We start from the raw sequence: 57,671 nt of genomic DNA on the forward strand, positions 1-57,671 counted from the left end.
GCAGTCGGCGCCGAGGGACTTGACCGTGCCGCGCACGAACAGGCGCGCTTCGTAGAGGCTGTCGCCCAGCGCCTCGCCCGCGTCGCCGCAGACCACCAGGTTGCCGGACTGTGCCATGAAGGCGGACATGTGGCCGATGTTGCCGTGCACGATGATGTCGATGCCCTTCATCGAGATCCCGCAGCGCGACGATGCGTTGCCCTTGATGATCAACGTGCCGCCGTTGCCGGTCGCACCCGCGTACTGGCTGGCGTCGCCCTCCACCACGACGGTGCCCGACATCATGTTCTCGGCCACGCCGGGGCCCGCCGATCCGTGGATGTGCACGACGGCCTGCTTGTTCATGCCGCCGCAATAATACCCCGTGGAGCCCTTCACGTTCACCTCGATCGGAGCATCCAGGCCGACGGCGATGGCATGGCTGCCCTTGGGGTTCACGACCGTCCAGGCGGTCTGGTTCGTATCGGGCGTCTGGGCATGGAGGGCCGCGTTCAGCCCGCGCAGGCCGTCCGCCTCCAGGTCGTAGGTCTGCATGGTCAGGCAGCCCTTTCGGTCAGGGTGGTCGGCGCGTCGTCATGCGACCAGAAGTACACGGTCGCGGGCTCCGGCTCCCAGACGCGGGCGGTTTCGATGCCGGGCAGGCTGACGAGCGCGCGGTATTCCGATCCGAAGGCGACGTACCGGTCCGTTTCGGCCATGACGGCAGGCTTGCAGGCGATGGGATCGCGGACGACCCCGAACCCGTCCCTCGTGCCGACGACGAAGGTGAAGAACCCGTCCAGGTCGTCCAGCGCGGACCGAAGCGCTTCGCCCAGGGTCGCGCCGTTGCGCATGCGCCAGGTCAGATACGCGGCGCCGACCTCGGTGTCGTTCTCCGTCTCGATATGGACGCCCGCGCGCCGCAGCTTGCGACGCAACGAGTTGTGGTTGGATAGCGACCCGTTGTGCACGAGACACTGATCTTCGCCGGTGTTGAAGGGATGCGCACCCATCGTGGTGACGGCGGATTCCGTCGCCATGCGGGTGTGGCCGATCCCATGGGTGCCGGACATGGACGACAGGTCGAACCGGGCCGCCACGTCCTTCGGCAGCCCGACTTCCTTGTAGATCTCGAGCGTGGTGCCGTGCCCCATGACGCGTACGTCGCGCCGCAGCGCCCGCAGAGCGGCGCGCGCGGCCTCGGCCCTGTCGTCGGGCAACGTCAGGACGGCATGCGTGTCCTTAATCGCCGTCGCGACGTCGCACGACAGAGCCGTCCCCAGATCGGCGTCGAGGCCCGTGAAGTCGTCGCCCGGCGCGTCGGACTGCACCGTCAGCTTGGTCCGACCCTGGACCCCGTCGCCATAGATCGCGATGCCCGCCGAATCGGGACCGCGATCCGTCATCGTGACCAGCATGTCGGTCAGCATCGCACCCAGCTCCGGCTGGAGCGATTCGTCCTTCAGAAACAATCCGACGATCCCGCACATGGCAGCCGCCTCCCCCCTTCGATACGGAAGTCCACCGCTCCCGCGCTATCAGAGGCGTCACGGCTGCTCAACTGCAAGGAAAAAATTATTCCCCTGCGGCAAATAAGTATAGGCGGAACCGACATCTCGTGCTTCATTTCGGACATCCGCACGCATGAGACGCGCAATCGGACCGGACAACGGACGGGGGACGAACGACATGGAAGAGCAGATCGCGGAACTCACGGCTCAGGTCGCGGCGCTGCAGCAGGGGGGCGGAACGACGAACACGATGTTCGCCGAGACGTTCTATTACCTCACCATACCGCTGATGATCCTGATCCATGCGGGCTTCCTGGCCTACGAGATGGGGGCCTCGCGGCTAAAGAACGTCCTGTCGTCCGGTGTGAAGAACCTGCTCGCCTTCGCGTTCGTCATCCCCACGTTCTACTTCTTCGGGTGGTGGGTCTATTGGGGCTTCCCGACGGGCCTTGGGCTGAGCGCCGGACCGGCGGGCATATCGGGGGCGGAATACGCGAACTCGATCGCCTGGGCCTGGGGCGACAGCGCGCAGTATATGGGTCCGAACATATCCGATCAGATCTCCGGTGTGTTCTTCGGGGCCTTCGCGCTCTTTGCAGCCACGACGGCCTCCATCATGTCCGGCGCGGTGATCGAGCGGATCCAGACGGTGGGCTTCGTGATCCTGGCCATCGTGCTGGGCAGCTTCGCCTGGGTCGTCGCCGCGGCCTGGGGATGGCACGCCGACGGTTGGCTGGTCACGCAGTGGGGTGTCCACGACTTCGGCGCCGCGGGCCTGGTCCATGCGGTCGCGGGCTTCTTCGCGCTGGGCGTTCTGATCAACCTCGGGCCGAGGATCGGCAAGTTCAACGCGGATGGCACGGCCAATCACCTCGCCGCCCACAACATGCCGATGACGGTCGTGGGCCTCATGCTGATCATCGTGGGCTTCTGGGGCTTCCTCATGGCCTGCGTCGTGCCTCCGGGCGAGGCATGGTCCTGGTTCGCCGACAAGCCGGCCACGATCTACGGCACGCCGATCAACCTGTCCGCCCTGTCGTTCAACATCCTCATGGCGGTCGCGGGCGGCATCATCGGGGCCTGGGTCCTGACCCGCGACCCGTTCTGGATGATGTCGGGCGCATTGGCGGGGATCATCTCGTGTGCGTCCGGGCTGGACATCTACTATCCGGCGCTGGCGTTCCTGGTGGCCTTCTCCGCCGGCCTGATCCTGAAGCCCTGCGCGGACGTGCTGGAGCGGATGGGCATCGACGACGCGGTGGGCGCGGTCACGGTCCATGGCACGATCGGCCTGTACGGCGTGGTGATGCTGGGCGTGTTCGCGTCCGGGTATCCGGCCCTGCAGGGCGCGGAGGGCGAGGTCGCGCAGATCAGCCTGGTCGGGCAGATCGTGGGCGCGGCGGTGTTCTTCCTCTTGGGCTTCGTGCCGGGCTACGTCGTGTCCTTCGTCCTGAAGATGCTGGGCATGCTGCGGATCCCCGAGGGCGCGGAACTGGTCGGCATGGACCGCGTGAAGGTCCCGGCCGAAGGCTATCCCGAGGGGATCCCCGCCCCGGCCATGAACCTGGACCCGGCCGAGTAGGCCCCGAGATACGAGGAGACACAGGATGGGATTTCCATACGAGACGGCGGACTGGGCCGTTGTCGACGGGGCGATGTTCGTGGGGTGGGGATCGGCGATGCCGGGCCTCTATACCCTGCTCGCGGTGATCGCCTGCGCCGCGGTCCTGATCTTCGGACAAAGGACGGAGGTCACCAAGACCGCCGCCTACGACAAGCGCTGACGTCCCACGCGGAACGATGCGGCGGGCCATCTTCGGGCGGTCCGTCTCGCACCCGTGTATTGCCTGGCAGGAATATTTGTTGCCTCTCGTTCTTGCCAATCGGTATCGGCTGAGGCTTCTATGGAGCTGACGGTGCCGCAAGCGCGCTGCGAACGAGGAACGGGGGAGGGATCGCATGGCCATTCTTTGGAGGACGTCCGCGCTGGCGCAGCGTCATGCCGCCATCGGGGGCGAACTGGAAGACTGGAACGGCATGGGGACGGCGTGGTTCTACGACCACACGCCGGAGCGCGCGAAGGCCGACTACGAGGCGATCCGTACGAAGGCCGGCCTGATGGATGTGTCCGGCCTGAAGAAGGTCCACGTCGTGGGCGAGGCGGCCGCCTACGTCATCGATCGCGTCACCACCCGCAACGTCGAGAAGATCGCACCGGGGCGGTCCACCTACGCCTGCATCCTGGACGAGCGTGGCCTCTTCGTGGACGATTGCGTGATCTATCACCTCGCGGTGAACTCCTGGATGGTCGTGCACGGCACCGGCACGGGAATGGAGCATCTGACCAAGGTGGCGGCGGGAAAGAACTGCGCCGTGATCTTCGACGACGACCTGCACGACATGTCGCTGCAGGGGCCGAAGGCGGTCGACATCCTGGCGCAGGATGTAGACGGCATACGCGACCTCGCCTATTTCGGGCTGATGCAGACGCGGCTGTACGGTTGCGACGTCATGATCTCGCGCACCGGGTATACCGGCGAGCGGGGTTACGAAATCTTCTGCAAGCGCAAGGACGCGGTCCGCATCTGGGATACCTTATTGGAGAAGGGCGGCGACGATGTCCGGCCCACGCAGTTCAGCACGCTCGATATGCTGCGGATCGAGAGCTATCTGCTGTTCTACCCCGGCGACAACTCCGAGACGTTCCCATTCGCCGACGGCACCCCTGCGGGCGACAGCCTGTGGGAGTTGGGCCTCGACTTCACGGTGTCGCCCGGCAAGACGGGCTTCATCGGGGCGGAGAACCACTATGCCCTGAAGGGGCGGGAGCGGTTCAAGATCTTCGGCGTGAAGCTGAAGGAGTCCATGGACCGCATGGAGATGGAGGCCCGGGTGCATCACGACGGCCGCGACGTCGGCGTGATCACCTATGGTTTGTCGTCCGAGCTGAACGGTTATTCCGTCGCGATCGCGCGGCTGGACCCGGAGGTGGCGAAGCCGGGGACGCCGCTGACCGTCGTGCAGCCCGACGGAACCGAGTTGGCCGCCACGGCGGAGGAGATGCCGTTCTACGACAAGGACAAGTCCATCCGCACCGCCAAGGGCTGAACGATCGACACACGGGGGACGGGGCGGCCGGGGCGGCCCCGCGCGACGGGGTGACATGACATGACGAAGTTCGACTTCCCGCCATCCATCAAGAGCCGGCCGGTCTGGGGGACGCTGCAGGCCCGGCCCGGACGGCACCACCTGTTCGTCGCCGACGCGGAGGGGGCGCAGGCGATCCTGGACGTCGCCACCCCCGACCTCATGGCGGGGTCGCACATCATATACGTCCCCCGTGGCGCGGACCACGCGGACGCCCTGCGCGCGTTGGAGCCCGCGCAGTTCCACGAAGGGCCGTCCTATGCCGCGTCGGTGCCGCGCCTGCGGCGCGCATTGCAGGACGCGAAGATGGGTCTGCAGGTCTATCTGGCCGGCACCGAAGGCGTGATGGGTCAGGCCATGGCGGAAGCCGTCGCCGCGGGCATCCCCCACACCGCCATCCAGACCGAACACCGCGGCTCGACCGCGCGACGGATGCAATGCGTCCACTGCAAGGGAATCACGGAGGATGTCGAGACGGACCCCTTCGTGTGCGCCCATTGCGGTCTGAACCTGTTCGTGCGCGACCACTACTCACGCAGGCTCGCGGCCTATCAGGGGGTGCGGGTCGACGCCGAGGATCATGGCAACGTGCCGGAGCCGAGGGGGATCTACGAATGAGCGGCGGTGAGAAGATCGCGGTCCGCGTGACCGAGAAGACGCCCTTGAACGACCTGGTGACCCGCTTCCGGTTCGAGGCTGTCGATGGTCGCCCGCTGCCGACCTTCTCCGGCGGGGCGCATACGGTGGTCGAGATGAAGGACGGCGACCGCAATCGCTTGAACCCCTATTCCCTCATGTCCGATCCGTTCGATCGGGGATCCTACACCATCTCCGTTCGCCGCGACGACGCGGGGCGCGGCGGGTCGAAGTTCCTGCACTCCGCCGTGGACGTGGGCGACGAGATCACGATCAGCTATCCGGTGAACCTGTTCAGTCTGGACCTGCGGGCGAGGAAGCACCTGATGCTGGCGGGCGGCATCGGCATCACGCCGTTTTTGGCGCAGATCAAGCAGCTGGACCGCTCGCACGGACATTGGGAGCTGCACTATTCGGTGCGGACGGAGTCCCTCGGCAGCTACGTGGCCGAGTTGACGGCGGAGCACCCCAACGACGTGCACGTGTACTACGACGATCGCGGACAGCGCATCGACCTCGACGCGCTGCTCAGGGGGCAGCCCCTGGGTACGCACGTCTACGTCTGCGGACCGAAGGGCATGATCGACTGGGTCCACCGCACCGCGGAGGCCAGGGGCTGGCCGGCGGAGGCGGTCCATTCGGAGGAGTTCCTGGCGCCCGAGCCGGGAAAGGCGTTCACGGTCGAGTTGACGCAAGCCGGCAAGACGGTCGAGGTGGGCGAGACGGAGTCGCTGCTGGAGGCCTTGGAGCGTGTGGGCGAGGATCCGCCATACCTTTGCCGGGGCGGGGCCTGCGGACAGTGCGAGACGGCGGTGGTCAGCGCGGACGGGACGATCCTGCACCGCGATCACTGGCTGACCGAGGAGGAGAAGGCCGCGGGCGCCAAGATCATGCCCTGCGTCAGCCGGTTCGAGGGCACGTCCCTCGTGCTCGACCGATAGGGGGACACGATGACGATCCAATTCCGCGACGAGACGTTCCGCGACGATTATACGTTCCGCAACTCCCGGTGGGCGATCGAACGGTTCCCGTTCCCGTTCCACGAGGACAGCTTCATGTATTCCGTCAACATGGAGCAGCACCGTGGCGGGCCGGCGGGATCCGTCTACGAGAAGCGGTTCGATGTGGACGAACACTACGTGTCCGAGATGCGCGATCGCGCGCTGGTGCTGGCCGAGGATCCGCTGCGCTGCCAGTCGCTCCCGCACATGACCCTGGCGGGCTGGGATCTGCTCGAATTGATCATGGTCGCCAAGTCGGAGGACTATCCTGACCTGTTCCAGCTCCACCGCGACGGGGACCGCTGGCGGTGGGTGAACCGGCCCCTGGGCATCGACGACACGTTCACCTTCCTGGACGACACGACGCTGCCCCACGGCCCGATGGAATACATCACGCGCCAGACGCAGGGGGACTTCTGCGTCCTGGACCAGCGTGACGACAACCTGTGGATGGATGCCGGCATGGTGACCACGCAGGCCGATTGGTCGCTGGACTTCGATCTGGGAATGAACTTCTTCGAATGGCACGCCCCCGTGCCCAAGGCGCACGAGATGGGAATCTTCCAGCGCGCGCTGAAGTTCCTGCTCAACATCCAGCAGGGCGCACCCGCGCGGCGCCTGAACTGGACGATGACGGTCAATCCCCTACTCGACACGTCGCCCGAGAACTACCACAGGTGGGGCATCCAGAAGACGACCCTGACGCCGGAGAACATCGGTCGGAAGCAGCACCTTCGGGTCGAGTTGCAGACCTTCTTCCGGCTGCCGCGGTCCAACGCCCTGGTGTTCCCGATCCGCTGCTATCTGTGCAGCTTCGAGGATCTGACGACGGTATCGAAATGGGGTCGGCGCCTGCACCGCGTGGTGCGCGACCTTCCGGTCGAGCTGGCGACCTACAAGGGGTTCGTCGACAACCGTCCGATGATGCTGGACTACCTGTCGCAGTTCGACGACGGCCTGCCCACGAGCCCCGGCATCTGGCCCGACCTGGAGACGGAGCCACCGTTGCGGATGGGCTAGGGCCGAGTCGGGTCGCGTGTCCCGGTCGTCAGACGTTCTGCGGATACGCGATGATCGACAGGTATCGCGCCGGCAGCGCGATCAGCTTCTCCGGCCCATGGGGGGCGTCGGCGTCGAAGAACAGGGTGTCGCCGGGGCGCAGGTGATGGGTGGCATCGCCATGACGATACTCCACCTCGCCCTCCAGCATGTAGATCGTCTCGATCCCGCCGTGCTGGAACGTGGGAAAGATGTCGGAATCGGTGGTCAGGGTGATGAGGTAGGGCTCGACGATGACACCGGACGCGTTCGATCCGATATGGCCCAGCAGGTTGTACTGGTGGTTGGCCCGCGTGCCGGCGCGCATCGTCTCGACGCCCTCGCCCGCCTTCGTGTGCACGGCCTCGCGACGTTCCTCGAACCGGCGGAAGAAGCTGGTGAGGGGCATGGATAGGGCGTCCGCCAGGGTCTGCAACGTCGACAGCGAAGGCGAGGTGTTCCCGTTCTCGATCTTGGACAACATGCCGATGGACAAGCCGGTCAGCATCGACAGTTCCGCGACCGTGATGTCTTGTTGCTTGCGGAAGGCCCGCACCTCGCGGCCGATCGCGACCTCCAGGACCTTCTCTCGGTCTTCGGGCGCCGTGCGGTGCGGATCTTGCGTAAGCTGCGCGACCATGTCCGTGCTGATTGCCTCGACCTTCATCGTGCTATCCCTTTCCCCGGGGGCCCGCGGCCGGCTCCCGTCGGTTCGGCCTCCGCACGGAGCCGACCGTAGCATCCCGACCCCATCTGCGTCACCGGTCTTGCCGTGATGCCCGATCCTTCCGCGGCCCGAGCATCATATAGGCTGGGCTTCCTGCTCTTCCCGGGTTTTCCCATGGCCTGCCTCACGTCGCTGGTCGAACCCCTGCGTGCCGCGAACGAGATCGTCATGCGCCCGGTCTTCGCCTGGACCCTCCTGTCCGAACGTGCGTCTCAGGTGTCATCCAGCGCGAACATCGGGTTCGAGGTGGACGCTTCCCTGCGCAATGCGGTGGATCTGGACGCGATCCTGCTGCTTGGGGCGCCGACGTCGCGCTTCGTCGACGAGGCGGCGGGCCATGCGGCCCTGCACGACCGTGCGCGACGCAGGGTCACCCTGGGCGGGATCAGCGGTGGGGTGTTCCCCTTGGTGCGGTCGGGCGTGATGGCGGGACGGCCCGTCTCCGTCCACTGGTGCTACGACGCGGCGTTCCGCGCGACCTTTCCCGACGCGCAGGTCAGCGATGAGGTGATCGTGTCGGGGCGCGGGCGGCATACCGTGTCGGGCGCGGGTGCGGCCTTCGACCTGGGCCTGCGACTGATCGAGGAACGCCTGAACGCGGAGGTGGCCCACGAGGTCGCGTGCTGGTTCCAGCACCCGCAGATGCGCGGCGAGGGCGTCCGCCAGCGCGTGCCCCTGGTGGCGGCCCCCGACGGGCAGGACGACCTGCCGGACCTCGTCCGGATCTGCATTGCGCGAATGGCCCAGGACCTGGAGGCGCCGGTCAGCGTGGCCGATCTGGCCCGCCACGTGGGCGTCACGTCCCGTCAGGTGGGCCGGGCCTTCGTCCGTGCCACGGGCCAGAGCCCATCGCGCTACTACCGCGGAATGCGGATGAAGGCCGCGCGTCAGATGGTGCTTCATTCGCGCGACCTGGTGGCCGACATCGCCGCAGCGGTAGGCTATGGCAGCCCGGCCGCGATGGCGCCGCACTACCGCGCCGCGTTCGGATGCTCGCCCGCCGAGGACCGTGCCCGAATCAACCGCTACAGGGTGGAAGGGAACGTGTCGGTGCCGTCCTGACCGTCACGCCACTCCATCACGCCACGCTGCGCATCGCGTCTAGGATGGCGTGGTGCAGCGTGTCCGCCGATGCGCGGGGCCCCACGACGCGGAACCAGTCGGGCGGATCGCGACGTGTCACGAAGCAGCGCAGGTGATGGATCACGGTGGGCCGTGCGGACCCCGTCTCCATACGGCGGACGTCCAGGTTGCACAGCAGTTCCAATGCGTCCTCGACCTCCGCGCCGCGCAGGTCGAAGCAGGTCCAGGCGTCCGTCTGTTCGGTGATCGAGGCGGTGTCGCCGAACCGGGCCTTCAAGCGCGCGGCCAGATCCTCGTGGGTGTCGAAGGGGGCGCCCACCATCCACTGGTCCGGCCCGATCCAGAACCCGGCCTCCGGGTCGTGGAGCTGCACCTCGCCCGGGCCCGGCACGGCGCCGATCACGGCGCGCAGGCGGTCGCGGGCCTCCCCCTCCCGGCCCAGGCGCGCGGCGACGGAGGCCAGGGCGATGTCGGGACGCTCCGTCAGGGTCAAGGCGCCGACCGCATCCTCGCGCCGGGCATCGGCACCCAGGGCGGTGATGGGGCGAAGGTCATGCACGCTGGCGGCCCCCTTCGGGATCGACGAAGTGGGGGCTGCAGACCTCGACCTCGACGGTCAGGTCCGTGAGCGGCGACACCAGCCGCATCCTCTCGCCCATGCGGTCCGCGCCGCGCTTAAGGAAGGCCAGGCCCACCATGTGCCCCAGCGTCGGCGAGAGGGCGGCGGAGGTGACGTAGCCCTGGTCGTGCTTCGCGTCGACCGGCCCGTCCCGTGCCATCAGGTGCCCGCCTGCGGTGATCCTGGCGTCCGCGTCGACGGGGCACAGGCCGATCAGGCGCAGGTCGTCGGGTTCGTTCATCCCCCCGCGTTCCGACAGGACGGAACCGATGGCGTCCTTCTTCTTCGACACCATCCGGCCCAGCCCCAGGTTCGCCGCCGTGGTGGTCCCGTTCAGCTCGTTGCCCGCGGCGTGCCCCTTCTCGATCCGCATCACGCCGAGGGCTTCCGTGCCATAAGGGGTGACCCCCAGGTCCGCGCCGACATCCATGAGGCGCCGCATCATCGCGTCGCCATAGCGGGCGGGGACGGCCAGTTCATAGGCCAGCTCGCCGGAGAACGAGATGCGGAACAGCCGGGCGCGCAGACTGCCGCAGACCGTGACCTCCGCGCACGCCATGAACGGGAAGGCGTCGTTCGACAGGTCGATGTCCGGGTCCACGACGCGTCGCAGCAGGTCGCGGCTGTTCGGACCCGCGACGGCGTACTGCGCCCATGCTTCGGTGGTCGAGATCAACTGCACGTCCATTTCAGGCACCAGGCATTGGCGCACGAACTCCATGTGGCGGAAGACGCGTCCCGCGTTCGCCGTGGTGGTCGTGACGACGAAGTGGTCGTCGGCCATGCGCGCCGCAGTGCCGTCGTCCATGGCGATGCCGTCCTCGCGCAGCATCAGGCCGTAGCGGACGCGGCCCACGGCCAGCTTGGCGAAGCCGTTGGCGTAGACGAGGTTCAGGAACGAAGCCGCGTCCGTCCCCTGCACGTCGATCTTGCCTAGCGTGGTGCAATCGCAGACGCCCACGCCGTTGCGGGTGGCGGTGACCTCGCGGTCCACGCTCTGACGCCAATGCGTCTCGCCCTCGCGGGGGAAGTACTGCGCGCGCATCCAGTCGCCGACCTCCACGAAGACGGCGCCGCGTTCCTTCGCCCAATGGTGGGACGGGGTCAGGCGGGTGGGGTGGAAGGCGCGACCCTTGATACGGCCCGCGAAGGTCGCGATGGGCACGGGGGTATAGGGCGGGCGGAACATCGTCGTGCCGACGCCCGGGATCGTCTTGGCCGTCAACTCGGCCATGATCGCCAGACCCGCCATGTTCGACGTCTTGCCCTGGTCGGTCGCCATGCCGAGCGTGGTGTACCGCTTCAGATGCTCGACGGCCCGGAAGCCTTCCTGATGGGCCAGCGTCACGTCCTTCACGGTGACGTCGTTCTGTTGGTCCAGCCAAGCCCGCTTGCAACCGGTTACATGCCAGAACGGCGTCTGCGTGACGGGCGCGTCCTCCGCCTTCGGCAAGGGGGCCGCGTTCGTGGGGCGGCCTAGGTCCGCGCAAGCGGCGATCGCCGTCTCCGCGCCCTGGGACAGGGCCCCGTGGGTGGACAACGCACCGTTCGCGGCGCCGGCCACCGCCATGCCGGGCGGCAGGGCGCCGGGCACGAACGCAGCCAGCCGATCGTTCCAGACGGGGCGGCCCCGCTGATGGCAGGTCAGGTGGACGTTGGGGTTCCAGCCCCCCGCCATTCCCAGGGCGCCGACCTCCAGCACGCGCTCCGTGCCGTCGGCCTGACGGACGGTGACGAAGGTCAGGCCCAGGCGGCCCCGCGTGCCCGCGACCTGCGCGCCGCGCAGAACCTCGTAGTCCGGCGAGCGGGGCGCGTCGTCGCGGGTGTCGATCACGGCGGCGATGCGCACGCCCTTGGCGTGGAGGTCGGCGGCGGTGCGATGCCCGTCGTCGTTGCAGGTGAACACGGCGACGCGACCCGCGGGCGTCGCGGCATAGCGGTTCGCATAGGTCCGCAGGGCCGATGCCATCATGATGCCGGGTCGATCGTTGTCGTCGAAGGCGATGGGCCGTTCGGTCGCGCCCGCCGCGAGGATCGCCCGCTTCGCAGTGACGCGCCACAGGATCTGACGCGGCTTGCCGGGCAGGGGTTCGGGCAGATGATCCGATACCCGTTCCACGACGCCATAGACGCCGTGGTCGAACGCCCCGATCACGGTGCTGCGTGGCATCAACCGCACGTTGGGCAGGGAAGCCAGTTCGGCGACGGTCCGCGCGGCCCAGCCGTCCGCCGCGCCGTCGTCGATGACGAACCGCTCGGACAGGAGGCGCCCGCCGGGGGTGAAGTCTTCGTCCGCAAGGATCACGTCGGCGCCCGCCCGCCCCGCGGTCAGGGCGGCCAGCAGGCCGGCGGGTCCGGCGCCGATCACCAGCAGATCGCAATGCCGGAACCCCTTGTCGTAGTCGTCGGGATCGGGTCGCCCCGACAGGGATCCCAGCCCCGCCGCGCGGCGGATCACCGGCTCGTAGAGCTTCTCCCAGAAGGCGGCGGGCCACATGAACGTCTTGTAGTAGAACCCCGCCGTCAGGAACGGCGACAGGCGGTCGTTCACCGCCATCGCGTCCAGCTTGAGCGACGGCCAGGCGTTCTGCGACCGTGCGGTGAGGCCATCGTACAACTCGATCGTCGTCGCGCGGGTGTTGGGCTCGCGCCGGGCACCGGTGCGAAGTTCGACCAGGGCATTGGGTTCTTCCGACCCCGCGGTCAGGGGGCCGCGGGGACGGTGATACTTGAACGACCGCCCCATCAGCCGCACGCCGTTCGCCAACAGGGCCGAAGCGAGGGTATCCCCCGGATGGCCGCGGTACCGCTTGCCGTCGAAGCTAAAGGTCAAAACGGTTGAGTGGTCCACGCGCCCACCGGCCAAGCGGTTGGACTGCTTTGGGTCGGGCACAGACGCCGGGTCGATCCGGGAATGCGTATTCACGAGGATCGCCTCCGTTCCAGGGCGACGTCGCGCGCCAGGCGGACGTCCGTGATCTCATGGGTCGTCGTGTCGCGGGTCACGACCAACCAGGACCGGTCCCCGCCCTCGTGGAACCACAACTCCCGATGCGGACCGGCTGGGTTGTCCCGCAGATAGGCGTAGTCGTGGAAGGCGCGGGCGGCATCGTCCGCTTGCCAGTCGGGGCGGTCGATCAAGGACGCGTCGCCGAGATACACGAATTCCGATGCATCACGGGGGCCGAGGAGGGGATGATCGATCAACATGGCGTTCCCGTCAGTGTAGGTTGGGCTGGTTGCCCATGCCCTTCTCGTCGATCATCCGCCCGGTGCGGAATCGATCGAAGCGATAGGCGGCGGCGGTGTCGTGGGGCCGGCCGGTCGCCAGCAGGTGTGCGAAGGCCATGCCGCTGGCAGGCGTCGCCTTGAACCCGCCGTAGCACCAGCCCCCATTGAAATAGAGACCGTCGATATGGGTACGGTCGATGATGGGCGAGCCGTCCATGCTCATGTCCATGACGCCGCCCCACATCCGCAGCAGGCGGGCACGCCCGATCATGGGCATGATCGCCATGCCGCCCTCGCACACGTCCTCCACCACCGGCAGGTTTCCGCGCTGGGCATAGGAGTTGTAACCGTCGATGTCGCCGCCGAAGACGAGCCCGCCCTTGTCCGACTGACTGACGTAGAAGTGGCCTGCCCCGAAGGTGATGACGCCGGGCAGGATTGGTTTCAGCCCCTCCGTCACGAAGGCCTGGAGGACGTGGCTCTCGATGGGCAGGCGCATGCCCGCCATCGCCATGACGCGACCCGAATTGCCCGCCACCGCGACGCCGACCTTGCCCGCGCGAATGGTCCCGCGGGATGTCTCGACGCCCGTGCAGGCGCCGCCGTCCATCACGAAGCCCGTCACCTCGCAATTCTGGATGATGTCGACGCCGCGTCCGTCGGCGGCCCGGGCATAGCCCCAGGCCACGGCGTCGTGACGGACGGTGCCGCCCCGGCGCTGCGCCAGCCCGCCCTTGATGGGGAAGCGCGCATCGTCGAAATTCAGCCAGGGATACTCGCGTCGGATGGCACCCTGATCCAGTAGCTCGGCATCGGCCCCGTTCAGGATCATCGCGTTCCCGCGCCGGGTGAACGCATCGCGCTGGGCGTCCGTATGGATCAGGTTGACGATCCCGCGTTGAGACACCATCGCGTTGTAGTTGATGTCCTGCTCCAGCCCTTCCCACAGCTTCAGCGACATCTCGTAGAAGGGCTCGTTCCCGTCGAGCAGATAGTTCGACCGGATGATCGTAGTGTTGCGGCCGACGTTGCCGCCCCCGATCCAGCCCTTCTCGATCACCGCGACGTTCGTGATGCCGTACCGGCTGGCCAGGTAGTGCGCGGTCGCAAGTCCGTGGCCGCCCCCGCCTACGATCACCATGTCATATTCGGACCGTGGGGCGGCATCGCGCCAAGCCGGCCCCCACCCGCGATGTCCGCGCAGTGCCTGCTTTATGACCTCGAACCCGGAATAGCGCATGGATCGGACCCCCTCCACCGTTCCATATCGTCAAGAAAGGCGGCACGCCATCGCCGGATCGGACGTTCGATAGGCGGAATAGGACATTCGCCCGCATTCGCGAGAACCCGATTTTGCGAATGAGAGGAAAAAGTCTTGATTGACAGGAAAACCCTGCGAAGGTGCGGGGCAGGCCGACGGAACATAGCGGGACACCGCCGCACGGTCGCACGGACAGTGGGAGGTCGGGAACCGCCGGGGGGCGGCCGGGCCGCAGTGGGAGAAACAGCATGAAGAAGACAACGACCGCGCTCGTCGCCGGCATCCTGACGGCGTTGCCATGGGCCGTGATGGCCGAGGACAGCAGCGATCCGATCGTGATCCCGGTCCACAACTGGTCCTCGCAGATCGTGATGTCCAACGTGGTGGGCCAGATCTTCGAGGAGATGGGCCTGAACGTCGAGTACGTGACGACAGACAGCCAGGCGGTCTATGAATCCGTCCGCCTGGGCGACGTGACCCTGGAGATGGAAGTCTGGGAGGGCGCGTTCGGCGCCTCGTTCCGCGCGGCCATGGAGAAGGGCGGCATCGTCGACGTTGGCGATCACGACGCGGTCACGCGCGAGGACTGGTGGTACCCGATGTGGACCAAGGAGGCGTGCCCCGGGCTGCCATCCTGGGAAGCGCTGAACGATTGCGCCGAGTTGTTCCAGACCGCCGAGACGGGCGAGAAAGGCCGCTATCTGGATGGACCGGTCGACTGGCTGAAGCACGGCCAGGAGCGGGTGGAAGCGCTCGACATGGACTTCGTCGTCGTCAACGCGGGTTCAGCCGCCGCTTTGTGGGCCGAGATCGGCGCCGCGGAGGCGGACCAGAAGCCGATCGTGGTCTTCAACTGGACGCCCAACTTCGCCGAGGCCGTGTGGCCGGGGGAGTTCGTCGAGTTCCCGACATGGGTCGACGGCTGCGACAAGGACCCGTCCGTCGGCCCCAACCCCGACGCCCTCTACGATTGCGGCAATCCTGCCGACGGTTACCTGAAGAAGGCCGCCTGGGACGGCATGGAGGACAAGTGGCCCTCCGCCTATGCCGTGCTGGAGAAGATCAGCTTCACCAACCCGCAGATCGCGGAGATGGCGCGTCTGGTCGACGTGGACGAACTCGAGCCGGAGGAGGCCGCCGAGGAGTGGCTGGCCACCAACGAGGATGTCTGGCGGTCCTGGGTCGAGTGAACCGCAACTGACGATCCGGCCACACGGCCCTGTCCACGCATCGCGCGGACAGGGTCTTTCGCCGCCCCCGGGGCGGGTGGTCGCCTGGGGGGCAGGGGCATGACCGACCAATCGGTGATCGCGGCACGAAACGTGTGGAAGTTGTTCGGGCCCGATCCGAAGGGCTACCTCGCGGGGATGGAGGCGGGTCGGAGCTTCGACGCGATCCGGGCCGACGGGTACATCGCGGGCGTCAAGGACGTGTCGATCGAGGTGGCGCGCGGCGAGATACTGGTCATCATGGGCCTGTCGGGATCGGGCAAGTCGACCCTCGTACGGTGCTTCAGCCGCCTGCACGAGGTCTCGGGCGGCACCGTCTCCATCGAAGGCACCGACATCGGCGCGCTATCCGAGCGAGATCTGATCGAGTTGCGGCGCTCCAAGATGGGAATGGTGTTCCAGTCCTTCGGCCTGCTGCCTCACCGCACGGTCCTGGAGAACGTGGCATTTCCGCTGGAGATGCGGGGTCAGGACCGCCACGCCCGCCGCGAGCGCGCGTTGGAGGTCGTCAAGCTGGTCGGACTGGAAGGACGGGAGGACTATTTCCCCCGCGAGCTGTCCGGAGGCCAGCAGCAGCGCGTGGGCATCGCCCGCAGTCTGGCCATCGAGCCAGACATCTGGTTCCTCGACGAACCCTTCAGTGCTCTCGACCCCTTGATCCGCCGCGAGATGCAGGACGAGTTCCTGCGCTTGCAACGGATGCTGTCGAAGACCATCGTCTTCATCACCCACGACTTCGACGAGGCGCTGCGCCTGGCCGACCGCATCGCCATCATGAAGGACGGCGGCGTCGAGCAATGCGCCACACCCGACGAGATCGTGCTGAACCCGGCGACCCCCTACGTCGCCAAGTTCACCGAGGACGTCGACAAGGCGCGCGTCGTCCATGCCGGCAGCCTCGCGCGGCGCGACCTGACCGGCGAAGGCGTGCCGGTCGATGCGAAGGCGTCCGTGCAGGACCTCGCGCGGATGCTGGTGCAGGACGCGCGCGCCGCGATTCCCGTGACCCGGAACGGCGCGCCGATCGGCGCGATGCCCCGCGACGAGGCGCTGGACATCCTGGTGGGCGGCACCTGATGGCCGCGCTGTCCGAAGGCGCGCCCGCGGGATTCGCGGCACCCGCCCTGGGACGCAACCGGGTCGCCGTGGTCCTTCTGGCCGCCGCCGCCGTGCTGACGGTCGCGCAGTACGGGGGCCTGCTGCCCGCCGCCCTGCACCGCGTCCCCGAAAGCGCGGTCCCTCCCTTCGCGCCGATGCTGGATGCGGCGTTCAACTTCGTGAAGGACGACCTGGGCCTCCTGGCCCTGACGCGGTGGCTGACCGAAGGGCTGCAATGGGTCCTGGACGTCACCGCGAACCTGCTGTTCGGGAAGCGTCGCTGGCCGAACCTGGGACCCATTCCCTGGACCGCGATCGCGGCCGTGGCGGGCGTGGTCGGATACTATCTGGGCGGCTGGCGCTTGGCCTTGCTGGGGGCGGGGGTCTTCATTTGGACCGCGCTGATCGGGCAATGGAAGGACGCGATGGAGACGATGTCCGTCCTCGTCGTGGCGGCGCCCCTGGCCTTTGCGATCGGGCTGGGGCTGGGCATCCTGGCGTGGAAGCATCGCGCCGTGGACGCGGCCCTGCGGCCGATCCTGTCCGCGCTGCAGACGCTGCCCTTCTTCACCTACCTCCTGCCGGCGGTGATCTTCTTCAAGGTGGGCCCCACGGCGGGCGCGGTGGCGACCACGATATACGCCATTCCACCGATGATCCTGATGACGACGCTGGGACTGCAGAAGGTACCCGCCGAGGTGGTGGAGGCCGGCGAGATGTCGGGCGCGACCCGTTGGCAGCTGCTCCGCCACGTCTATCTGCCGTCGGCCCGGACGGAGATCCTGGTGGGCGTGAACCAGGTCATCATGCTGTGCCTGGCCATGGTCGTCCTGACCGCCTTCATCGGAATGCCCGGCCTGGGCGCGAAGCTGTTGTCGATGATGGGCAGCTTCAAGTTGGGCCGCTCGTTCGAGATCGGCATCACGATCGTCCTGCTGGCCGTCATGTTGGACCGCATGTCGAAGGCCTGGGTCGTCAAGCAGCCCGTCCATCACGAGAAGGGCACCTCCTGGTGGCGGTGCCACATCCATCTGGTCGTCGGGACGGTCCTGTTCGCGGCCTTCTGCGTCCTAGGACAGTTCGTCGAGGTCGCGACCGAGATCGGTCGGCGTCAGTCGTTCAGCCAGGGCAAGCTAATCGACACCTGGATCAAGTCGTTCCTGGCCATCGACGCGGTGCAGGCGGTGACGGGCTTCCTGCGGGCCTTCGTGAACGTCCAGATCCTGATCCCCTTCCGCAACTTCCTCCTGTCGATCCCGACGCCCGCCTTCATCCTGGCGGTCATGGCCTTCGCGATGTGGCTGGGCGGGCGGCGCCAGGCGATCGTGGCGGGGGTGTTCTTCGGACTGGTGGCGCTGTCGGGGTGGTGGGACAGATCGGTCATCACGCTCTATTCGGTGCTGTCCGCCGTCGCGATCGCCGCGCTGATCGGTCTGCCCCTTGCCATCGCGGCGTCGCGGTCGGAGCGGTGGTCGCGGCGCATCCTGCTGGCCTGCGACACGGCGCAGACCTTTCCCAGCTTCGTGTACCTGATCCCGGCGATCATGCTGTTCGGCATCACGGACATCGCAGTGATCTTCTCCATCCTGATCTTCGCCATGGTCCCGCTGATCCGCTATACCGTCGAAGGGCTGCGCACCGTTCCAGCCGAGATGACGGAGGCCGCCGACATGGCGGGGGCGACCGCGATGCAGAAGCTTTGGAAGGTGCAGCTACCGCTCGCGCTGCCGACCATGGCGGTGGGGTTCAACCAAGCGCTGATGTTCGCGTTCTTCATGGTCATCATCGCGGCCTTTATCGGCACGCAGGATCTGGGTCAGGAACTCCAGCGCACGCTGGCGGGGACCGATCTGGGCAAGAACTTCGTGCTGGGCCTGTGCGTCGCGCTGATGGCGCTGACCTTCGATTTGGTCATCCTGAAATGGGCCAAGGACCGCAAGCGGGCGCTGGGACTGGATTGACCTCGCCGGCCCGCGGGGCGGCGCTACGCCGATGGCCCCCGTCCGTCAGAACCGCAAGGACAGGCACGACATGCCGCCGTCCAGCTTGGCGCATTCCGCGTTGCCGATCGGGACGATGGCGAACCCTTCCCGGTCCAGCATCTCGGCCGTCCGGGGGAAGCCCGCGGGCATGATCACGACATCGTTGAATCGGATGCAGTTGGCGGCCGCCTCCTCGCCCGCGGGGACGCGGAGGACCCGGTAGCCGTCGAAGCAGCCCGACGCGGCCAGCCGTTCGGTGGCCAGGACCGTGTCGTCGGCGAGCAGCCCGCAATCTGTCTTGAGGTGCAGAACGCCGGCGGGCGTCCGGACCTCCCGCACGGAATGACCCCAGCCTTCGGTCACCGCACGCAGGGCGGCGACGCCGACCGTATCGGTGCGCGCCGACAGGCCGACAAGGACTTCGCGCGCGCTGACCAGGACGTCGCCGCCCTCGATACGACCTCGGGTCAAGGGTACGACCGTCTCGTAATGATCCCGCAACACGGGTTCGATCGTCGCAACCTCGCCCGCCCGCGACGGCGCGCTGGGACGCATCAGGACGGCGCCCTGCGGCAGGCACAGCGCCGTATCCTCCACGAATTGGGCATCGGGATACGCGGGCAGGGGCGGCAGGACGGTGACGGAAGCGCCCGTCTCCTCCAACGCGGCGACATAGGCGGCGTGGTCCGCGCGCATCGCGCCCAGGTCGGGCGTACCGATATCCTCCGCGCGCAGGCCGTCCACGGCGCTGTCGGCGGGACGACGCACGATGGCGCGGGTGAAGTGGGTCGCATGGGACATCAGGAACCTTCGTCGGATCGGTGGGCGGCGGGGATCGCGATCTCCAGCATCGCGGGGCCGTCGCGTGGGGACAAGGCTGCAACCGCATGCCTCAGGGACGTCGAATCCGGCGTGGCGAGGGCATGGGGGATGCCGAAGGACCGCGCGGCGTGGGCGAAGTCGGGCGGCGTGGGGTCGCAGCCCAGCGCGGGCGTGCCCGCGCCGCGCATGGCGGACGCGATCTCGGCATAGCCGCGGTTGTTCCAGACCAAGAACAGGATCGGCAGGCGCTCGTCCACGGCGGTCATCACCTCGGGCAGGGTGAACTGCGCGCCGCCGTCGCCCGTCAGACAGATCACCGGGGCGTCGGGGTCGGCGACCGCTGCGCCGATCGCCGCGGGTATGGCATAGCCCAATGCACCGAAGCCCGTGGCCGCGTTGAACCAGCCCCCCGGCCGATCGTGATCGTAGAATAGGTTGCCGGCATAGACGGGATGCGTCGAATCCCCGACGATCACCGCGCCGGGCACCGCGTCGCGCAGGGTTCCGAGCAGGTCGGATGCCGCCCGCAGGGCGGGCCCCATCTCGGCCCAGGCGGCAGCGCGCGTGGCCGCGGCTCGACCCGCCCCGTTCGCGGCGGGGGGCCCGGTCAACAGGGGCCGCAGGGCGGCCAGCGTCGCGCCTGCATCGGCGTGTAGGACCAATTTGGCAGGGTGGCGGACCAACTGGTCGGCGCAACGGTCGATGCGCACCAGTCCCCGCATCCGCGGCATCGTCCCGGTCGCGTACATGTCGAAGTCGGTGCGTCCCAACTCCGTCCCCACGGCCAGGACGACGTCCGCCCCCTCGATCAGGGCGCGCACGGCGCCCAGGCTGGGCGAGGCGGGAACGCCGAGCGGGTGGGCATGCATCGTTCCGCGGGCGTTGACGGTCTGCACCACGGGGGCGCCCAGGGCCTCCGCCACCGCGCGCAGGGCGGCGGCAGCGCGGCGGCATCCGCCACCCGCCAGGATCACCGGCGCACGGGCAGAGGATAGATAGCGCGCGGCCCGCACCACGGTGGCGGCGTCCGGTTCCGGCACCGCCACGGCCGCCGGCAGGGGCAGTGGCGGGCAGGGCATCGACGCGACGTCGAGCGGCACCGCGATGTGCGTGGGACCGGGCCGCCCCGTGGAGAAGGGCGCTATGGTGCGGTCGAGTGCGGGCCCCAAATCTTCGGGCGCATCGACCTGTTCGGATGCGAGCGCGACCTGCGCGGCCAGCGCGCGCTGGTTGGGCAGCTCGTGCAGATAGCCCAAGCCACGGCCCAGGCCGGCTGTCGCGCCCGCGCCCGACACGACCAGCATCGGCACGCTGTCGGCCCGGGCCTGCGCCATGCCGGTCAGCGCGTTCGTCAGGCCGGGCCCCGTGATGACGCAGATTGCCGCCGGACGTCCCGCCACGCGGGCATAGCCATCGGCCATGAAGGCGGCTCCCTGCTCGTGGCGGGCCGTCACGTGACGCAGTCCGGAGGCGGCCAATCCGCGATAGATCTCGACGGTGTGGACGCCGGGAATGCCGAATGCGACTTGAATGCCCCGCACCGCCAGCCCCTCGGCCAGCGCCGCGCCGACGGTCGTCATGCGGCGGCCACCGGCATGTCGCGGGCATGGTGCAGCATGCGGTCGATCCCGGCGTCGAAGGAGTCGTCGCCGGCCGTCAGCGCCACGCGCACCCATCCGTCGAGCGCAGTGCCGAAGGACGCGCCAGGCATGACCGCGACGCCGCCCCTGTGCAGCAGGTCGTGGGCATAGGCCGTGCCGTCCATGCCGGTGCCGCGCACGTCGATCAGGACGAACATGCCCGCGTCGGGGCGGTGGACGCGCAGCCGCGGCTCCCCCGCCAGGCGCTGGGCCAGCCGCGCGGCGCGGGCAGCGAAGCGGTCGCGCATGTCGACGGCCACCTTCGATCCGTCACGGATCGCGACTTCCGTCATGTCGGCGATGAACGGCTGGTTGCCGAACAGCATCGCCTCGACCACCGGCAGCAGCGCCTCGACGAAGGGCGCGGGCGCGATGCACCAGCCCGACCGGAACCCCGGCGCGGCATGGGACTTCGAGATGGACGAGACGACGACGGTCCGGTCCGCCAGATCCGCCCGCGCCAGCGGCGAGGAGAAGGCGCCGCCGTCGAAGATCAGATCCTCGTACACCTCGTCGGACAGAATCCACAGGTCGCGCTCCCGCGCCACCGTGCCGATGGCTGCGACGTCGTCCGCGGCCAGCACCGCGCCCGTGGGGTTGTGCGGCGTGGTCAGCAGGACGGCACGCGCGTCGGGCGTCGCAGCGGCGTCCAGATCGGCGGCGTCCATGCGGAACCCCCGTTCGGCACGCAACGGCACGGGGATCATCGTCGCCCCCGTGGCGCGCACCACTCCCTCGTAGGTCGCGTACATCGGGTCGCCCACCAGCACGGCGTCCCCGTTCTCCGCCATGCCTGCCATCGCGGCGAACAGCGCGCTCTGCGTGCCGGGAAAGCACATCACCTGGTCCGGGCCGATCGGACGCCCGGTCCGACGGGCGTAGCGTTCCGCCAGCGCCGCACGCAGCCCCGCCTCCCCCTGCCCATCGGAATAGCCGGTGCGGCCCGCGCGCATGGCGGCCACCGCAATCTCCACCAACGCATCGGGGGTGGGCACGTCGGGTTCGCCGATCGTCAACTCGATCACGTCGCGCCCCTGTGTCTGGAGGGCCTTTGCGGCTGCGTGCACCTCCCACTTGGCACCGCCGAGACCGTGGAGCCGGTCCATGATGGACGTGCGGCGCATCACAGATCCCGCGGCGGGGCGAGGTGGAGCGCGGATCCGGTCGGGACGGGTGCAGGCATTCGATCGGACCATCCTAACTCGGCGCTTGAACAATTATCCGGCGCAGGCCTTAATCCGCAACCCATGGAACCCGAACATCCGCACGAGGCCGCCGTGGCTGTGGAGGTCCAGGACCTCCACAAGTCGTTCGGCGGGCTGGAGGTGCTGAGGGGCGTGTCCCTGAAGGCCCGGCGGGGGGAGGTCGTGGCCATCATCGGCGGCAGCGGGTCCGGCAAGTCCACCATGCTACGCTGCATCAACTTCCTGGAAACGCCCAGCGCTGGCCGCATCGTCGTCGATGGCGAGCCCGTGGCCGTGCGCCCCGACGGCGCCCCCGCCGACCGCCGCCAGATCGAGCGGATCCGCACCCGGCTGGCGATGGTGTTCCAGGCCTTCAATCTGTGGACCCATCGCACCTTGCTCGAGAACGTGACCGAGGTGCCGATCCACGTCCTGAAGGTATCCCGTCGCGACGCGGAGGCCCGGGCCCGGGCGCTGCTCGACCGGGTCGGGCTGGCCGACAAGGCCGACACCTATCCCGCCTTCCTGTCGGGCGGGCAGCAGCAGCGGGCCGCCATCGCCCGCGCGCTCGCCGTGGACCCGTCCGTCATGCTGTTCGACGAGCCGACCAGCGCGCTGGACCCCGAACTTGTGGGCGAGGTGCTGGGCGTGATCCGCGACTTGGCGGCCGAGAGCCGTACCATGCTGATCGTGACCCACGAAATGGCCTTCGCGCGGGAGGTGGCGGATCACGTCGTCTTTCTGCTGGACGGCCGCATCGAGGAGGAGGGGCCGCCGGATCGCGTCCTCGGCCGCCCCCGTTCGGCTCGCCTGCGCCAGTTCCTCGGCGCGGTGGCCTGACATACGACGAAGACGACACCAACCGGGAGACCGAACATGAACAGAACCATCGCTCTGGCCGTGGCGGCCGTGATCGCCGCCACGCCCCTGGCCGCACAGGACGCGGTGCGCATCGGCATCGCCGCCGAACCCTATCCGCCCTTCGCATCGCGGGACGCGTCCGGCACCTGGGCCGGCTGGGAGGTCGACGTCATCGAGGCCGTCTGCGCCGCCGCGGAACTGACCTGCGAGGTCACGCCCACCGCCTGGGACGGCATCATCCCCTCGCTGACGGGCGGGCAGATCGACGCGATCATGGCGTCCATGTCCATCACGGAGGAGCGGATGCAGACGATCGACTTCACGGACGCCTACTACAGGACGCCCGCGGTGATCGTCGCCGACGCGTCGATGGACATCGAGCCGACGCCCGATTCCCTCGCCGGCAAGATCCTGGGGGTCCAGGCATCCACCACGCACCAGTCCTATGCGAACGAGTACTTCGCCGATGCGGAGATCCGGGTGTACCAGACGCAAGACGCCGCGAACCAGGACCTGGTCGCGGGGCGCCTGGACGCGATCCAGGCCGACAGCATCGCGATGTCGGACTTCGTCGGCTCCGACGCTGGGGCGTGCTGCGAGATCAAGGGCGCGGTCGCGGACGACCCCGCGATCCTGGGCCGCGGCGTGGGCGCGGGCGTGCGCAAGGGGGACGACGCCCTGCGCGAGGCCCTGAACGCGGGCATCGCCCGCATCCTGGAGGACGGCACCCATGCCGAAATCACGGAGCGCTACTTCGACACCAGCATCTATGCCGAGTAAGCGCCCGTCGTGACCGAACTGCTGGACGCGCTGGGCCTGACCCAGAGCGTGGCGCTCCTGTCCCTCCAGCCGCCGGGCTGGGGGGCGAACCTCCTCCGGGGGCTGGCGAACTCGCTGCGGATCGCGGCGGGGGCCTTCGCCTTCGGGCTGGCGATCGGCTTGGCCGGGGCTTGCGGGAAGCTCTATGGCGGCGTGATCCTGCGGGATCTGCTGGCGGTCTATACGACCGTGATCCGCGCGGTTCCCGAACTCGTGCTCATCCTGATCCTGTACTACGTGGGCACGGACCTGCTGAACCAGGCGGCGGCAGCGCTGGGATACGGACGGGTTGAGCTTTCGGGCGTGGCTGCCGGGATCTGGGTGCTGGGCATCGTTCAAGGCGCCTATGCGACGGAGGTCCTGCGCGGCGCGATCCAGGCGGTGCCACCAGGTCAGCTGGAAGCGGCGCGCGCCTTCGGCATGCCGCCCCTGACCGTGCTGCGGCGGGTCACGGTACCCGCCATGCTGGGCCATGCGATGCCGGGATTGGCGAACCTTTGGCTGATCGCCACGAAGGATACCGCGCTCCTCGCGATCGTGGGGTTCAGCGAGCTGACGCTGGAAACGCAACAGGCCGCCGCGAGCACCCGGGCCTATTTCACATTCTTCCTGGCGGCGGGGGCGCTGTACCTGCTGGTCACGCTGCTGTCCGGGGTGGTCTTCGCGCGCATGGAACGATGGGCACGTCGAGGCCAGCCGCCGGTCGGGGGCAGCGCGTGAGCATCCCCCTTTGGCGGGCGCTGCTGATGCCGCACCGGCTGGCGATCGCCGCCGTCTTCGCTGGTCTAGCTTTCTGGTGCGCCGTGTCGCTGCGCTGGGACTGGATTCCCGACTATGCCCCCCTGGCCGTCGAAGGATTATGGCGCACGCTGTGGCTGCTCGGGGCGAGCGTGGTGCTGGGTTTCCTGCTGGCCGTGCCGATCGGGTTGGCGCAGGCGGTGGGACCGTGGTTCCTAGCCTGGCCTGCGCGCATCTTCTGCACCGTGATCCGCGGCACGCCGCTTCTGCTGCAGATCTGGTTCCTGTATTACGGCCTGGGGTCGCTTTTCCCGACGATTCCCTGGATCCGCGGGTCCGAGTTGTGGCCGTACCTGCGGCAGGCCTGGCCCTATGCTTTGCTCGCCCTGACGCTGTCCTTCGCTGGATACGAGGGTGAGGTCATGCGCGGCGCGTTCCGCAACGTCGCCCGGGGTCAGTTGGAGGCCGCGCGTGCCTTCGGCATGCCGCGGCTGACGATCTTCCGGCGGGTCTGGTTGCCTCAGGCGGTGCGCAACGTCCTGCCCACCCTGGGCGGTGAGACTGTGCTGCAGCTGAAGGCCACACCGCTCGTCGCGACGATCACGATGGTGGAGATCTATGCCGTATCGTCGCGGGTGCGATCGGACACGTTCATCGTCTACGAGCCCTTGCTGTTGCTCGCCCTGATCTATCTCGGCATCGCCGGGGTGATCGTGGCGATCTTCGGGCGGATCGAGCGCCAAGTACCGGCGCGGGGCGGTTGACCCGTCGTCGAGCCAGCGTGCCATCGGCTTCGCGTTGCCAATTCGTAAACCATTGGGGCCCATGTCGGGTGGCATGCGCCTCGTCCTGACCGTCCTGTTGACCCTGACCCTGGCCGCACCCGTGGCGGCGCGGGACTGGTTCCAGCACCCCCATGGCGGGGCGCGCGCCTATTTCGGGCCGTGGCTGGCCATCTGCGAGGGGGGCGGATCGCGCGGTTGCCGTCTGGTCCAGGACGCGGGGCCGCGGGCCCAGGGGCGCATCGGCGCGGGGCGGATGACATTGCAGCGCGTGCCGGAGGGCTGGCTTCTGACTCTGTACGACGAAGACATGACCTGGCCCGGCCCCCTGTCCCTGACGGTGGACGGCGTTCCCCTGGGTGTGCCGACCCGCCCCGGAGCCCCCGGCGTCCCGGGCGCACCACGCACCGTGAACGGCACGCTATCCCCCGCCGTCGCATCGGCGCTGATCCGGGGCGGGCGGGCCGTGGCCACCTTCTCGGGCGGGGCTCGGACCTATTCGCTGCGCGGCGTGACCGCGGCGATGGAGGCGGTCGCCGCGCGCTAGGGCGACGACCCGCCGTCGACCTGCGGTTTCCCGATCGCGAACGGACCGTTGCCCTTGCGGGCGGATGCAGTCACGATAATGACGCGTCCAAGCGCTTTTCTTGTCCAGATCGTGGCAGCCCGCCGCCCGAGGTCCCGTCCGTGCCCCTGTCGTTTCCGCATCCCCGCCGCGCCGCCCTGTCCACCGCCACGGCGATGGCCTGCGTCCTGACCGCGCTGTCCGCCGGTGCGCAGACCGCGACCTGGACCGGCGCCGTCGACGGCGACTTCAACACGGACGGCAACTGGTCGACGGGCGTCGTGCCGAACGGCAACCCTGCGGTGCTGGACCAAGGCGCGGGTATTCCGCAGCCGACGCAGGGGGCCGGCCAGACGAACACGGTCCAATCCATGACGGTCGACGACGGCACGCTGACGGTCGGCGGTGCGATGACGGCCACGAACGGCTTCGACGTGAACGCCGACACGGTCGCGGCCACGCGGGGAATCCTGAACGTCACCGGCGCCGGCGCGCTGACCGGCGACGTCGCGAACGCGGGCACGTTCACCATCGCCGATACCGGATCGGTCACGGGAACGGTCACGAACGCGGATGGCGGCGTGTTCGATCTGGGCTTGGACGGGCGCATCCTGACGGGTGGCCTGACCAACGAGGCTGGGGGCCAGGCCACCACGGCGGGCGACATCGCGGGGGCCGTCGCGAACTCGGGCACGCTGGGCCTGTCGGCGGGCGCCCTCGGGGCCGGTCTGGGAACGACGGCGGGCGGCACGACGACGGTGACGGGCACGGTCTCGGTCGCGGGGAACACGACCGTGACGGGTGCCGTGGGGAACGCAGGCGCGCTTTCGGTCGCCGGCGGCGGCGCGTTGACCGCGGACGGTGCCGTGGACGTGGGGAACGGCGGTACGCTCACGGTGCAGGGGGGCGCTGCCGCGACCACGAACGCCGCGCTGGACGTCCGGTCCGGCGCGACGCTGACCATACAGCAGAACGGCGTGCTGGCGAATACCGGCGCGGCCACGGTCGCCGGAACGGCGGACCTGGCCGGTCAGGTCACGGGCGACGTCGAAGCGGTGGCGGGCGGACGGGTGGATATCGCATCCACCGGGCGGGTCGATGGCACGTTGACCGTCGGCGGGTCGCCCACCGTCGCGGGTGCGGCGACCATCGCGGCGAATTCGGGGGCCAACGTGAACGTGGGCACGCTGGTCGTGAACGCGGGGGGGGACGTCACCTCCGCCGGGCGGATCGGCGTCGCCACGGTCGGCGCGGGCGGCGACTTGACCTTGTCGGACGGTGCCGTGGATGGTGCGCTGACGCTCGCCGGTCCCGTCGGGGCGCTTCCCGCAGGTGCGGTCGCGGTGACGGGCGGCGTCACGGTCGCAGGCGACGTTTCCGGCGCGGGCGACGTGACCGTGTCGAACGGTGCGACCCTGACGCTGGCTCCCACCGCGGCGTTGACGAACGCGGATGGCGGCACCCTGACCGTGGAGGATGGCAGCACGTTGAACGCCGCCCGGGAGGTCGCGCTGTCCGGCGCCGGCGTCATCGACGGCAGGATCACGAACGACCTGGGAATCGAGGCGATCACGGGCGACCTGACGCTGGGCCGCACCGGTTCGGTCGGCGGCACCTTGCGGGTCGCGGGCGACGCCACCCTATCCGGCGATGCGACGGACCGCGCGCAGGTGGCCGCCCTATCGGTCCAGACCAGTGGCGACTTGGAATCGAACGCCGCGATCGCGGGCGACGTGACCAGCGCGGGCGAGACGTCCCTCCTGAGCGGATCGGTCGGCGGTGGCCTGACGGTGCAGGACGGTGGCGACGTGGATACTGCGGTGGCCATCGCGGGGAACGTCGCGACCGCGGGCGTGCTGACGCTGAACGGCGGCTCGGTCGGGGGGACGACCACCGTGCAGGCGGGCGGCGATGCCGATGTCGAGGGCACGGTCGCCGCCACCGGCGCGATCACCGTCGAGCGGGCAGCGGGCGGTCTGGGGGCGGCGCGGTTGGACGTGGGCGGCGCGGGCGATCTTACGGCGAATGCGGGCATCACCACGGAGGCTGGCACCGCGCTGACCATCGCGGATGGGGGCCGTCTGGCCAGCACCGCGGCCACGGGCGTGACCCTGGGAGGCACCGCCGACGTGGGGGGCACCCTTGCGGGAACCGTGTCGGTGCTGTCGGGCGGCGATCTGGACGTCGGGGCCACAGGGTCGGTTACGGGCGGCGTCACCAGCTTGGGCGACGTCGACGTGGCCGGCTCCGTGGGGGTCCTGCGCGTGGAGGCCGGCACCGCCGCCCTCCGCTCCGCGGGCACGGTCCAGGGGGCCACGACCGTCGCGGGCGGCACACTGACGGGTGCGGGGGGGACCCTTGCCGGGACCACCGACGTGCAGACCGGTGGCACCCTGTCACTGACGGGTGCGGTCGCCGGGTCGGGCGCGGTGATCAACGCGGGGCGGATCGAAGGGACGGGTTCGCTCGACCTGACGGGCACGCCCGCCGCGACGCTCACCAGTTCGGGTGTCGTGGACGGCAACGTGACCCTGTCGGCGGACACCATCGCGTTGCAGGCCGGTTCCCAAACTGGCGGCGGCGCGATCCTTCGAGGGGCCGTCGGAAACGCGGGCACTCTGACCCTGTCGCGGAACCAGGCGCTGGCGGGGGACCTGACCAACGGTGGCTCCGCTACCCTATCGGCAACGATCGACGGCGCTGGCAACGCGTTGCGCAACACCGCCACCGCGTCGCAGGCTGATCCGACGCGGGGTTTGGCCATCACCGGACAGGTGACGGGCCTGTCGACCTTCGCCAACAGTGGAACGACGTCCGTGAGCGGACGCCTGGGTGCCGCGGACGTCCGGAACGACGCCGGGACTCTGACGCTTACGGGTCGCATCGATGGCGCTGTGGCGAACGCCGCGACGCTGCGGGCACAGGGGATCATCGGCGGCGTCGTGGACAACGACGATCTGATGGCCCTCACGGGCGACCTCAGGGTGGACGGCACGCTTTCGGGCGACGGCGACGTGCTTGTAGGCGATGGAACGCGTTTGACGACCACGGGAACCGACCTGTCCTCCGGGGGCGTGCTGACCCTGGGCGGCACCCAGGCGATCCGCAGCTTGGCAGACGTGGCCGACGCACCCGGACCCGGACAGGCCGCCACTGACGCGCGCCTGTCCAGCGATCTGGCCCTCGCGGGCGGCGCGCTTGTCGCACGCGGCGGCGGACGGGTCGACGGCACAGTGTCGGGACCGGGCACCATCACGATGCAGGACGGTCGCGCGGACGGTCGCCTGACCGTGGGCAGCCTGACGGGCGAGGACACGATCCTGCGCATGGATACGGACCTGGCCGATGGCGCGACCGACCGGATCGTCGTGCGCGGCGGTGCCACGACGGGTCGCTTCCTGGTGGCCCTCCAGGACCAGGACACGCTGATCCAGGGTTCCCCCGTGGGGGAGGTGCTGTTGATCGACGTCGATTCCGATCGGACGGACAACGCGTACGACGCCGCCTTCGATCTGAGCTCGCCGCTTCCATCCGCGAACCGCTTGGTGTTCCGTTTGAACCAGCGCGCCGCCGGCCTTACCCTCGAAAGCCTGCTGAACCCGCAGATCGCGGGGATCGCGGGCAACGTCGCGCTGACGCAGTCGCTGGTCGGCAGCCTGATCAACCGACCGAGCTCCCCCTTCGTGGTCGGCTTGGCGGTGGAGGACGAGCGTCCCTGCGGTGCCGGGCTGTGGTCGCGTGGCCAAGTCGGCTCGGCCGATGCGAGCGGATCGACGACGTCGGGCGGCGCGACCCTCGGTTCGACCATCGAGGCGGACTTCCAAGGTGTTCAGCTCGGCGGCGACTTCGCTTGCTTCCAGGGCGCGGTGCGGGGCTTCGACGTCGCGCTGGGCGCGATCGCGGGGTACAATCGCGCGACGACGTCGCAGCCGGTGCTGGCATTCGACGTTGCGACCAACACCCAGACCTCGACCGTCACCTCCCGCACGGAGGGGGAGATCGACCAGCTCTATGCCGGTCTCTACGCGGCGCTGGTCCGCGGGGCGTGGTCGGGCGACCTGCAACTGCGATACGAAGATACGTCGTTCACGTTCGACAACCCCGCTGGCCTGGCCTTGACGGACCGTACCCTCGACACGGATGGCGTCACGCTCAGCGGGTCCGTCAGCCGGGCGTTCACGCTGCCCGCCGACGGGTGGTCGCTGGTCCCGACGGTCGGCTTCTCGGTCACGCGCAACTCGGGCGGGACGCTGACGTTCGACGACGGCTCGCGGCTGGACGTGGACGGGCAGACCCAGAAGCTGGGCTTCGCGGGTGCGACCGTCGCCAAGACGCGGATCGCCGCGTCGGGCCGGTCGCTGTTGAACGTGTTCGGGACGGCCACCTATTACGGCGACTTCACGGACGATCTGGACTCGCGGTTCACGGTGGCGACCGCGCCGGACGCACCGCAATCGCTGTCGTCCGCGCCGTTGGGCGATTACGGCGAGATCAGTGCCGGGGTGAACTATGTCCGGATCCTGGACGGGACACGGGGTCGACAGTTCAACGCGGCGGCGCGCCTGGACTATCGCACCGGGTCTTCGCTGGACGGCTTGGCCTTGACCGCGCAGGTACGCTGGCAATTCTGAGGGGCGGCACGGCGCCGGGCCGGGGGCCGTTCGGCCCTATGGGCAACGGAGGGAGGGGCGATGTCGCTCTATAGCAAGGTCGCCTGGTCCGAAGGCCTGTTCCTGCAGCCGCACCACCTGCAGCAGGCGGACCGGCACGTCCTCGCGATGCTGGACGCTCGCCTGCGCCACGCCCGGCCCTATCCCTGGGGCATCTCGGACATGGCCCTCGACCGGGACCTGATGCAGCAGGGCAAGGCCGGCCTGCGGCGCGTGGCCGGGGCGATGCCCGACGGCCTGGCCTTCGACGCGCCCGCCATGGCCGCGCTGCCCCTGCCGGTCGCGGTTCCCGACGACGCGGCCGGATCCTTCGTCTGGCTGACCCTTCCCGAACGAGCCCAGAACGGCCGCGAGGTCGGCCCCGACGAGGAGGGCGCGACCGCGCGTTATCGCCTGGCCGTCGAGACGGTGGTCGACGACGCGGCCGCCGCCCGATCCGAACAGGTCATCGAGATCGCGGAACCCCGGCTGGAGCTGACGGTGCGCGAGACCCCGCGCCCCGGCTATCAATGCCTGGCCCTGGCCCGCATCACCGAGGTCCGGGACGGCGTGGTCAGCGTCGACGACGCGGTCCCGCCCCCCGCCCTGGTGCTCGCGGCCCATCCAGTGCTGACCGGCTATCTCGACAGGGTGATCGGTTGGATAGAGGCGAAGCTCGATTCGCTGGCCCGCTATGCCGCCGATCCCAGCGCGGGCGGGGGGATGCAGGCCAACGACTATCTGCTGCTGATGATCCTCAATCGGGAGATCGGCGTCCTGCGCCACATGGCGGGCGTCCATGCCATCCACCCGGAGGATCTGTTCCGCCGCCTGGTCGGCTTGGCGGGCGAGTTGGCGACCTTCGACGGAGGCGCACGCCGGGCGCAGGACTATCCGACCTACGACCACGCCGCGCCGCATCTGGCGTTGCGGCCGGTGGTGGCCGACATCCAGCGGTCGCTGTCGCGCGACGTCGGCCGCGCGGTGCGGCTGGACCTGCGGCAGGTGCGCGACAACAGCTATATCGCGCAGGTCGCCGACCGCGCGCTGTTCCGCAGCGCCGACTTCGTGGTGGAGGTGGCCAGCGCCAAACCCATGTCGGAGGTACAGTCCCGGTTCCCGCAACTGGCCAAGGTCGGTCCCAACACGCGCATGTCCGAGATCGTGCGCAACAACTTGCCAGGCATTCCGCTTGTCCACCTGCCCAACCCGCCGCGCCACATCCGCGTCGTGCCGTCGAACGTCTACTTCCTGATTGATAAGCAATCTCCGATGTGGGCGGAATTCTCGACAGCGCCAGCGATCGGGATGCATTTTGCGGGCGACTGGCCGGAGCTGTCGCTCGACCTCTGGGCCATTCCGGGGGGCGGTTGACGTGGCATCTGCGGACGACGACGACGACCGCACCGTGATCGGCGGCGCCGTGCCGCCACGCCGGGAGCCGCAGGCCGATCCGTTCGGGCGCGGTCCGCGGCCCGCCGATGCGCCCGAACCGCAGGACCGTACGATCATCGGCGGCGGGTCCGGGCCGCGGTCGGCTTCCGCGGGGCGCGACGACACCTGGTTGGGCGCGCGACCCGCCGCACCACAGACCCCGCGCCGTCCGCCGCCCGCGACCCCGCGCCATGCCGTCGTGCCGCCGGCATCCGGGGACCGGTTCGGCGGTGGCATGGGGGCCGGTCTGTCGCACGGCCCCGATGGGGGTCTGGGTCGTCCGATGGGATCCGGCGGGGGCGAATTGTTCCCCGACCTGTCCCCGCGCGAACGTCCCGTCACCCGCGCCGCCGCTCCCCGGATCGCCCTGTCGGACGCCCTGCGCGCGCCCGCCCTGGGCGAGGGCGCGTCGTCCAACCGGCTCGTGGCCGCCGCCGCACCCCTGCTGATCCTGTTGGGCCGCCTGCGGACCGGCTTGGTCGACATGCAGGCCGGTCCCCTGATGGAGCATGTCTATCACCAGATCGAGGGGTTCGAACGCCAGGTTCGGTCCGCCGGCGTCCCCGATCTCCAGGCCCGCGTGGCGAAGTACATCCTGGCGGGCACCGCCGACGACATCGTGCAGAACCTGCCGGGTGCGGATCGGGGCCGTTGGGCGGAGTATTCGATGGCCGCGCGTATGTTCGGGACGCGCGATACCGGCGTCGGCATCTTCCACGAGACGGAGAAGGCGATGCAGGCCCCGGCGGAGCATTACGACCTGCTGGAACTGATCCTGGCTTGCCTGTCGCTGGGCTTCGAGGGGGAATACCGTACTCGTCCGGGCGGCGCCGACGCGCTGGCCCGGGTGCGGCGCTCGATCTACGAGACGTTGCGGCGCGTCCGGCCTCGCCCGCCGGAGGACATCAGCCCGGTCTGGGCACCCGTGGTGCTGCAAGGCAGGCGCCTGTTCGCCGCCATTCCCGTCTGGGCCATCGCGGGCCTGGCCCTGGCGGCGCTGGTCGCCTTCTTCGCGACGTTGTCCACGCTCCTGAACCGCCAGGGTTGGGCGGTGGCCGACACGCTCTATGGATTGCACGCCGACACGCCCGTGACGTTGGAGCGAGGACCCGCCGCGCAACCCTTCGTCGCCCCGGCCGAGGTGGCGCAACTCGACCGCATCCGCACGGCGCTGGCGCCCGAGATCGAGGCGGGGCAGGTCGACGTCGGCACCAAGGGCGATTTCATCTTCGTGCGGGTCGGCAACCTGCTCCTGTTCGATTCCGGCAGTTCGGACGTGCGCGAGGACTTCGCGCCCCTGGCCGACCGCATCGCAGAGGTCCTGGATGCCGAAGGCGGCCCCGTCCGCGTCCTGGGCTATACCGATAGCGTGCCGCCATCCGGGCGGGGACGGTACAAGACGAATCTGGACCTGTCCGTCGCCCGGGCGGAGGGCGTCGCCGACCTGCTCCGCGCCCGCCTGTCCGATCCGTCCCGCATCGCGGTCGAAGGACGGGGCGAGGCCGACCCGATCGGCGACAACGCCACGCCCGAAGGGCGGGCCCAGAACCGCCGGGTGGAGGTGTTGATCGCCCGGGAAGGAACGTTCCAATGATGCGCCGCTGGTTCCGCAAGGCGTTCCGGTCGTCTTGGGGTCGTTGGGTCCTGACGATCCTGGGCCTGATCGCCCTGATCGCGGGAATCTGGTTCGGCGGTCCCATGACGGGCCTGCCGCTGCTCGCGTCGCTCTGGTTCCGGCTGACCTGCATCGGGGTGATCGTGGGCGTGATCCTCCTGATCGCGCTGGTCCGCTATCTGCGCCGCCGCCGCGCCGCGAAGGCCCTGGAATCGGCGATCGTCCCGGATGCGCCCGTGGGCGACGGCAAGGTCCTGGCGGAACGCATGCAGGACGCGCTGGGCACCCTGCGCAAGGCGGGGGGCGCCACGTACCTGTACGACCTGCCGTGGTACGTCATCATCGGGCCGCCGGGGGCGGGAAAGACGACCGCGTTGGCCAATTCGGGCATCGAGTTCCCCCTGGCCCGTGGCGGCGCCCCGATCGAAGGGTTCGGCGGCACGCGCAACTGCGACTGGTGGTTCGCGGAAGACGCGGTCCTGATCGACACGGCCGGGCGTTATACCACGCAGGACAGCGATGCCGCCACGGACGGCGCGTCGTGGCAGGCGTTCCTGGATCTGCTGAAGCGCGCGCGCCCCCGGCAGCCCATCAACGGCGTGATCGTCGCCATTCCGCTCGACGACCTGATCGCGGGCGAGCCCGGTGTCGTCGCGCGCCATGCCGACACGGTCCGCGCCCGCCTGGCCGAGGTGCACGAGACGTTGAAGATAGACTTCCCCGTCTATGTCCTGTTCACGAAGGCGGATCTGATCGCGGGATTCCGCGAATACTTCGCCAGCTTCGGCCAGTCCCGGCGCGAGGCCGTCTGGGGTCATACCTTCCAGGTCCGCGACCGCGACGCCCTGACCCACGAAGGCGTGCCGACCGCGTTCGACGACCTGGTCCAGCGCCTGTCGGAGGAGGTGACCGACCGTCTGAACGAGGAGCCCGACGGCATCAGCCGCATCGCCATCTTCGGCCTGCCGGGTCAGATGATGGGCCTTAGAAACGGGGTCGCCGAGTTCCTGCGCCGCGTGTTCGAGCCGACGCGCTTCGCATCGAACGCCATCCTGCGGGGCTTCTACTTCGCGTCGGGCACGCAGGAGGGGACGCCCATCGACCAGGTCCTGGGCGCCATCGACGCGGGACCCGAGCCGCTGCTGGGCGCCGGATTCCTGTCGGGCCGGGGCAAGTCGTTCTTCCTGCGCGACCTGTTGGAGAAGGTGATCTTCGCTGAACGCGACTGGGTCGGCCACGACCGCAGGGCCGTCCGCCGCGCGGCCCTGCTGCGCGGCACCGCGCTGTCGGCCATCGCGGTCGTTACCCTGGGCGGTCTGGGGGCGCTGGGCTATTCGTACTGGCGCAACGCGGAACTGGTGTCCGTCGCCCGGGCGGAGGCGGCAGCCTATGGCCGTGCCGCCGCCGCGGAGATCGACCGCACGGTCGTGTCGGATCCGGACCTGCTGGGGGTCCTACCGTTGCTGGACGACTTGGCGACCGTGCCCGCGGGCTATGGCTTGGACGACGACGCCCCCGTCTGGGAAGGGCTGGGCCTCGGACAGCGCGACCGTCTGAACGCGGCCGCCACGGATGCCTATGCCGACGCGCTGGAGGGCATGCTGCGCCCCCGCCTGATCCTGGCTCTAGAGCGGGAGATCCCGTTGATCGCCACCCGCGGCGACACGACGGAGATCTATCGCGCCCTGAAGGTCTATCTGCTGCTCGGCGGACAGGGTGCCGTGACCGACGACGCCGCGATCCTCGCCTGGTTCGAGGATGTGTGGATCGATGCCTATGACGGTCGGGCGGGCCTGGACGTGCGCGAGCGCTTGCGGGCGCATCTGACCGCCATGCTGGACCTGGACGACGACCGCACCCGCCGGGTCGAGATCGACACCCGTACCGTCGAGTTGGCGCGCGACGCCATCGCGCAGCTGACCCCCGCCGAACAGGCCTGGGCGCTCGTCGCCGATGGCGCGGCCACGTCGGGCCTTCCGGATTGGTCCCTGCTGGAGGCCGCGGGTGCCAGCGCCGACCGGGTCTTCGCGACCCGCGACGGCGCGGATCTTACTACGCAGAGGGTGGGCGCCCTCTACACCTACGAAGGGTTCTGGTCCTACTTCTATCCCTCCCTCGACGAGGTCGCGGACCGCTTGCGGGCCGACCAATGGGTTTTGGGCGAAACCGATGCCGGGGCCGAGTTCGAGGCGCGGATGCAGTCGCTCGACCGGACCCTCCTGGATCGATATCGACGCGAGCACCTGGATGCCTGGACCGCGGTGCTGGGCAACCTGTCGTTGGTCTCGATGGTGGCCGACGCCCCCCGCTACGAGGCGCTGGGCCTGTTGGCGGGCGAGTTGGTGTCGCCCCTGCTGGGACTGGTCCGATCGGTCGCCGACGAGACGCGCCTGACCGCCGAGCTTGACGGCCTCGATCAGTTGGACCCGGCCGCCTTGGCATCGGGCAATCTGGACGGCGTCGCAGCGGATGCGGGCGGCCAGGTCTTCGACCGCTTCCGGTCGCGCACCGGCGGGGTGCAGCGGATCCTGCTCGACGCGCTGACACGCAGCCAGAAGTCCGGCCAGCGGGCGGGTGGCGGATCGTCGGAGGACGGCGTGATCGGGCCCATCGAGCAGATCGAGGCCAACTTCGCCGCCTGGCACGTCCTGATGGAGGGGCAGGCGGGTCAGCGTCCTATCGACGCCGTGCTGGGCAACCTGGGACGCGTCTGGAGCACGTTGAACAGCGGACAGACCAGTCCCGAGCAGGCCGCCGTCCTGCTGCCGCAGATCCTGAACGAACTGACGCGCTACAACAGCCAGCTGCCCACGGAGGTCGCGTCGCTGGTCAACGAAGCGGAAGCCGACTTCCGCCAGGGCGCCACCGATGCGAACCTCGCGACGATGAACCGCGCGTTGCAGGACCGCATCGTGTTCCGCTGTCGGGACGTCATCACCAGCGCCTATCCGTTCGCGGACAGTCCGCGGTCGCTGTCCATCGCGGATTTCAGCGCGTTCTTCGGCCCGGGTGGCGAGATGGACAGCTTCTTCACCGAGTATCTCGCGCCCTATGTCGAGCGGACCGCCGACGGCTTGGCCTACCGCGCGGACTCGCCCCTGGCGGACCGCCTGTCCCCCGCCGCGCTGAAGCAGTTCGAACGGGCGGAGCGGATCCGGCAGGCATATTTCCCTGGGGGCGGGCAGCAGCCATCGGTCGAGATCGCGATCCAGCAGGTCGACAACCATTCCACGATCGAATCGGCCGTTCTGATGATCAACGACCAGCGCGTGCCGACCGTACGGTACGAGATCCCAAAGACGGTCGTCTGGCCCGGTGAGGGCAAGGCCACCGCGCTTCAGATCGCGCCCGACCTGGGCCGTCCATCGACCATCGGCTTCACCGGCTCCGCCTGGACGTTCATGCAGTTGCTGGACGCGGCGCAGGCCCGGCGCAGGCAGGGCGACACGATGCGGGCAACCTTCATGATCGGCGGGCGGGACATCACCTACGACTTCACGATCAACGCCATCGACAACCCCTTCACCATGCCTGAGATCCGGCAGTTCGAATGTCCGCAAGCCCTGGACTGACCCTGACCTGGCCGGACGGCGCCGGGTGGTTCGGGAAGCTGCCCGCGCGGGGTGACTTCGTCCATTCCGGCCTGTCCGACGCGGTGCGTGACGCGGTCTCAGCCTGGCTGGACGGCACCTTGGCAGAAATGCGCGATCGGGTGGGCGGCGATTGGGCCGCACGGTTCGACGCCATGCCCCGCCTGCGGTTCTGGCTGGGGTCCCACGTGGCCGCGGGCGGACCCTGGGCGGGCGTGGTCGCTCCATCGCGCGACCGGGTCGGACGACGCTATCCCATCGTCGCGATGGCCCCCGGTGCCGCAGCACCGCCCACGCTGGACGCCGATCGGGACCGGCACGACGCCCTGGACGCGTTGATCGACACGCTGCTGATGGACGGCCCGGCCCCGATGGCGGCCTCCGTTCGGGCGGATCCCCCCGCGGCGGCGGTCTGGGCCGCGCGCGGGGACGGTGCGTCCGACCGGTTGCTGTTCGACGTGGCGGCGGCAGACTATGCCGCCGCCGCCGGCGCACGCAGTTACGTCTGGACCGAGGGGGCGGTCTGGTGCGACACGGGCCTGCCCGGCGTGGATGGGCTGGGCTGGCTGACGGGGTTGGTGCGCGATGCCTGACGCTGAAATCCTGGACGCCGCCTTCGCCACGGATACCGGGCGCGTGCGCACGCAGAACGAGGACGCGGCCCTGTCGCGTCCCGACCTGGGCGTCTTCCTCGTGGCGGACGGCATGGGAGGGCACCGCGCCGGCGACTGGGCGTCCGAGCGCATCGTCGCGCTGGCGGCGACCGTCGGCCCCGCGACGTCCCTGGACGACCTGCAGGCCCGGTTCGCCGACCGGATGGATCAGGCGCATGCCGACGTCCGCGACCATGCCGACCGACTGGACGCGACGGTGGGCGCAACGCTGGTCGCGCTGCTGATCTCGGACGGGACCTATGCGCTGGGCTGGGCGGGCGACAGTCGGGCCTATCTGTGGCGCGGCGGCGCGCTGCACGGGATGACGCGCGACCATACGGAACTGCAGGATCTGCTGGATGCCGGCCGCCTTCCGCCGGAAGCGGCCGCCACCTGGCCGCGTCGCAACGTCATCACGCGCGCGGTGGGCGTCGGCGAGGCGCTGCGCTGCGACTGGGTGCGTGGCGACTTGCTGTCGGACGATCTGTTCCTTCTCTGCTCCGATGGTTTGACCGAGCACATGGACGACGCGGACATCGCCGACATGCTGGCGGCGGGTGGCGACGACGCTGCGGCGACGTGCCGGGCCCTGGTCGCGCAAGTGCTGGACCGCGGCGCGCGCGACAACGTCACGGTGCTGGTGGTGCGGACCGGGTCCTATTGGACCGCCGGGTTGCCCTGATGGCCGCGCCGTCGGACGAGGACGCGCCGCCTCCTTCCGATGGCGACCGCACGGTCGTGGTCACCGACGGCGCCGGACGCGGCACGCCGCGCGACGACGGCATCGTGGTGGGCAGCGTCCTGAACGACAACTACCGCATCGATCGCCGCATCGGCGAGGGCGGGATGGGCGAGGTGTACGAGGGGGTCCACCTGTTCACCGGCAACCGCGTGGCGGTGAAGATGATCCACCCGCAGCAGACCCGCGACGACACCGTCGTGTCCCTGTTCCGCCGGGAGGCCCGGATCCTCTTCGGTCTGAGCAACGATGCGATCGTCCGGTATCTCGACAGCTTCCGGCACGGGCCGACGGGCCGGTACTGCCTCGTGACCGAGATGATCGAGGGGCCCACCCTGGGGGAGTACGTCGGGGAGCGGGGCCCCCTGGAGCCGGAGGCGGCGCGCCAGGTCATGGTCCGCCTGGCGCGGGCCCTGCACGAGGCGCACGGACGGGGCGTCGTCCATCGGGACCTGTCGCCCGACAACGTGATGCTGCGCGGCGGCGCGCTGGAGCGGGCCACCCTCATCGACTTCGGCATCGCATCGGCGGAGGAGCTGGGTGAAGGGAAGCTGGCCGGCCGCTTCGCAGGCAAGTTCCGCTATGTCGCCCCGGAGCAACTGGGCTTGCACGACGGCGCGGTGGGTCCCTGGACCGACGTGTACGGCCTGGCGCTGCTGATGGCCGCGGTGCTGCGCGGCACCCCCCTGCCGATGGGGCGGACGGAGGACGCGGCACGCGACGCCCGCGCGCGCATCCCCGATCTCGACGGTGTGCCCGACCCGTTTCCGTCCGTCCTGGCCGCCATGCTTGCGCCCGCGCCCGCCGACCGTCCCGCCGACATGGCCGCGGTCCTGCGTCGCTTGGACGACGCGGCCCGTGGCGATGCGGTGGGCGGCGTGATCCTCGCGCGCCCCCCGGGGCAGGGGTCCCCGCGGTCGGAGGAGGACGGCGATCTGTCCGGTCTGGGTGCGGCGCCCCTTGGCCAGCGCGCGCCCGAGCCGGACCCCCCCGCCCCCGCCTCGCAGGCACCCGGGGGCGGGGTGCCCGTCTGGCTGGTGGCCGCCTCGCTGGTGATGGGGGGCGGGGGGCTGGGATGGTGGTGGTTCCAGAACGACTCCGCTGCCCCGGCAGAGGAAACGGCGGCGATTGGACCCGCCGAGGTGCCCCGGTCGCCGCCGCTGCCGCCCCCCGACCTCGACAGCCTGGACGGACGATTGGCCTCCATCGCGGCGGACGCCCCCTGTCGGCTCGCGCACCGGGTGGCGTCCGGGCCGATGGCGGGCACGGTCCTTCGCGCGGCGACCGACAGGGGTTCCCTGCCGGACCTGTCGGGGATCGACACGTCGGACCTCCGGGGCGGGATGGACACGGTCGACGTCATCGTCACCGATGCCCAGTGCATGGCCCTGAACCTTGTCACGGGGTTGCAGGGCCGCGGGGCGACGGACCCCGTCGTGTCCCTGGACGTGGCGGAGGTGCGTCCGGCGGAGGGGGTCCTGGGCCGGGTCGCCGACCTGCGCGGGCGGACGACGTGGCTGGCCCTGGTGGCCGCGACGGGCGAGGTGATCGACCTGTCGGAACGGCTGCGCGCACAGCCGGATGGATCGGCGCTGTTCGACTTCGCGCTGTCCGAGGACGGCACGCGTCCCGGCCCGCAGATCGTGCTGGCGGTCGCGTCGCCCGATCCGCTGCTGTCCCTGGCCGCCGCCGAAGGATCGGCGGACGCGGCGGCCCTCCTGCCCCGCGTGCTGGAGGAGGCCGCCGCGGCGGGTGCGGGCGTGGGCATGGCGGTCGTGACGTTGCGGCGCTGAGCGGTCCGGCCCGCGCAGGCCCTCCTATTGCAGTGAGAAGGCCGCGACGGCGATGCGGGCGGCGTCGTCCAGGTCGTCCTCCAAGGCGGGAAACACGTCCTCGGCCGAGCGGCCGTCGAGACGGGCCAGGGCATCGGGCCGGACGGGGGTCGCCATCGCGATCAGCAGCAGCGCCGTCGGCCGCGCCGGTCCGTCGCGCGTGACCGGAATGGCGAAGGTGGCCCGGCCCCCGGTGAAGCGCAGGAACCGCTGCAGGTCCTGCACGACCCCGTTGTCGTCGACCAGGACCAGCGTGGTATAGGCGCCGGCGCCGGCCCCCTCGATGGCCCCCGACAGGGTCTGGCCGGACGTCAAGTTGGTCGCGTCCACCTGCAGGTTCAGCGCGAAGACGGGATATTCCTGCTGGGCGCGAACCGTGTTCAAGGCGGGGCATTGGCGGGCGTCGACGGCCACCGGCTGGGCCTCGACCGGTCGTGCGAGGTCGGCGAACGCATCCGCCGCGAAGGCATCGGCCGCCGCGGCGTCGTCGGACAGGATCGTGACGGGAACGGCACCGCCCTGCGCCGCGGGGCGTGGCAGGGCGACCAGGCAAGGCCGATCCAGGGCGGCGCGGATGCGCTCCACCAGGGCCTGAAGATCGGCATCGGGTGGCGGCCCCGACGCCGTTCCGGTCCCCGCATCAAGCATGGCACCCCCCGCGGGGGGCAGCGTTCCGACCTCCGTCCCATCCGCCGGCGCGACGGAGGTGGCGGTGGCCACCCCGGCGGTCTGCAGGTTCGTTCCCGGATCCGGGGTCAGGGGGTCCGGCTGCACGGCGTCGGCGGTGGTCCTCTCCGCGATCCCGGACACGGATGGGGCGGTGGGCGAGGCGGCAGGGGATGCAGCCGCCGCGACGGTCGCCGCCTCGCCCGGATCGGCACGGGCGGCGCGGCCCGGCCCGTCGGCGATCACGGCGGACGCGGCGCCGGCGGACCGAGCTGACAGGGCCGCCCCGGCGGCGGACGCGGCACGCGGGGTGTCCTCCACCGAATCCACCCGTGCGGTCGCGGCGCCCTGGGGGGGCGGGGCGGGGTTCGCCGGGGCTGCGGGGGTCAAGGTCTGCAGCGGGGGGGCAGCACCGGACGCCCGCTCCGCAGGCGTCGCGACCTCCGCCGCAACGGGGGCGAGGACGGGCGCCGCGGGGTCCACGTCGTCCGACGGGGCATCGAACTCGGACAGGACGATCCGCGTCTCGACCCGGTCGCGGGGCGCGTCGACCAGGCGTTGCACGAACAGATGCGCCAAGCCCGCGATCGCGGCGCCATGCATCAGGATCGACAGGCCGCCCGCCAAAGCCCAATGGATGCCGCGCTCCGGCAGGGGGGTGGCGATGCGCGTCATCGCGGCGCGCGGTCCAGGGTCACGAGCTGCAGATCCAGGTCGCGCAGGGCGGGTCGTCCGATCAGGGCCACGAACCGTTCCGCCGGGACGTCGCGGTCGACCAGCAGATGGAGGCGCGCGCCGTCGGACAGTTCCGACAGGGCGGCGGCCAGCAGTTCGGGGGCGACCGGCACGCCGTCCAGCGCGAGGTCCCCGTCAGCCCCCATCGTCAGGATCGGGTCCGGCAGCGCCGCCAAGGGCAGCTCGGTCGTCTCGGCCGGACGCAGGTCGGCGTCGGCGGGGGCGATCAGGCGACCGGTCGCCAGGAAGAAGAAGATCAGCAGAAGGACGATGTTGACGATCGACAGCGATGCGTCGAACCGCATCGCGCGACCGTTCGATCGGGGGACCTGGAAGCTCATCCGTCCGCCCGCCTCATCCGTCCGTGCCATCGAACAGGCGCACGTTGGGAACGTCGGCCGCGATCAGCGCCTCCAGGACGGCTGCGACGTCCTGCATCCGCGCGCCGGCCCCCGTCACGACAAGCACGCGGGACGTGTCGGCCCGGCGCACCGCATCGGCCAGGTCGGGCAGGGCATCGAGGCCGAAGCGTTGACCGCCTGCGACCACCGCCCCGCCCTCGACCTGCCAGATGGCGGCGGGCCCGCCCCCGGCCTGCGCCGGGCCCGCCGCGCCGCGACCCTGGCCGGGCGGCTCGCCCCGCGCGATGGGAAGCAGCGAATAGGGCGCGACCGACGACGTCAGCATGAAGAAGATCAGCAATTGGAACATGACGTCCGCCAGCGGCGTCAGGGCGAAGCGGTACCTGCGGCGTCGGACCGCCGGTGCGACGGACATGCCTAGCGCGTCCGGCCGGACTGCACCCGCCCATGCACCGCGGTCGACACGGCCGATTCCAGCACCTGCCGCTCCATCTCGATGCGGGATTCGAGCCAGATCGCGATGAAGAACGTCACGACCGCGATGGCGAGCCCGGCCGCCGTCGTGGTCAGCGCGACCCAGATGCCCGATGCCAGCAGCGTGGAATCCACCGCCCCCTGCGACAGCGACAGCGTCGAGAAGGCGTCGATCATGCCGATCACCGTTCCCAGCAGGCCGAGCATCGGCGCCCCCTGGACCACGGCCTCCAGGACGCGCATGCGCCGTTCCAACAGCCCCATCTCGCGCCGGGCAGCGTTTCGGCCCAGTTCCTCCGCATAGGCGGCGTCGTTCGGGCGGGCGCGCAGTCCGGCCAGGACGGCCTGCAGGACCCGCGTGCCGACCGTGTCCCCGTCCGACGCGGCGCGGATCGCCTCGTCCGGGCGCCCGCCCAGCCAAGCCTCCAGGATGTCGTCCGTGCGGTCGGACCGTCCGACGCCCAGACGCTGGAACTGGATCGTCTTGAACAGGCACACGGTCAGCGCGGCCATCGACAGCAGGGCCAGCGCCGCGAACACGGTTAGCGATATGGGGTCGTAGTCGGTCAACGACGGCATGGCGGTCGCGATCCCTACAGGCCGAACTGGATGTCGGTCCGGGACGCGGCGTCCAGGGCGGTCAGGCACATCACGGACGGCTCGCCCCCCGCCACGTCGCACCGCGCCAGATCGTTCACGAGGATGCGGGACACGTCCTCGCAGGGCAGGTCGGGCAGGTTGAACAGGACCACCCGGGTCTGCCCGGGGGTCAGGGCCCCGAACTCCAGCACCAGAAGGCGCCGGACGACGCCGGTCCCGTCGAAGAACGCGGCCTGATAGGCCAGTTGGTCCAACGCCCGGTCCGTTTCGTTCACCGCGACATAGGTGAGCTGGCAGCTTCCGCCGTCCAGGGTCGCGGCGTTGTTCAGCTCGATCCGCAGCGCCCCGCCCGGTTCGGTCCCCTGCGCGGCGGCGACCTGCGCGCCCGCGAGGCCCGCCAGCAAAAGTATGGCCCGAATCATCGACATCCTCCCTCCGGCGGAAAACCGCCCGTCGCTGGGAGGGGAACCGCGTCCGGCGGCCGGGGTCAAGTCAGCGATAGACGCCCACGCGCCAGGGATCGCGCGCGATCAGGGGTTCGGATCCGGCGGGCCCGGTCGGCAGGAACGACAGGGACGGGCCTTCGATCGGATCCTCCGCCAGCCAGTCGTCCGCGGTGACGGCCGCGGTCGCGACGGGCCCGCCGTTCCGCGACGGGGCCGCCAGGGGGCGGCGTGGGGGCGGGGCGGCGGCGAACCCGGGGACCTGCATGGTGGATCGGATGGCGGCCGGCGCGTCCGGCCCCGCGCGCAGCGGCGCGAGTGCCGGCGCGGCGGCGGGCAGGCGATCCGGGGCCATGTCGATCACCCGCGGCACATCCGCGCGGACCTGCGGGGCCAAAGGCTGCGCCGGGGGGTTGCTGGCCACGCCCGTCAGGCCCAAGGTCTGCACGGTCGCCAGGGCACCCCCGGCCAGGGCGGCGGTCGCGACGACGAGGACGAAGGTGGTACGAAGGGACATGGCACATTCACCGGGACGTTTGCCGTTTTCGGTATCGTAGGGAAATGGGGGCGCCGCGGAAAGGCGCCAGGGGGATCGCGAATGGTATCGGCGGATCCGTGTCGTGCGTGCCGCACCTGGGCAGTGATGCTATGCTTGACCGCGTTCGCCGCGATGCCCGCAATGGCGTCCTTCACCGTGTGCAACAGCAGCTTCGACGTCGCCAACGTCGCCGTGGCCCAGCCGAGGGACGGGGGCTTCCGGACGGAAGGGTGGTGGCGGATCGGACCCGCCCAATGCGCCGAGGTGATCCCGGACGCCCTGGCGGCCCGCTACCTGTACGTCCACGCGATGGACGTCTTCGGCCGCACGCTCCTGTCGGGGGCGGTCCGGATGTGCGTGGACACGGAACGCTTCGTCATCGACGGGCAGGACGACTGCCTGCTGCGGGGCTACGTGCCCGCCGACTTCGTGGAGGTGGACACGGGGCAGCGGACGACCTGGCGGCTGTTCCTGACGCCGCGTCCCCGTTGAGCCGGCGCGGCTGGCCGCGCCTGCGGCGCTGGTCTAACGTCGGGTCCATGCGACGTCCGCTGCTCGCCCTGGTCTTTTGCGCCGCGCTGCCCCCGTCCGCGCCGGCGGCCGAACGCATGGCGCAGGTCCTGGTCCCGGCGGACGGCACGGGGGCGGAGGTCGCGCTCGACGTGTCCCGCGCCCTGCTGGAGGCCGGATACGACAGCCTGCGCCGCCGCGGCGCCACGCTGGACACCATCCGGGACATGCGCGAGGCCGAACTGGCGGTGGTCTATCTGTCGGGGCAGCCGGCGGCGGACTGGGACCCCGCGCTCGTGGCGGAACTGGCGGGCGCGTCCCGGCTGCTGATCGCCACCGACGCCTGCGGGCTGCGCCTGCCCGAAACGCTGCCCGACGGCGTCGCCCTGGCCGCCCCCCTCGTGGCGGAGGACGGGACCTGTGCTGCCGGGCCGACGGCCGTCGCGGACCGCCTGGTGGCCGCGTTGCGCAGCCCCGGCACGGTCTTTCCCGACCCCGTTCCGGGCGGCGACGCGCGGGAGGACGGCGTCGCGACCGTGGGTGTCCTGGACGCGCCGCTCGCGGCGGCTCGGGTCCGTCCCGTCGGCAACGGCATCGTCCTGGGCGGGCCGGTCCTGCCCGCCGCACCCCTGGCGGCGGAGGGGGCGGTCCTGATGCCCGCCGCGCTGCCGAGGGCGGCGGCGACGGCGACGCCCAGCGACCTGGCCGCGCGACCCGCACAGCCGGGGCTGCCGCGTCCCTCGGTGATCGTGGGTCGCCTGCCCGGCACGGACGACGACGTGCTGACCGGGTCCGACCTCGGGACCGATACGTTCGACGCACGCCAGGCGATGCGCGAGCGGGACCCGGACACCTATGCCTCGCTGGTGGCGTCGGGCGTCTACGATCCGCCCACGGGCACGCTGCCCGCGGCGATCCAGACGGCGCTGCAGCGGATGGGATGCTACCGCCTGACGGTGGACGGCGCCTGGGGTCCCGGGTCGCGCCGCGCGGTCGCGGCCTATTACGACGCGCGGGGAGATGCGGCGCCCGGCGATGCGGCCAGCATCGCGCTGTTCCGGGACGTCATCCTGCGGGAGGACGTGGACTGCCCCGAACCGGTCGCGGCACCGACCCCGGCGCGCACCGCGTCGCCCGCCCGCACGGGGGGCACGCAGCGGCAGGCGCGACCCGCGCGCACCGCGACGCCGCGTCCCGCCCAACCGGCTGCGACGCCGCGCTCGCAACCGTCCGCGCCGCTGAACACGATCTCGCCCTCCGTGCGGGGCGTGTTCCGCTAGGGCGCGCGCCGCCGTGGCCGTCGACCCCGCCTTCCGCGACAGCCGCGCCCGCGCGCGCGCCCGGATCCGCAGGCGTCGCGCGGTCCGCTGGGGTCCGGTCGCGGTCGTCTTGCTGGGCGGCGGGGGCCTGGCGGGGTGGTGGTGGGACGCGCCGGGGCGGGCGGTCGCGTGGTGGAACGCGGACGACCGGCAACTGACGCAGGTGGCGGGCGGTGACGTCGCCATCGCGCCCGTCGTGGCCCCCGGCGCGTTCCTGGACATTCCGGGCGATCCCAACATCGTCGCCCTGCCCGAGGCGCGCGCAGGGGGGGAGGGGGACCTGTCCCTGCCCGGGCCCGCCGTGCTGGACGTGCGCCGCTTCGGCCTGCCGTCGCCTGACCGGTTCCGGGTCCTGCGCGACGACCTGCTATCCGCCGCGGACCGGCTGATGACCGTCCTGCCGTCCTCGCGGGAAGACCTGGCCTATCTGCAGGACCAGATCGCGCTCGCGCAGGACGGGCTGCAGGACCTGGCTGCCACCGAGGACGGGGCGACGGGCGGCAGCTCGCTGGCCTTCATCCGGGCGGAGGACGCGCGCGTCCCCGTGTGGCGCGACACCGTGCTGCGCGCCACGGCGGAGGCCCCGCTCGACGTGCTGCTGGCGGATGCGGACGCCGCGGTGACCGTGCCGCCCGACCTGATCGACCCCCTGCTCCCCGGCGGCACGCTGCCCGGGGGAAGCGTCCTGGCCCTGCGCGGGGTGGGGGCGGACCCGACCGCGGCGCAGGCGTCGCTGTACCTGCCGGGCGCGGGGTATCGCGGCACGCGGGCCCGGGACGACACGGGCGCGGTGGCCGACGGGGTGGACCCATGGGTGGAGGCCGCGCTGACCGCGGAGCCGGACGAGGGCATGGACGGGGTGGGCTTCCGCCTGGCCGACGCGCTCTATTCCGCGATGCTGCGCGCGGGGCTGGAGGCGGAGGTCGCGGGCGGCTTCGTGTCCGTCGTGGCGGGCGGCATCGATCTGGACCGGACCGCGCTGCGGGGCGACCGCCTGACGCTGGCCTTCTCGCGGGCCGCGGGGCCAGGGGGCACGCAGGCGGGCCGGCTGGCCTATGCCGCGGTGTCGGGGCCGGGGGGGGACTGGCGCTGTTACGTTGTGCCCGACGGTCCGGACGGCTTCCGCTGCCACGTTCCGGGCCGTGCGGGCGCGGTCGCGGTGCTGGCGGTGCCCGTGGAAGGACGGCTGTCGTCCCGGTACGGCATGCGGCGCCACCCGATCCATGGGGACATGCGCCTGCACGCGGGCGTCGACTGGGCGGCCCCCGCGGGCACCCCCGTCCGGGCCGCCGCCGCGGGCATCGTCGCGGGGGCCGCGGTCGCGGGCGGGTACGGCAACATGGTCACCCTGGCCCATTCGGACGGGCTGGAAACGCGCTATGCCCACCTGTCCGCCTTCGCCGACGGGCTGTCGCCCGGCGACGCGGTCGAGCGGGGGGAGGTCGTCGGCTATGTCGGCACGACGGGCACGTCGACGGGCAACCACCTGCACTTCGAGGTCCGGTCGGGCGGGCGTCCCACGGACCCGATGGCCCTGCTGCCCGGCGGCGGCCTGGGCGCGTCGGACGCGGTCGAAGCCCTTGTCGCCCGCATCATTCAGGTCGAGAGCGCGGGGCGTGCGGATGCGCGGAACCCCCGGTCGACGGCCACCGGGCTGGGGCAGTTCATTGAATCCACGTGGCTGCGCATGATGCGGACCTATCGCCCCGACCTCGTAGCCACGAACGACCGCGCGGCCCTGCTGGCGCTGCGCACCGATCCGGGGATCAGCCGGCGCATGGTCGCCCGGCTGGCCGCCGAGAACGAGGCGTATCTGCGCGCGCGGGGCCACGAGGTCACGTCGGGGCGGCTGTATCTGGCGCATTTCCTGGGCCCGCAGGGGGCGGACATCGCGTTGCGGGCGGACCCCGACGCGGATGTGGGGGCGGTGATGGGGGCGGCCGTCGTGCGGGCCAACCCGTTCCTGCGCGGCTGGTCGATCTCGGACCTGACGGCGTGGGCCGCGCGCAAGATGCGCGGCCCCGGTGCCCCGGCGGCGCCCGCGCCCGCGCCGGTGGACCCGGCGGTCGCGGTCTATGTCGAGCTGATCGACGGAATGGTCGGCGAGACGGGGTAACGTCGGCGCCGGTCGTGCTGCGGTGCGGCGAAATGGTTCTCGGGCCTGGGGCGGGCAGGGTGGTTCCTGGGGAAGAGTGTGACCCGGAGCAGGGCGTCGGGCAAGGAGGCGGGATCCTCAGCGTGCGTTGACGTCTGGGGATGCCGGCCACCCCGGTATGGGTACGTTGCGGCGGGCCGACCCGGCATGCGGTCCGTGTCTGCGATGCGTCTGCTCCCCGTCTGCCCTGCGTCGGACGAATGCGTGATTCGCCCGGGTGTCCCGAGGGTCGGTCGCCCGTCCCTTCCTCGTCGGGTGGAGGACGTGCCGCCGGGCGGGCTCGCGGCGCGATCACTCCGCCGCTTCGGTCGCGTCCGCATCCCCGCGCTCCGGTTCCGCCCCGTCGAACGCATAGGTGAAGCCGTCCACCCCGACGTCCACGCGCACCCCGGCGACCGGCGCGCCGGAGGCCATGCGGGACAGCAGGTCGCGGGCGAGCTCGGGCAGGATGGCGTTGGACACGATGTTGTCGATCATTCGCGCGCCCGATCCGGGGTCGCGGCACTGCGCAACGATGTGGTCCAGGACGGCGTCGGACCAGGTCAGCAGGGCGCCGTGCGCGTCCTTCATGCGGCGCGCGACCTTGCCCAGCTTCAGGACCGCGATGTCGCGCAAGACGTCGGGCGACAGCGGCAGGTAGGGGATCGTGACCAGGCGTCCCAGCAGCGCGGGCGGGAACACGTCGAGCAGGAAGGGCCGGAGCGCCGCGTCGAGCTCCGCCGGGTCGGGCGGCTCGGCCGGGTCCGAGGCCATCTCGGCGATGACGTCGGTGCCGACGTTCGACGTGAGCAGGATGAGGGTGTCGCGGAAGTTGATGGGCCGCCCGTTCCCGTCCTCCATGATGCCCTTGTCGAAGACCTGGAAGAACAGTTCGTGCACGTCGGGGTGGGCCTTCTCGACCTCGTCGAGCAGCACCACGGAATAGGGCTTGCGCCGCACGGCCTCCGTCAGGCGGCCCCCTTCGCCGTAGCCGACGTAGCCCGGCGGCGCGCCCTTGAGCAGGCTGACGGAATGGGCCTCCTGGAACTCGGACATGTTGATCGTGACGACGTTCCCCTCGCCGCCGTAGAGCTGCTCGGCGAGGGCCAGGGCCGTCTCGGTCTTGCCGACGCCCGACGGGCCCGCCAACAGGAACACGCCCACGGGCTTCTGCGGGTCGCCCAGGCCCGCGCGCGACGTTTCCACCCGCCTGGCGATGATGCGCAGCGCATGGTCCTGGCCCACCACGCGGTCCCGCAGCGTATCGGCGAGCGACAGGATCTGCGTCAATTCATCGGTCATCATCCGGCCCACGGGGATGCCCGTCCAATCCGCGATCACGGTGGCCACCGACTGCGCGTCCACGTGGGGATAGACCATGCGCGTGTCCGGGTCGCGCGCGGCCAGCTCGGCCATGCGGTCCGCGATCTCGGCGCGCGCGGCGTCCACGTCGAAGCCTTCGGGCGGATCGGCGATCTGGCCACGCAGGGCGGTGATGCGCTCGACGACCGCGCGTTCCTCCGCATAGGCGGCCTGCGCCCGGGCCAGGTCGGCCTCCACGGTCTCGTGCTCCGCCTTCGCGTCCGCCAGGCGGGCCTCGTCGGTCGATCCCAGGTCGCGCTCCGCCTCCTTCGCGGCGATCTCGGCGGCCAGGGCGTCGCGCCGGGCGGACAGGTCGCCCACGCGCGCGGGCGTCGAGGCCTGGCTGACGGCCACGCGCGCGCAGGCGGTGTCGAGCAGGCTGACGGCCTTGTCGGGCAGCTGCCGCGCGGGGACGTAGCGGTCCGACAGGGTGACGGCGGCGACCAGCGCCTCGTCGGAGATGCGCACGCCGTGGTGGTCCTGCATCGGCCCCAGGATGCCGCGCAGCATCGTGCAGCAGCGGGGAACGTCGGGTTCGTCCACCTGCACGGGCTGGAAGCGCCGGGTCAGGGCGGGGTCCTTCTCGAAGTACTGGCGGTATTCGCTGAACGTGGTGGCGCCGATCGTGCGCAGCGTGCCGCGGGCCAGGGCGGGCTTCAGAAGGTTCGCGGCGTCGCCCGTGCCCTGCGCGCCGCCCGCGCCGATCAGGGTGTGCGCCTCGTCGATGAACAGGATGATCGGGGTGGGGCTGGACTGGACCTCGTCGATCACGGACTTCAACCGCTGCTCGAACTCGCCCTTCATGCTGGCGCCCGCCTGCATCGCTTGGACGTCGAGCATGTGCAGCCGCGTGCCCTGCAGGCTGGGCGGCACGTCGCCCGCAGCCAGACGCTGCGCGAAGCCTTCGACCACCGCGGTCTTGCCCACCCCCGCCTCGCCGGTGAGGATCGGGTTGTTCTGCCGCCGCCGCAGGAGGACGTCGATCATCTGCCGCACCTCCGGGTCGCGGCCCACGATCGGGTCCATGCCGCCCGCTTCGGCCTGCGCGGTCATGTCGACGCTGAACCGCGCCAGCGCGCTGTCCCCGGCCAGCCGCGCGCCCGCGTCGGTCCCCGCCCCGGCCGTCAGCCCGGACCCGTCCATGGGGCGCAGGTTCTCCTCCTCCGAGGCGGACCAGAGGCGCCCATGCTCGCGCGCGATGCGCTCGACCGACACGCCTTCGAGCGCGGGCGCGGCGGCCAGCACCTCGCGCCGCAGGCGGGGGTCGGCCAGCGCGGCGTAGAGGGCGTGGCCCGTGCGGATCTGCGCCTCGCCGAACTGGAGGGTGGCATAGGTCCATGCCTGGTTCAGCGCGTCCGACAGGCTGTCGGAGATGCCCGGCGTCTCGGTCACGCGCCGGGCGAAGCGGTTCTGGGCCGCGTCCAGATCCGTCAGGACGCCGGTGCGGTCGATCCCCATCTCGCGCAGGGTGGCGGCGACGTCGCCGTCCTTCCGGGCGGCGGCCTGGAACAGCCAGTGGATCAGCTCGACGTTGCGGTTCCCTTCGGACCGGGCCTGGCGCATGGCGCCCAGAAAGCTGTCGTAGCCCGCCCGGTTCATCTTGCCGGCATAGGTCTCGATGGCGATGTCGGTCATGGCGTGCTCCCTCCGCGGACGTCGTCCAGATCATAGGTCGCGATGTCCACCCGGCCCGTGCCGCCCCCGGGCGCCATCGCGGCCATCCAGCCCAGCTGGGCCGTCCGGCCCAGCGTCGCGGGCGGTATCGCGTCGGCGGGCAGGGACAGGGCGACCTCCACCTCGGTCCATTCGCCCAGGTACCAGCGGACCAGGTCCAGCAACTGCCCGGCGCGTACGCCGCCCGGCAAGTAGGCGCGGTATTCGTCCAGGTCGCGGGCGGCCACGCGGATGCGGATGCGGTCGTTCACGCTGCGCATCTTCGTGCCCAGTCGCGCGTCCCGGCCCAGCGTGGCGCCGCGCCGGCCCATCCGGCTGTGGTCGGACGCGTCGAACGCGATCCAGGACGGCACGTGCTCCTGCACGGCGACGTCGGCGGACAGGTACAACTCGATCAACTGGCGCAGGCGCACGCCGCTCTTGACGCGGGTGGCGTGCAGGCCGACCAGGCGCGTGCGCGCCACGTCGGGGATGCCGTCCCGGTTGCGGAACGCGGGCGTGCTGACGCCGGCCAGGGCGCCCACATGCGCGGCGAAGCGGTCCTCGTCCGGGCGGTCGAACTGGCCGATGGCGCGGCTGTCGGACCAGGCCCGGAAGAACAGTTGCACGAACCGCGTCCCCAGCAGGTCCGCGAGCGCCACGAAGGACGGGTCGCCCGCCACGTCGCGCCAGCGCAGCACCTCCTCCGTGGTGTTCAGGGGCAGGGGGCCCTGCGGTCCGAAATGGCCCAGCACGGGGGTGCGGATGACGGCCCTGCCGCCCTCGCGCCGGTGATCGGCCACGTCGGATGCGGGAAACGCCAGATAGGGGTCCTGCCCGATGCGCACGATCTCGTCGGCGAGGCGGTCGTTGCGCCCGATCCGCGGGGCGTCCGGGGCGTTCCGCTCCACCCGCCGCAGGAGCGCGAAGAGGCCCTGGGGCCGGGCGGTCACAGCACCGGCCCCGACCCGGAGCGCGGCGGCCAGGCCTTCAGGTCGCCCCGCTGGCGCGTCGCCACGACCGTCTGGGTGAAGCTGTTGACGGGGGCGTATTCCGCCAGGAACCGGTCCAGCACGGCGCCCAGCAGCATCGGGCCGGAGCCTTCGAACGCGCCTTCGTCGAAGGTCAGCCGCACCTCGACCCCACGGGCGGGGGCGTGCCCGTCGCCGTGGCGGATCAGCCGGGTGACGGGGCGGGTCGCCAGCGATTCGAGCCCCGCGACCTGCGCCGCGGCGACGGGGTCGGACAGGTCGGCGAAGAGCGACAGCATCTCGCGCAGGCCGTCGGCGTCGGTGCCGCCGGACCGGTCGCCGATGCCGAACTGCGACAGGGCCAGGTAGCTGATGAGGCGCCACTGCACGTTGCCCGCCGTGGCGCGGTGGGGCGCGTCGGCATCGAGCAGGTCCAGCGGCTCGCGCGGGGGGGTCGGACCGGCGACGCAGCGCAGCGGAACGGTCTGGTCGTCGTCCAGGGTGAACGCGTCGGCGGCCTGCGCGTCGGGCAGGCTGGCGGGCAGGTGCCGGTTGGAGCACAGGACCCGGACCGCCAGGCGCTGCGGCCCCGGAACGGTGTCGCCGTCGGGCCGGTCGGGGCCGGCGGGTGGTTCCCAGAAGGACAGAAGCGTTTCAGTCCCCATGTAGCGGTGGCGGTGGCCGTGGCGCAGCTCCTCCTCCGTCAGGCGACGCTCGCGCCGCCGGGTGGTGTAGTAGAGCGCGTGACGCGGATCCCCGTCGTCCGACCCCATCGTGCCGTAGAGGGGGCGGACGGGCCGCTTGGTGCGCGATGCGGTGTAGTGCGCCTGGACGTCCAGGATGCGGTGAACCTCGTGGTGGGTGACGGGCGAGGCCTGCGGGGTGACCACGTATTCGTGGCGGCGCCCGTCCAGGCGGATCTGCTGGGCCGCGTCCTCGAACAGGTTGACGGCGGGCGCGCAGTGCAGCCCCAGCGCGGCGGGCCCGAAGCGCGCGGCGAGGTCGTCGTCGCGCCGGTCGAACTCCCACACCAGGGCGGCCGCGTCGGCCGGAATCCCGTGCAAGGCGCGGCGCAGGCCCGCGAGGCGGAGGCCCAGGACCTTGCGCGGAAAGGCCAGCCCTTCGCGGAGCAGCGCGAAGCCGTCGAACAGGCGTTCGTCGTGGGGCAGCAGGCGCTCGTCGGGGTCGAGGCCGATCTGCTGCACCGCGTCGGGCGGCAGGGGGCGGAAGCGCGCGTCGCCCTTGGCGTCGAGCCAGCGCAGCGACACGCGCACGGTGTCCGCGAAGACCTGCTCGTAGAGCGCGACCGCGTCCCCCATGGGCGACAGGATGTGCAGGGGCAGGTCGTCGGCGCCCAGGTCGCCCAGCGCCACGCCCGCGCCGACGGTCGCCAGGTCGACCGTCACGGCGGCCTGCGCGCGGGGATGGGCGTCCTGGCCCAGGGCGCTGATCGCCGCGGCGCCCGACAGGTAGCGCGCGTCGCGCAGGACCAGGGGCCACAGCGTCAGCGGGGACCCGGTGCGGAACCGGCAGGCCACGCTGCGAGAGCGTTCCACCAGGCGGGCCTGGAACGGGGCGCCCGCGGGGATCGTGCGGCCGGAGGCGGGGTCGACCGGGTCGGCGGGCAGGCGAGCCTGCACGATCATCATCGACGGCAGGGGCGCCAGGGCGTCGGGGAAGATCTGGTCCAGAAGCTCGTCGGTGAAGCCGCGGAACTCCTCGTCGAGCTTCAGCTGCACGCGGGCGGCCAGAAAGGCGGTCCCTTCCAGGAGGCCCGCGATCGCGGGGTCTGTGTTGTCCTGCAGGAGGCCGCCCAGCTGCCCCGCGATGCCGGGATATTCCGCCGCGAAGGACGCGCCGCGTTCGTAGAGGAGCGCGAGCTCGCGTTCGTAGGCGTCGCGGAAGGCCTTCCTCATGCGCCCGTGCCGCGGACCGGTCGCAGGTCCATCTTGCCCGCGCCCAGATCGACCTCCGCCACGAAGTCGATGGGCAGGTCGGCGGGGTCGGCCACGATGTCGGCGGTCACGTCGAAGGTCAGGCGCTGGTCGGTCGCATGCTCCGACGACAAGGTGACGGACAGCGTTTCGGGTACGAGCCGCGGTTCGTGGTCCAGCAGGGCCTGGCGGATCGCGGCGGCGATGGCCATCCGGCTGGCGGTGGACGCGCCCGCCCGGCTGAGGTCGACGAGGCCGAAGTTGAGGACCGACCGCGCGACGCGTTCGTGCCCGTCGAGGGGGACGACGGCGTCGAGGCGGACGGTGCTGGTCAGGTTCTCGACGTCGTAGGTCACGTTGCGGCGCAGCGCGGCCTCGTCCGTCGTGATGCGGCTGGCCTGGGCGCGGACGTCGCCGCGCGGGGCGCGCTTGGCGGTGCCGTGGCCCGCGGCCTCCCGGAAGATCTGCATGACGTGCGCGCGGCGGCGCGCTTCGGGGCGGCGCCCCCGCGGGGCCGCGGCATCGTCCGTATCGTCGCGGTATCGGGGCATGGCCGCGGACCTAGCCGAACGACGGCCCGAACGACAAGGGCCGGCGCGATGCGCCGGCCCCCCGAAACGAATGGGATTCGAGGCTTACGCCGTCCATTCCTGGTTCTCGGCGATGTCCCAACCGGTCGCGGTCTGGGCACCGGCGGCACCGGATTCCTCCTGCAGGGTGTACGTGATCTCGAACTTGCGGAAGTTCAGGGTCAGCGTCTCCTGGATGCGGTCGAGGCCGTCCTTCGATCCGCCCGTCTGGTAGGACGTGATCATGATGTTCTCCATCTTCAGGATGAAGTACTCGATCGGGGCGTTGCCGCCCGACTTGCGGACGATCAGCTCGCCGGAATCGATGTGCTCGCCGGACGTACAGCGCTTGATCAGGTCGTTGGACGCCAAGTCCACGTACTTCGTCAGCGTGATGTCCTGGACGTTGACCTTACCGCCGCCGCCGCCGGCGCCCATGTGGGTCGTGCCGGACTGCGTCAGGCCCCAGTTCCACTCCATCACGTCGATGTTGTCGCGGTGGGTGGCGTCCTGGGACTCGCCGCGGATGCTGTTGGACAGGCGCAGGAAAATATCGACAGCCATGTGTCACTCCATTGATTGAGCCCACGGGGGGCAGGGGGTTAGGGGGGTCAGTTCTTCTTGGGAAGCCGTGAAACCAACGACATGCCGATATCCATCCCTTCCAGCTGGAAATGCGGCTTGAGGAAGAACTTGCCGACGTAGTAGCCGGGGTTCTCCTCGTCCTCGATCACCTCGACCTTGGCTCCGGCAAGCGGCTTCTTGGCCTTTTCCTTGTCGGTCGCGGTCTCGGGATTACCGGAGACGTACTTGTTGACCCACGTCTGCAGGTCCGTCTCCAACTGGCGGCGCGTCGGGCTCTGGCCGATCTTGTCGCGCACCATGCACTTCAAGTAGTGGCTGAACCGGGACACCGCGAAGATGTAGGGCAGGCGCGCCGACATGTTGTCGGAGCTGGTCGCCAGGTCGTCGGCGTACTTCTTGGGCTTGTACACCGTCTGGGCGCCGATGAAGGCGGCCTTGTCGGTGTTCTTGCGGTGGACCAGCGGCAGCAGGCCCGCGGACGACAGCTCGCCCTCGCGGCGGTCGGTGATGGACACCTCCGTCGGGCACTTCATGTCGCGTCCGCCGGCGCCGGTGTCGAACGTGTGCGTCGGCAGGTTCAGCACCTCGCCGCCGCTGTTCACGCCGCGGATCTGCACCGTCCAGCCGTGCTCCTTGAAGGCGCGGTTGATGTTCGCCGCCAGCGCATGCGCCGCGTTCATCCAGGCATAGCCGTCGCGCTCGCCGCCCGTCTCCTCCTCGAAGTTGAACTCCTCGACGACGGAATTGCTGTCCTGGCCGTACGGCTCGCGCGCGAGGACGCGGGGCATCGTCAGCGCGAGGTAGCGGCTGTTCTCGGACTCGCGCAGGGTATTCCACTTCGCGTAGTCGGGGGTCTCGAAGATCTCGGAGATGTCGGGCGGGGTGCCCAACTCGTCCCAGCCGTCCATGCCCAGAAGCTCGGGCGAGGCGGCGGAGATGAACGGCGCGTGCGCGGCCGCGGCCACCTTCGAGACGTCGCGCAGGAGGTTGATGTCCGCGGAGCCGAAGCCGAAGTAGTAGTCGCCCACCAGCGCGCCGAACGGCGTGCCGCCCAGGGTGCCGAACTCCTGCTCGTAGATCTTCTGATGCAGCGGGCTCTGATCCCAGCGGGCGCCGGGATAGGCCCGGAACATGCCTGACAGCTCCTGCTTGGAGATGTTCATCACCTTCACGCGCAGGCTGCTGTCCGTTTCGGAGTTGTTGACCGTGTAGGCCAGGCCGCGCCAGGACGATTCCAGCTTCTGGAACTCCTCCGCGTGCATGATCGCGTTCAACTGGTCCGACAGCTTCGTGTCGATCTTCGCCAGGATGGCGTCGACCGTGTCGAGCACGTCCTCGGTGACGAGGGTCTGATCGTCCAGTGCCTCCCGCACGAGGGCGGTGACGGCGTTGTCGACCTCGCGCGCGGCGGTGTCGCTGCGCGGCTTGATCGTTTGGCGGAGGATGTCGCTGAATTCCTCCAGCTCGGTCATGCCCTGCCGGGCGGGGGCGTTGGTCTGCGCGTCAGCCATCGGTCTTCTCCCCCGCACCGTCGTCCGCACCGTCCTCGGATGCGCCGCGCTGGGCCAGGGCGGCCATCAGCTCGGGATCGTTGAGCAGCATGCGGATCTGCTCCTGCGCCTTCGGCTTGCTGTTCATGTAGCGCTGGAGGTTGGCCAGTTGCTTGCGGGCCTCCAGGAGCTTGTTCAGCGCGGGCACCTGCTCCGCTACGCGGGCGGGATTGAAATCGTCCATGGACTTGAACCGCAGCGCCACGCCCAGCTTGTCGGTCGACCCGGCGTCGAGGCGGTTCTCCACCGCCATGCTGACGCCCGGGGCCACGTCGGCCATGTAGGCGTCGAGCGTCGCACCCGTTACGTCCCGGAACTCCCGCTCCTCGATGGCGGGCTTCTCCCTGTCGGAATCGTTGCCCGACAGATCGGACATCATCCCCATGACGAACGGCAACTCGACCATCCGTTCGCTGTCGTAGGGATCCTCGTAGGATATGTTAACGCGCGGCGGTCGATTCCGCTTGAGGAAATCAGTCGCTTTATCGGCGGCCATTTCAAATCTCCCGAAGTTGGCGTCCGTTCATCACTCGTTCCCCTCTTAGTCAATCGGAGGGGACCGTTAACGTTCCCCTTTTCGGCGAGACTCAGCCGGTGGGCGGTTTTGCGATCAACTCCGAGATGAGTGTTTCGAAGTCGGATTCAAGCCAAGCGCGAGCGCGATCCAGGAGCAAGGGGACCGGACTGGCGGGTTCGGCGCGCTTGAACCACGCATTGACGGCCAGAAGTTCCGCTGCGGCACTGGCGCGATCGGGGACGTCCCGCGGGGGAACGTCCGATGCCGGGGGCGCGTCGCGCGGG

The 57,671-nt window shown here is 70.4% G+C and carries 48 protein-coding genes and 1 pseudogene (1 of these 49 running past the window's edge); 25 read left to right on the forward strand and 24 right to left on the reverse strand.

Annotated elements, in window-relative coordinates:
• Window positions 1-534 (reverse strand): GltB/FmdC/FwdC-like GXGXG domain-containing protein (locus P0084_RS15930; RefSeq protein WP_308917869.1); only part of this gene is annotated, 534 nt, incomplete at its 3' end.
• A gap of 2 nt (window positions 535-536) precedes the next feature.
• The gene (locus tag P0084_RS15935) at window positions 537-1,469 is read right to left on the reverse strand and encodes a class II glutamine amidotransferase (RefSeq protein WP_308917870.1); all 933 of its coding nucleotides are present in this window, start codon (window positions 1,467-1,469) and stop codon (window positions 537-539) included.
• Window positions 1,470-1,668: 199 nt separating this feature from the next.
• Here P0084_RS15935 and P0084_RS15940 point away from each other — a divergent pair, with 199 nt between their 5' ends.
• The 6 genes from P0084_RS15940 (at window position 1,669) to P0084_RS15965 (ending at window position 7,294) form a co-directional block, all read left to right on the forward strand.
• A complete protein-coding gene (locus P0084_RS15940; RefSeq protein ID WP_308917871.1) occupies window positions 1,669-3,072 on the forward strand; it encodes an ammonium transporter in 1,404 nt (467 codons plus the stop codon).
• A 25-nt stretch (window positions 3,073-3,097) separates the two neighbouring features.
• Window positions 3,098-3,274 (forward strand): hypothetical protein, encoded by a 177-nt coding sequence (locus P0084_RS15945; RefSeq protein WP_308917872.1) that lies wholly within the window; start codon window positions 3,098-3,100, stop codon window positions 3,272-3,274.
• A 175-nt stretch (window positions 3,275-3,449) separates the two neighbouring features.
• Window positions 3,450-4,598: an aminomethyltransferase family protein gene (locus P0084_RS15950; RefSeq protein ID WP_308917873.1), complete on the forward strand. Its 1,149-nt coding sequence runs from the start codon at window positions 3,450-3,452 to the stop codon at window positions 4,596-4,598.
• Window positions 4,599-4,658: 60 nt separating this feature from the next.
• A complete protein-coding gene (locus tag P0084_RS15955; RefSeq protein WP_308917874.1) occupies window positions 4,659-5,255 on the forward strand; it encodes a dimethylamine monooxygenase subunit DmmA family protein in 597 nt (198 codons plus the stop codon).
• On the forward strand, window positions 5,252-6,214 hold the full coding sequence (locus tag P0084_RS15960; RefSeq protein ID WP_308917875.1) for a PDR/VanB family oxidoreductase: 963 nt from the start codon (window positions 5,252-5,254) through the stop codon (window positions 6,212-6,214). Before P0084_RS15955 ends, P0084_RS15960 begins: the two co-directional genes overlap by 4 nt.
• Before the next feature lie 9 nt (window positions 6,215-6,223).
• Entirely contained in the window at window positions 6,224-7,294 is a 1,071-nt protein-coding gene (locus P0084_RS15965; RefSeq protein ID WP_308917876.1) for a heme-dependent oxidative N-demethylase family protein, read from the forward strand.
• Between the two features lie 28 nt (window positions 7,295-7,322).
• Here P0084_RS15965 and P0084_RS15970 read toward each other — a convergent pair whose 3' ends face one another.
• Window positions 7,323-7,979 (reverse strand): helix-turn-helix domain-containing protein, encoded by a 657-nt coding sequence (locus P0084_RS15970; protein WP_308917877.1) that lies wholly within the window; start codon window positions 7,977-7,979, stop codon window positions 7,323-7,325.
• A 174-nt stretch (window positions 7,980-8,153) separates the two neighbouring features.
• Between P0084_RS15970 and P0084_RS15975 the strand changes: the two genes are divergently transcribed.
• Complete coding sequence (locus P0084_RS15975) at window positions 8,154-9,101, forward strand: GlxA family transcriptional regulator (protein WP_308917878.1); 948 nt, start codon at window positions 8,154-8,156, stop codon at window positions 9,099-9,101.
• A gap of 16 nt (window positions 9,102-9,117) precedes the next feature.
• Here P0084_RS15975 and P0084_RS15980 read toward each other — a convergent pair whose 3' ends face one another.
• The 4 genes from P0084_RS15980 to P0084_RS15995 are packed head-to-tail and all read right to left on the reverse strand — an operon-like array spanning window position 9,118 to window position 14,212.
• Window positions 9,118-9,681, reverse strand: coding sequence for a sarcosine oxidase subunit gamma (locus P0084_RS15980; protein WP_308917879.1), 564 nt, complete (start codon window positions 9,679-9,681; stop codon window positions 9,118-9,120).
• Complete coding sequence (locus P0084_RS15985; protein WP_308917880.1) at window positions 9,674-12,634, reverse strand: sarcosine oxidase subunit alpha family protein; 2,961 nt, start codon at window positions 12,632-12,634, stop codon at window positions 9,674-9,676. The genes P0084_RS15980 and P0084_RS15985 overlap by 8 nt, the downstream gene beginning before the upstream one ends.
• 29 nt (window positions 12,635-12,663) lie before the next feature.
• Window positions 12,664-12,951, reverse strand: a complete 288-nt coding sequence (locus tag P0084_RS15990; protein WP_308917881.1) for a sarcosine oxidase subunit delta — start codon at window positions 12,949-12,951, stop codon at window positions 12,664-12,666.
• 10 nt (window positions 12,952-12,961) lie between these two features.
• A complete protein-coding gene (locus tag P0084_RS15995) occupies window positions 12,962-14,212 on the reverse strand; it encodes a sarcosine oxidase subunit beta family protein (RefSeq protein WP_308917882.1) in 1,251 nt (416 codons plus the stop codon).
• A 269-nt stretch (window positions 14,213-14,481) separates the two neighbouring features.
• Between P0084_RS15995 and P0084_RS16000 the strand changes: the two genes are divergently transcribed.
• The 3 genes from P0084_RS16000 (at window position 14,482) to P0084_RS16010 (ending at window position 18,521) form a co-directional block, all read left to right on the forward strand.
• Window positions 14,482-15,423, forward strand: coding sequence for an ABC transporter substrate-binding protein (locus P0084_RS16000; protein ID WP_308917883.1), 942 nt, complete (start codon window positions 14,482-14,484; stop codon window positions 15,421-15,423).
• 99 nt (window positions 15,424-15,522) lie between these two features.
• Window positions 15,523-16,539 carry a quaternary amine ABC transporter ATP-binding protein gene (locus P0084_RS16005; protein ID WP_308917884.1) on the forward strand — a complete coding sequence of 339 codons (1,017 nt, stop codon included), beginning with the start codon at window positions 15,523-15,525 and terminating at the stop codon, window positions 16,537-16,539.
• Window positions 16,539-18,521, forward strand: coding sequence for an ABC transporter permease (locus P0084_RS16010; protein ID WP_308917885.1), 1,983 nt, complete (start codon window positions 16,539-16,541; stop codon window positions 18,519-18,521). Before P0084_RS16005 ends, P0084_RS16010 begins: the two co-directional genes overlap by 1 nt.
• A 45-nt stretch (window positions 18,522-18,566) precedes the next feature.
• On the opposite strand, the gene P0084_RS16015 is transcribed toward P0084_RS16010, so the two are convergent.
• The 3 genes from P0084_RS16015 to P0084_RS16025 are packed head-to-tail and all read right to left on the reverse strand — an operon-like array spanning window position 18,567 to window position 22,128.
• Window positions 18,567-19,343, reverse strand: a complete 777-nt coding sequence (locus tag P0084_RS16015) for a dimethylarginine dimethylaminohydrolase family protein (RefSeq protein WP_308917886.1) — start codon at window positions 19,341-19,343, stop codon at window positions 18,567-18,569.
• Window positions 19,343-20,944 (reverse strand): 5-guanidino-2-oxopentanoate decarboxylase, encoded by a 1,602-nt coding sequence (locus tag P0084_RS16020; protein ID WP_308917887.1) that lies wholly within the window; start codon window positions 20,942-20,944, stop codon window positions 19,343-19,345. The genes P0084_RS16015 and P0084_RS16020 overlap by 1 nt, the downstream gene beginning before the upstream one ends.
• Window positions 20,941-22,128, reverse strand: a complete 1,188-nt coding sequence (locus P0084_RS16025; protein ID WP_308917888.1) for a pyridoxal phosphate-dependent aminotransferase — start codon at window positions 22,126-22,128, stop codon at window positions 20,941-20,943. Before P0084_RS16025 ends, P0084_RS16020 begins: the two co-directional genes overlap by 4 nt.
• A 123-nt stretch (window positions 22,129-22,251) precedes the next feature.
• On the opposite strand from P0084_RS16025, the gene P0084_RS16030 reads away from it, so the two are divergent.
• From P0084_RS16030 to P0084_RS16085, 12 genes are all read left to right on the forward strand, one after another.
• Complete coding sequence (locus P0084_RS16030) at window positions 22,252-23,028, forward strand: ABC transporter ATP-binding protein (protein ID WP_308917889.1); 777 nt, start codon at window positions 22,252-22,254, stop codon at window positions 23,026-23,028.
• Window positions 23,029-23,064: 36 nt separating this feature from the next.
• Window positions 23,065-23,829: a transporter substrate-binding domain-containing protein gene (locus tag P0084_RS16035; protein WP_308917890.1), complete on the forward strand. Its 765-nt coding sequence runs from the start codon at window positions 23,065-23,067 to the stop codon at window positions 23,827-23,829.
• A gap of 9 nt (window positions 23,830-23,838) precedes the next feature.
• Window positions 23,839-24,588: an ABC transporter permease gene (locus tag P0084_RS16040; RefSeq protein WP_308917891.1), complete on the forward strand. Its 750-nt coding sequence runs from the start codon at window positions 23,839-23,841 to the stop codon at window positions 24,586-24,588.
• Entirely contained in the window at window positions 24,546-25,370 is an 825-nt protein-coding gene (locus P0084_RS16045) for an ABC transporter permease (protein WP_374213688.1), read from the forward strand. The genes P0084_RS16040 and P0084_RS16045 overlap by 43 nt, the downstream gene beginning before the upstream one ends.
• Before the next feature lie 61 nt (window positions 25,371-25,431).
• The gene (locus tag P0084_RS16050; protein WP_308917892.1) at window positions 25,432-25,935 is read left to right on the forward strand and encodes an invasion associated locus B family protein; all 504 of its coding nucleotides are present in this window, start codon (window positions 25,432-25,434) and stop codon (window positions 25,933-25,935) included.
• Between the two features lie 140 nt (window positions 25,936-26,075).
• Window positions 26,076-30,584: a beta strand repeat-containing protein gene (locus P0084_RS16055; protein ID WP_308917893.1), complete on the forward strand. Its 4,509-nt coding sequence runs from the start codon at window positions 26,076-26,078 to the stop codon at window positions 30,582-30,584.
• A 60-nt stretch (window positions 30,585-30,644) separates the two neighbouring features.
• Window positions 30,645-31,976: a type VI secretion system baseplate subunit TssK gene (gene tssK / locus P0084_RS16060; RefSeq protein WP_308917894.1), complete on the forward strand. Its 1,332-nt coding sequence runs from the start codon at window positions 30,645-30,647 to the stop codon at window positions 31,974-31,976.
• Between the two features lies 1 nt (window position 31,977).
• Window positions 31,978-33,630 carry a type VI secretion system protein TssL, long form gene (tssL, locus tag P0084_RS16065; protein ID WP_308917895.1) on the forward strand — a complete coding sequence of 551 codons (1,653 nt, stop codon included), beginning with the start codon at window positions 31,978-31,980 and terminating at the stop codon, window positions 33,628-33,630.
• Window positions 33,627-37,223, forward strand: coding sequence for a type VI secretion system membrane subunit TssM (gene tssM, locus P0084_RS16070; RefSeq protein WP_308917896.1), 3,597 nt, complete (start codon window positions 33,627-33,629; stop codon window positions 37,221-37,223). The genes tssL and tssM overlap by 4 nt, the downstream gene beginning before the upstream one ends.
• The gene (gene tagF / locus P0084_RS16075) at window positions 37,202-37,834 is read left to right on the forward strand and encodes a type VI secretion system-associated protein TagF (RefSeq protein ID WP_308917897.1); all 633 of its coding nucleotides are present in this window, start codon (window positions 37,202-37,204) and stop codon (window positions 37,832-37,834) included. Before tssM ends, tagF begins: the two co-directional genes overlap by 22 nt.
• On the forward strand, window positions 37,827-38,576 hold the full coding sequence (locus P0084_RS16080; RefSeq protein ID WP_308917898.1) for a PP2C family protein-serine/threonine phosphatase: 750 nt from the start codon (window positions 37,827-37,829) through the stop codon (window positions 38,574-38,576). Before tagF ends, P0084_RS16080 begins: the two co-directional genes overlap by 8 nt.
• On the forward strand, window positions 38,576-40,426 hold the full coding sequence (locus P0084_RS16085; protein ID WP_308917899.1) for a serine/threonine-protein kinase: 1,851 nt from the start codon (window positions 38,576-38,578) through the stop codon (window positions 40,424-40,426). Before P0084_RS16080 ends, P0084_RS16085 begins: the two co-directional genes overlap by 1 nt.
• 24 nt (window positions 40,427-40,450) lie before the next feature.
• Here P0084_RS16085 and P0084_RS16090 read toward each other — a convergent pair whose 3' ends face one another.
• The 6 genes from P0084_RS16090 to P0084_RS16115 all read right to left on the reverse strand — a co-directional run bounded on the left by P0084_RS16090 (window position 40,451) and on the right by P0084_RS16115 (window position 44,262).
• Complete coding sequence (locus P0084_RS16090) at window positions 40,451-41,806, reverse strand: hypothetical protein (RefSeq protein WP_308917900.1); 1,356 nt, start codon at window positions 41,804-41,806, stop codon at window positions 40,451-40,453.
• Window positions 41,803-42,207 carry an ExbD/TolR family protein gene (locus P0084_RS16095; RefSeq protein ID WP_308917901.1) on the reverse strand — a complete coding sequence of 135 codons (405 nt, stop codon included), beginning with the start codon at window positions 42,205-42,207 and terminating at the stop codon, window positions 41,803-41,805. Before P0084_RS16095 ends, P0084_RS16090 begins: the two co-directional genes overlap by 4 nt.
• A gap of 13 nt (window positions 42,208-42,220) precedes the next feature.
• Window positions 42,221-42,643 (reverse strand): ExbD/TolR family protein, encoded by a 423-nt coding sequence (locus P0084_RS16100; RefSeq protein WP_308917902.1) that lies wholly within the window; start codon window positions 42,641-42,643, stop codon window positions 42,221-42,223.
• Between the two features lie 2 nt (window positions 42,644-42,645).
• Entirely contained in the window at window positions 42,646-43,281 is a 636-nt protein-coding gene (locus tag P0084_RS16105) for a MotA/TolQ/ExbB proton channel family protein (RefSeq protein ID WP_308917903.1), read from the reverse strand.
• Window positions 43,282-43,295: 14 nt separating this feature from the next.
• Complete coding sequence (locus P0084_RS16110; protein WP_308917904.1) at window positions 43,296-43,724, reverse strand: hypothetical protein; 429 nt, start codon at window positions 43,722-43,724, stop codon at window positions 43,296-43,298.
• A 70-nt stretch (window positions 43,725-43,794) separates the two neighbouring features.
• Entirely contained in the window at window positions 43,795-44,262 is a 468-nt protein-coding gene (locus P0084_RS16115) for a hypothetical protein (RefSeq protein WP_308917905.1), read from the reverse strand.
• Window positions 44,263-44,397: 135 nt separating this feature from the next.
• Between P0084_RS16115 and P0084_RS16120 the strand changes: the two genes are divergently transcribed.
• From P0084_RS16120 to P0084_RS16130, 3 genes are read left to right on the forward strand one after another with little or no spacing between them, the layout of a single operon-like run.
• Window positions 44,398-44,775: a DUF1036 domain-containing protein gene (locus P0084_RS16120; RefSeq protein WP_308917906.1), complete on the forward strand. Its 378-nt coding sequence runs from the start codon at window positions 44,398-44,400 to the stop codon at window positions 44,773-44,775.
• Between the two features lie 47 nt (window positions 44,776-44,822).
• Window positions 44,823-46,073 carry a hypothetical protein gene (locus P0084_RS16125; protein ID WP_308917907.1) on the forward strand — a complete coding sequence of 417 codons (1,251 nt, stop codon included), beginning with the start codon at window positions 44,823-44,825 and terminating at the stop codon, window positions 46,071-46,073.
• Window positions 46,074-46,086: 13 nt separating this feature from the next.
• Complete coding sequence (locus P0084_RS16130; RefSeq protein WP_308917908.1) at window positions 46,087-48,228, forward strand: peptidoglycan DD-metalloendopeptidase family protein; 2,142 nt, start codon at window positions 46,087-46,089, stop codon at window positions 48,226-48,228.
• A gap of 330 nt (window positions 48,229-48,558) precedes the next feature.
• Here P0084_RS16130 and tssH read toward each other — a convergent pair whose 3' ends face one another.
• The 8 genes and pseudogenes from tssH to P0084_RS16170 form a co-directional block, all read right to left on the reverse strand.
• The gene (gene tssH, locus P0084_RS16135) at window positions 48,559-51,243 is read right to left on the reverse strand and encodes a type VI secretion system ATPase TssH (protein ID WP_308917909.1); all 2,685 of its coding nucleotides are present in this window, start codon (window positions 51,241-51,243) and stop codon (window positions 48,559-48,561) included.
• Window positions 51,240-52,214 (reverse strand): type VI secretion system baseplate subunit TssG, encoded by a 975-nt coding sequence (gene tssG, locus P0084_RS16140; RefSeq protein WP_308917910.1) that lies wholly within the window; start codon window positions 52,212-52,214, stop codon window positions 51,240-51,242. The genes tssH and tssG overlap by 4 nt, the downstream gene beginning before the upstream one ends.
• Window positions 52,211-54,148, reverse strand: coding sequence for a type VI secretion system baseplate subunit TssF (gene tssF / locus P0084_RS16145; protein ID WP_308917911.1), 1,938 nt, complete (start codon window positions 54,146-54,148; stop codon window positions 52,211-52,213). Before tssF ends, tssG begins: the two co-directional genes overlap by 4 nt.
• A complete protein-coding gene (tssE, locus tag P0084_RS16150; protein ID WP_308917912.1) occupies window positions 54,145-54,717 on the reverse strand; it encodes a type VI secretion system baseplate subunit TssE in 573 nt (190 codons plus the stop codon). Before tssE ends, tssF begins: the two co-directional genes overlap by 4 nt.
• Window positions 54,718-54,801: 84 nt before the next feature.
• Window positions 54,802-55,299, reverse strand: a complete 498-nt coding sequence (locus P0084_RS16155; protein ID WP_308917913.1) for an Hcp family type VI secretion system effector — start codon at window positions 55,297-55,299, stop codon at window positions 54,802-54,804.
• A gap of 47 nt (window positions 55,300-55,346) precedes the next feature.
• A complete protein-coding gene (gene tssC, locus P0084_RS16160; RefSeq protein WP_308917914.1) occupies window positions 55,347-56,831 on the reverse strand; it encodes a type VI secretion system contractile sheath large subunit in 1,485 nt (494 codons plus the stop codon).
• The gene (gene tssB / locus P0084_RS16165; RefSeq protein ID WP_308917915.1) at window positions 56,824-57,366 is read right to left on the reverse strand and encodes a type VI secretion system contractile sheath small subunit; all 543 of its coding nucleotides are present in this window, start codon (window positions 57,364-57,366) and stop codon (window positions 56,824-56,826) included. Before tssB ends, tssC begins: the two co-directional genes overlap by 8 nt.
• Before the next feature lie 91 nt (window positions 57,367-57,457).
• Window positions 57,458-57,671: pseudogene (locus P0084_RS16170) on the reverse strand (hypothetical protein) (its annotated part continues 613 nt past the right edge of the window); the annotation flags it as partial.

Source organism: Jannaschia maritima, from assembly GCF_030973515.1.
In the GTDB taxonomy this organism is placed as follows: domain Bacteria; phylum Pseudomonadota; class Alphaproteobacteria; order Rhodobacterales; family Rhodobacteraceae; genus Jannaschia; species Jannaschia maritima.

Bases quoted from the DNA above. Each gene is read 5' to 3' on its own strand.
- P0084_RS15935 (WP_308917870.1), bottom strand. From the start codon at position 1,469: ATGTGCGGGATCGTCGGATTGTTTCTGAAGGACGAATCGCTCCAGCCG.
- P0084_RS15940 (WP_308917871.1), top strand. From the start codon at position 1,669: ATGGAAGAGCAGATCGCGGAACTCACGGCTCAGGTCGCGGCGCTGCAG.
- P0084_RS15945 (WP_308917872.1), top strand. From the start codon at position 3,098: ATGGGATTTCCATACGAGACGGCGGACTGGGCCGTTGTCGACGGGGCG.
- P0084_RS15950 (WP_308917873.1), top strand. From the start codon at position 3,450: ATGGCCATTCTTTGGAGGACGTCCGCGCTGGCGCAGCGTCATGCCGCC.
- P0084_RS15955 (WP_308917874.1), top strand. From the start codon at position 4,659: ATGACGAAGTTCGACTTCCCGCCATCCATCAAGAGCCGGCCGGTCTGG.
- P0084_RS15960 (WP_308917875.1), top strand. From the start codon at position 5,252: ATGAGCGGCGGTGAGAAGATCGCGGTCCGCGTGACCGAGAAGACGCCC.
- P0084_RS15965 (WP_308917876.1), top strand. From the start codon at position 6,224: ATGACGATCCAATTCCGCGACGAGACGTTCCGCGACGATTATACGTTC.
- P0084_RS15970 (WP_308917877.1), bottom strand. From the start codon at position 7,979: ATGAAGGTCGAGGCAATCAGCACGGACATGGTCGCGCAGCTTACGCAA.
- P0084_RS15975 (WP_308917878.1), top strand. From the start codon at position 8,154: ATGGCCTGCCTCACGTCGCTGGTCGAACCCCTGCGTGCCGCGAACGAG.
- P0084_RS15990 (WP_308917881.1), bottom strand. From the start codon at position 12,951: ATGTTGATCGATCATCCCCTCCTCGGCCCCCGTGATGCATCGGAATTC.
- P0084_RS15995 (WP_308917882.1), bottom strand. From the start codon at position 14,212: ATGCGCTATTCCGGGTTCGAGGTCATAAAGCAGGCACTGCGCGGACAT.
- P0084_RS16000 (WP_308917883.1), top strand. From the start codon at position 14,482: ATGAAGAAGACAACGACCGCGCTCGTCGCCGGCATCCTGACGGCGTTG.
- P0084_RS16005 (WP_308917884.1), top strand. From the start codon at position 15,523: ATGACCGACCAATCGGTGATCGCGGCACGAAACGTGTGGAAGTTGTTC.
- P0084_RS16010 (WP_308917885.1), top strand. From the start codon at position 16,539: ATGGCCGCGCTGTCCGAAGGCGCGCCCGCGGGATTCGCGGCACCCGCC.
- P0084_RS16015 (WP_308917886.1), bottom strand. From the start codon at position 19,343: ATGTCCCATGCGACCCACTTCACCCGCGCCATCGTGCGTCGTCCCGCC.
- P0084_RS16020 (WP_308917887.1), bottom strand. From the start codon at position 20,944: ATGACGACCGTCGGCGCGGCGCTGGCCGAGGGGCTGGCGGTGCGGGGC.
- P0084_RS16025 (WP_308917888.1), bottom strand. From the start codon at position 22,128: ATGCGCCGCACGTCCATCATGGACCGGCTCCACGGTCTCGGCGGTGCC.
- P0084_RS16030 (WP_308917889.1), top strand. From the start codon at position 22,252: ATGGAACCCGAACATCCGCACGAGGCCGCCGTGGCTGTGGAGGTCCAG.
- P0084_RS16035 (WP_308917890.1), top strand. From the start codon at position 23,065: ATGAACAGAACCATCGCTCTGGCCGTGGCGGCCGTGATCGCCGCCACG.
- P0084_RS16045 (WP_374213688.1), top strand. From the start codon at position 24,546: ATGGGCACGTCGAGGCCAGCCGCCGGTCGGGGGCAGCGCGTGAGCATC.
- P0084_RS16050 (WP_308917892.1), top strand. From the start codon at position 25,432: ATGTCGGGTGGCATGCGCCTCGTCCTGACCGTCCTGTTGACCCTGACC.
- tssK (WP_308917894.1), top strand. From the start codon at position 30,645: ATGTCGCTCTATAGCAAGGTCGCCTGGTCCGAAGGCCTGTTCCTGCAG.
- tssM (WP_308917896.1), top strand. From the start codon at position 33,627: ATGATGCGCCGCTGGTTCCGCAAGGCGTTCCGGTCGTCTTGGGGTCGT.
- tagF (WP_308917897.1), top strand. From the start codon at position 37,202: ATGTCCGCAAGCCCTGGACTGACCCTGACCTGGCCGGACGGCGCCGGG.
- P0084_RS16080 (WP_308917898.1), top strand. From the start codon at position 37,827: ATGCCTGACGCTGAAATCCTGGACGCCGCCTTCGCCACGGATACCGGG.
- P0084_RS16085 (WP_308917899.1), top strand. From the start codon at position 38,576: ATGGCCGCGCCGTCGGACGAGGACGCGCCGCCTCCTTCCGATGGCGAC.
- P0084_RS16090 (WP_308917900.1), bottom strand. From the start codon at position 41,806: ATGACGCGCATCGCCACCCCCCTGCCGGAGCGCGGCATCCATTGGGCT.
- P0084_RS16095 (WP_308917901.1), bottom strand. From the start codon at position 42,207: ATGAGCTTCCAGGTCCCCCGATCGAACGGTCGCGCGATGCGGTTCGAC.
- P0084_RS16100 (WP_308917902.1), bottom strand. From the start codon at position 42,643: ATGTCCGTCGCACCGGCGGTCCGACGCCGCAGGTACCGCTTCGCCCTG.
- P0084_RS16105 (WP_308917903.1), bottom strand. From the start codon at position 43,281: ATGCCGTCGTTGACCGACTACGACCCCATATCGCTAACCGTGTTCGCG.
- P0084_RS16110 (WP_308917904.1), bottom strand. From the start codon at position 43,724: ATGATTCGGGCCATACTTTTGCTGGCGGGCCTCGCGGGCGCGCAGGTC.
- P0084_RS16115 (WP_308917905.1), bottom strand. From the start codon at position 44,262: ATGTCCCTTCGTACCACCTTCGTCCTCGTCGTCGCGACCGCCGCCCTG.
- P0084_RS16125 (WP_308917907.1), top strand. From the start codon at position 44,823: ATGCGACGTCCGCTGCTCGCCCTGGTCTTTTGCGCCGCGCTGCCCCCG.
- tssH (WP_308917909.1), bottom strand. From the start codon at position 51,243: ATGACCGACATCGCCATCGAGACCTATGCCGGCAAGATGAACCGGGCG.
- tssF (WP_308917911.1), bottom strand. From the start codon at position 54,148: ATGAGGAAGGCCTTCCGCGACGCCTACGAACGCGAGCTCGCGCTCCTC.
- tssE (WP_308917912.1), bottom strand. From the start codon at position 54,717: ATGCCCCGATACCGCGACGATACGGACGATGCCGCGGCCCCGCGGGGG.
- P0084_RS16155 (WP_308917913.1), bottom strand. From the start codon at position 55,299: ATGGCTGTCGATATTTTCCTGCGCCTGTCCAACAGCATCCGCGGCGAG.
- tssC (WP_308917914.1), bottom strand. From the start codon at position 56,831: ATGGCTGACGCGCAGACCAACGCCCCCGCCCGGCAGGGCATGACCGAG.
- tssB (WP_308917915.1), bottom strand. From the start codon at position 57,366: ATGGCCGCCGATAAAGCGACTGATTTCCTCAAGCGGAATCGACCGCCG.